The following is a 56,049-nucleotide window of genomic DNA, read 5'->3' on the forward strand; positions in this document are numbered from 1 at the left end:
TTCAGTCTGAAACGTACTCTCTATGTACGTTGCGGTTCTCGACTGCGCATTAAATAAAAATCCCTCGGTCACTTCTGGGTTTTAAAAGAAGTTTATTAGAAATTAGTTTGTAAAATTTTAATGAAGAGTTTTGGACCAATCAGGATCAGAAGCATCCTTAGGTGTTGGGATTTCTAGCTCGTTGTAGCCGGTAAGATCTATTGAATATATCCTATTTTTGCCGGCAGTATTTCCTCTTGGCGGTTCACCTTTGGCAAACATAATTACTCGACCATTACCTGCCCAAGTTGGGCCTTCCACTAGGTAACCATTGGCGATAATTCTTTCACCAACATTTTCAGGGTTTGTTGTCGGACGCATGACCCCGATAGTAAATCCTCCACCTCTAGTCATTTTGGTAAAAGCTATATAATCACCACGTGGTGACCATGATGGTGCGGTATAATACCCGCCGCCAAAGCTGATTCGCTCAATATTTGTACCATCAGCATTCATAATATAAAGCTGCCTTGAGCCACTGCGATCAGAGTTAAATACAATTTTACTATTATCTGGAGAATAGCTAGGTGAGGTGTTAATGCTAGACCCTTGAGTTAGTTGCGTAATGCGCATTGTTTGAAAATTTATGGAAAAAATGTGAGTAGAACCATGTTTTGCAATCGACATTAAAGCTTTGCTGCCATCTGCATTGAAACGTGGAGCAAAAGACATGCCTGGAAAATCTCCTACTATAGTATCTTTCCCGGTTTTTAAGTTGCGCATATAAATCCGTGGAGCTTTACGAGCATAGGAAATATATAATAATCTATCAGCTTGTGGTGAAAATCTTGGCGTTAATACTAAATCTTTGCCATCAGTTAAATATTGATGATTAGCACCATCATAATCCATGACAGCGATGCGTTTTACTCGTTTAAGATATGTGCCGGTTTCAGCAACATAAGCAATTCTTGTATCAAAATAGCCTTTATCACCGGTAACTTTCTCGTAAATCTTATCAGCAATTTTATGAGCAACTCGGCGCCATAAATTAGCCGGTACCTCAAATACTTCACCGACTATGTCTTTTTCCAGCACCGTATCCCACAGAATAAAACTGACTTTCAGTTTACCATGCTCACCTTGAGTTACTTCACCATTTAATAATAAATTGGCATTTATTTGGCGCCATGTTACAAATAATGGTTTATGTTCAATGCCAATTTTATGTTCAATGAACGCTGCTCTAGAGATTGGCTTGAACAATCCTGACCGTTTTAGATCATTAGCAATGACATTAGTGATATTATCACCTGTTATATTATCTGCGCTATTATCCGCATTGAAATGATTAATTGCTACCGGAATAGGATCTGCATGACCACGGTTGATAGTAATAGTTTCGATAGCTTGACTGTTAAATGCAATTAACAATAATATACTAAAAAATAGGCGAATCATTTTAATATAACTCCAAATTCTGTTTAATTAGTCAGCTGCTCATAGATGTTTATCTTAATAGCTCACTAGAATCAAAAAGCAAATTAAATTCTTTCCAGATACTATAACGTTCAGCTGATAAATTTTCAAGAGGGCTTGCTTGCCATACTGCTCTCATAGCACTATTGGCAACCATCATACAAGCGTCTGGTGCCGCAGCTCCACAAAATTTGTCTTTGATTTGCACTTGCGTTACGGTGCCATCTTTATTGAGTGCTATATATAACGTAATTTTTACTTGTTCAATATTTGCTGTGCCAATGGGTATATTCCGGTGCTTTTCAATTTGTTGTTTAATTAAAGCTATCTCACTAATAGATAAAGCTAAGTTCTCATCATATGAACCTTTTGATTCTTTATCTACATCACTTTGCTCTGATTTTTTTGCATATTTAGTCGATTTGTTATTATTACCGTCAGATGATTGTTCTAAAGTTTTGAGTAGCGAATCAAGATCTTTATCATTGATAATTTTTTTCTTTTTATCTGGTTTGGTAGTAGGTTTACTTTCCTTCTTTTGATTCTTAGGTGATTCTTTTGGAATTTGCTTTTCCGGCTTAGGTTCAGGCTTAGGTTCTTTTTTTTGAATTGGTTCCGGTTTCTTAATATCAATAGCTTCTTCTTTAACTGGAGAATTTTCTTTTGGTAGTTCCGGTTCTTCTGCTATTGCAGGTTTTGTAGTTTCTGCGGCAGTAGTCGTTGGTTCTTTTTTTACAACTGGAGCTGGAGTTTCAGGAACGGGGTCGGCTTTAGTTTTTAATATTTTTTTTGCGTCCTCGACTTTTTCTGGTTCAGCTTGCTGAACTTTTTTGGTAGGTACGTTTGATATAGCACTAGTCGGTAGCATATCAAAGGTAATCACCTGTTCTTCTTCAAGCACTTTAGTTTCAAATGGTAAACCAAATATTACTATGTAAAATACCAATAAATGTACGGCAAGAGAACATGATAATGCTAGAAGTGAAGTATTATCATTATTTTTCATTGTGTTTAATATTGGAAATAAGTGCTACTTTTGAAAAACCAGCAGCATGAATTTCAGCAATGATTTTTACAATCTCACCATAAGGTGCTGCCTTGTCACCTCTGATAAAAATTCTAGTGTCTTTTTTTTCTTTTGTTATTTGAGTAAGTTTTTCTGCTATATGTGTACGTTCTATTTTAGTTTCAACTAGAAAGAGCTCACCTTTTTTGTTAATAGTTAAAACCAGTGGTTCATCCTGACCTGTCATTGGACTGGCTTTTGTTTCCGGTAGATCAACGTTAATACCTGCCACTAGCATTGGCGAAGTAACCATGAAAATTATTAATAATACCAGCATCACATCAACTAGCGGAGTGATGTTGATCTCACAGCTTATGCTACGCCTACCACGTCTATTATATTGTGTATTTGCTAGTTTAAAGGCCATAGATTATGCGTTTTCCTTAATTTTATCGCAACGGTTTAGTAAGAAGTTTATAATTACCGTAAATTTGGGATTGGATAGACGAAGGTCAAAATTGAATAAGTGCTAGGAGTCATAGAGCCGAGGAGCACAGCGTATGGTAATACGTGAGCACCGCAGATCTCTAGTTGACGACGACGCAATTCTCAATTTTCACCGAGTATATCATATCATATTTTTTCTTCATCAATCGCTCTAGATAAGAGAGTATTTAGTTCCCCTACAAAATCGTCCATCTTATTATTAATTGATATTACTTTATTCATTAAATAGCTATGAAAAATTACGGCAGGAATTGCTGCAAGCAAACCAATCGCAGTAGCAAGCAATGCTTCGGCTATTCCAGGTGCTACTACTGCTAATGAGGTGTTTTTTGAAGCAGCAATGGATTGAAAACTATGCATTATTCCCCATACAGTGCCGAATAATCCAATAAAAGTTGCGCTTGAACCTACTGTAGCTAGGAAAGTCAAGTTTGTTTCTAGTTTTTCTAGTTCACGGTCTCGTATTAAATGCATAGATTGTAGGATCCGTTCTTTTTGACCAATTTTTAAGAAAGAGTCTGTTTGATTCTTTCTATTACCACGCTTACATTCGTGCATGGCACCAACAAATATTGCGGCTAATGGGTTGTCAACAGCATTCTTTATGTTTTCATATAACTGATCCAAAATTTGTCCAGACCAAAATACTGACTCAAAAGCAGCGATTTTCTTTTTAATTTTAGTTAAACGTAAAGTTTTATCAAATATTATTGTCCATGACCAGATAGAGACAATAATGAGTAATAACATAACTGATTTACTAACAAGATCTGCGGAGGCTATTAGTGAAAAGATAGAAGAGTTATTACTTACAGTAATATTAGCTACTTCATTAACAGTTATGGTACTCATTATAGCTACTTAAATTTTAATGACAAAGATAAATTGGGGAATAGTTTTGTTAGCAAATAAGATCTGTAATGACATTTACATATCTTGCTTCAGAAAATTAAGATAAGAGTTAGAGTATAATGATATTTATCTGTGTGGTATTTGTTATTCCATCATAAGTTTTTTAGCAACTCTGTTTGACAACATTCATTTTATAACTTATGCCAGAATGACAAGTTTATTTCTGAACACCTTTGTATAGTTATAGCAAATAATTCCTATAACTATACTGCAAGTACATTTATTATTTTACGTCCTTTCTTACAAGTAAACTCTACCTTACCTTTAATTAAGGAAAATAATGTATGATCCTTCCCAATACCTACATTCTGACCAGGATGAAATTTTGTCCCACGTTGTCTAAAGATAATGTTGCCTGGTATAACATATTGTCCATCGGATTTTTTAGCGCCCAGTCTACGACCGGCAGAATCTCTACCGTTTCTAGAACTACCACCAGCTTTTTTCGTTGCCATCTTTCAATACCATCTATAATAAAATCAAAATATTATTTCTTTGTAATATCTAAAATCTTTATCTCTGTTAATTCTTGTCTATGCCCAGCAGTGCGTCGATAGTTTTGACGACGTTTTTTCTTAAATACTAATATTTTATCATCTTTAAGCTGACTAGTAATCTCAGCTGTTACAAGTGCATCCTTAACAATAGGAGTGCCAATAAAAAATGCCTTTGATGCTTCGCCAATCATCAGTATTTCATTGAATTCAACTTTCGCTCCGGGAATACCATCAATTTTCTCTATTTTTATTTTGCTATTTCTAGCAACTTTATATTGTTTTCCACCTGTTCTAATGACTGCAAACATATTAATAATCAAATTATATTTTAAAAATACTAGGGTAGTATATACTATAGACTGCTTGAGTCAATAGTAATTTAAACGGTATTAAAATTATAAAAAATTTTCACATGTTTCTTGCTAGATTTCTAATGTTGATGATAGCTATTTTGTTGTCATATATGATCCTTTCTAAACCTTTATTATTAGAAGATACGGATTTTTCCAGGATAGTTTTGGATAGAAATAAAAAATTAATACGCTTAACCATCTCTGCCGATCAGAAATATAGATTATATACATCACTAGACAATATAGCACCTCAATTTATTGAAGCGGTGTTGTTATATGAAGATAAATATTTTTATCAACATATAGGTGTTAATCCTATTGCGCTATATAAAGCTTTCATCCAGACATATCTTGGAGGTAATCGTAAAGTTGGCGGTTCAACTATTACTATGCAAGTGGCTAGATTGAAATTCAAAATAAAATCTAGTAATGTCTTAGGCAAAATTTGGCAAATAGTAAAAGCCATTCAGTTGGAATTACATTATTCAAAGCGTGATATATTAGAAGCCTATTTAAATTTAGTGCCGTATGGTGGTAATATTGAAGGGGTAGGAGCAGCAAGCTATATATATTTAGGTCGTCAAGCACAGGACTTAAACTTATTTGAAAGTTTAAGTTTGGCAGTGATTCCTCAGAATCCAGTTAAAAGAGCTCCAAATAGTAAAGTATTGGAAGTATCTAATAATAAAACTTTATTAGCCAGGAAATTTTTATTTGAGCGTTGGCAGGAGTTGCATCCACAAGATAAAGTTTATAATAAATTATTTGATTTGCCGGCTAAATTTAATTCTATACAAGATTTACCGTTTATAGCACCGCAGTTTACGTTAAGAATGCTTGCAACTAATAATCATCATAATATTACTACTACAATAGACAAAGAAATCCAAAGTTTAATTGCTCGTCAGCTTGAGGTTTATGTAAATGCGTCAACAATTTACGGCATTAAAAATGCTGCCGCCTTATTGATAGATTTTACTACCATGGAAGTGTTAGCAAGTGTTGGTTCAGCTAATTTTTCTGATGTCAATATTCAAGGTCAGATTGATGGGACAAGAACTAGGCGTTCTCCAGGGTCGACTTTAAAACCGTTTGTTTATGCTTTAGCTTTTGATCAAGGATTAATCCATCCACTAACATTGTTGAAAGATACACCATATAATTATGGTAATTATTTACCGGAAAATTTTGATGGTGATTTTATTGGGCCTATTAGTGCTAGAGATGCATTGATTAAGAGTAGAAATGTTCCGGTATTATATCTCGCTTCCAAGTTATTCAACCCAACTTTTTATGAATTTTTAAAACAATCTGGAGTAGCCAGATTATTACCTGTAGATAAGTATGGATTATCATTAGCTCTTGGTGGTGTAGAAGTTACTATGGAAGAGCTAGTAAAATTATATGCCATGCTTGCAAATATGGGGAGATATCAGGAACTTAAGAAAGTAATAGAGGTACAACCAAATAATCTTGAGATTAGTTCACTATTATCACCTGAAGCTAGCTATATGACTCTAGACATATTAAAGAATGTAGCAAGACCTGGATTAAATGCCAATATGTTAGGTAGTGCAGCGACAAATTTAGCAGTTTATTGGAAGACAGGGACTTCTAGCGCATTTCGTGATAGTTGGGCTGTAGGTATATTCGGTAAATATGTGCTTGCAGTGTGGGTTGGTGATTTTCAAGGAAAAGTTAAGGGGCAGTTTATCGGAGTGAAAACCGCAGCGCCATTATTTTTTAATATTATTGATTCTTTAACTAGTATAAATCTAATTGAAGATTTAATTAGCTATAAAGTGCCATCATTAAAGATTACTAAGGTTTTAGCTTGTGCTGATACTGGCGATATAGATAATAACCTATGTCCTATTAAGACTGATACGTGGTTTATTCCAGGTAAATCGCCAATTAAGCCTAGTGGTATATATAGAAAACAAGAGAGACAACTGGCATCAGGGAATAATTCTTATCAGATCAGCAAGTTCTGGTCCAGTGATCTGAACCAGGTTAGTATAAATAAAAATCCTTTGCCGTCTACTATAAGTGTTTATGGAGTTAATAGCAATAGCTACCAGAAACCAGAAATTACTTCTCCGCTTAAAAATGTTGTTTATTCACTTAAAGTTAGTAAATTTATTACTTTTTCAGCGATTACTGATGCAAATGCTGCAACACTATTCTGGTTTGTAGATAATCAATTTATTGCTAAAACTATGCCCACAGAATTGTTTTTATGGCAGGCAACTATTGGTAAAAAAATCATCAGGGTTATTGATAATAATGGCTATAGTCATACTAGAGTTATAATAGTAGAAAATTAGCTATCATTTTGATCACTTTGATCATATTGTATTTTTGAATTTTCTCCTGAAATATTTGCTGAGAATGGGTTGTTTTCTTTGTTTTCCATATTTTCTAAATTAAAGCGCTCAGTTACATATTGATCATTAAGTGCTTTGACAAATTGTTCTGCTGTAACCTTTTTTCCTTGCATCATCTGCATAACTAATAGTTTTACTTGCTCTGAAACTCCGTTTTTCTCAATTTCTTCAATTTTTTTTAAATAATGTTTTTTTTCTTCTTCTGAGACAGGTATAGGTAATTTAGTTGATTTCTTTTTCATAATATTTTCCTAAAGTTATGAACTATAAAATTAAAATTTATGGCTACCCAATATATACTGTGTATAAATGAAGAGTTGGAAAAATTGCAGTGCGTAGCCGCAAATAGCATTGGTCATGCTGAACTCGTTTCAGCATCTCGTCAGGAATTCACAAGATGCTGAAACGAGTTCAGCATGACAAACATTTTTTTAACTTTTCATTTATGAGAAGTATATACATTAGCAATATTACATAATCAAACGTAATTTATATAAAATATCTAGCAAAAAGCTGCTCGTTTTAATCGATCGTTGATCGCAAGACCTATACCGTGATTTGGAATTGTAGCAACTGCAATCTGAGTGATGCTGTTATTTAGCGAATAATTATCTAATATTCTTAGGAAATTATATAAATTAGCTGCTGCCTCAGTCATATTGCCGGTTTTACTCAAATTTATCGTGTAGGAGCCGTCTAAATTACTATTGCCGAAATTTAACCCTATTTCGTTAGCAGTCATATTATCAGCATTAAGACGCAATTTGGTTTTGGGTGCATAATGTTTATCTAACATTCCTGGTGCTTTGATTACGTGTTGTGGCGGTAGTAGATTTATTATTTTTTTACCTAAAGCTAATTCTATTGTTTCAGGAGTAATAAAACCATAGCGTAAGATTGTGGGAGTAGCAGTAGTAGTATCAATGATAGTAGATTCTAAACCTAATATTGCCAAAGGATTATTGTCATTAATTACAAAAACCTCAGTATCGGCAAAATCAGTAGCTACATGCCCAGCATTAGTAGCACTAATATAGCCTGAAGGATTAGCACTCGGAGCTGCAATGGGACAATTAGTTAGATCTATTAATTGACGAGCAAGATCATGAGCCGGAACTCTAATGGCAATAGTCGATAGTCCAGCTAATACTGAGTTAGCAATGCGATGCCCTGGTTTTAGTGAAACTATAATAGTTAGTGGTCCTGGCCAAAATTGGCTTAAAGTATAAGCATCTTCATTAAAATGAGCGATAGATTCTGCTTGGGCAATATTTGTAACATGTACTATTAAAGGGTTGATCTGTGGACGATTTTTTATTTGAAAGATTTTTTGTACTGCTTGTTCATTGGTAGCATCTGCTCCAAGCCCATATACCGTTTCTGTTGGAAACGCAACAACTCCACCTTGTTTGATGATGTTTGCTGCTTTTATTAATTCGTACATTATAGATAATCAAAATTAGCTATTTGTAGAAATAGTTGCTTAATATTATATAAAAGCGATAAGCGATTATGACGTAGTTCAGGATTTTCATCGTTTACCAGTACCTTATCAAAAAAATTATCAAGATATGGAATTATTTTAATGAGTAATTCTAGGTTTGTAGCAAAAGTCATCGTTAGTGCCTCGGCAATTTTATTTAGGGCCTCGTTTAACTCGACTTCTGCAGTTGTTTGCAATAATTTTGGTTGGATTGCTGTGTTAATAAAATTATTGTCTAATATATTATTGATCCTTTTATATGCTGAGATCAAAGCTTGTCCTTCATTACTGCCAGTAAAAGTTTGTAAAATTTCAAGTTTTACTGCAATAGTTAATAAATCTTGTTTGCGAAGATCTAATACAGCATTAATTAAAGCAAGATCATATTGTTCTTTGAAATAAAATTTGACTCTTTCTTGTAAAAACTCGATAAATCCAGAAAAATTACTATCATTAATATTTAAAATCTCAAATATTTTTGATAAATCTTGTGAGTTTATTGAGAACTTATTAGTCAAGATGATTCTAATAATCGCTATTGCATATCTTCGAAGAGCATAAGGATCTTTTGAACTAGTTGCTTTTTCTCCAACGGACATTAGAGTAATCAGACTATCTAGTTTATCTGCAAGAGCTAGTTGTGCTGCCATACTAGTAGGTACATTGTCTGATAATCCTTGTGGTTTATAATGATCTCTGATTGCAATTGCTATTTCTTCGTGGAGGCCGGCAGATTTTGCATAATAATATCCCATGATGCCTTGCAACTCTGGAAATTCCTGTACCATTTCTGAAACTAGATCAGTTTTACATAGTTTAGCAGCTATTTGTAAATCCTCATTAGACCTCTCCGGAAACTCAATTTCTGATGGTAATTTTTTCGTCAAAACTAGGCTCCGTTCCTCACGTATGTCTATATACGCTGGGGTACTCGACTTCGTTTTCCCTAAAAATTCCTCATCATAAATAAGTTTCCGAAGAGGTCTATTTTTTGGAAAAAGATAATTGCAGATTTGTGCAACTCGTTCACTTTTATCAAACATGCTGCCAAGCTTTGCGTGAAATACGGTTTGCTTAAGTTGCTTAGCTTTATGTTCAGCAGTTGTTTTTAAATCCTGTTCATAAAAATATAAAGCATCAGATAGTCTTGCAGACAATACTTTTTCATTACCAGCAATAATATTATCTTGATATTGTAATAAATAATTATTGCTGACAAATAGAAAATATGGCGCAAAATTACCGTTTTTATCAAAGGCAGTAATATATTTTTGGTGGGTTCGCATTGAAGTAATTAAAACTTCAGGCGGTAATTTTAAAAATTTAACAGCAATTGTCCCAATCATCACCGTTGGATATTCAATCAAGCCTGTTATTTCTTCTAGTAATTTAGGATCATGGTTCAGAGTGAGATCAAAACGCTTAGTTAGCTCCTGCAATTGCTCTTCGATCATTTTTTTGCGCTCAAATCCGTCAATTATAACTTTATTTTGTGCTAATCTTTGTTGGTAATCCTCAAAAGATTGAATATTTTCTAATTTACTCTTCGATAGAAATTTATGTCCGTAAGTATAGTCATTAGCAGTCAAATGAGCTAGTGTTATAGGTAGTAATTGACGATCAAGAATACATAAAATATTAGTTAATGGCCTAACCCATGCGAGCGAATAATTATTCCAATACATCGATTTTGGCCAGGAATAACTGCTAATGGCTTTAGGCAATAACTCAAGCAACAGCTGCTTTATTTCAATTATCTGTTGTTGTTTTTTATGAATATAAAATGAATTATGCGGAGCTAGTTGTTCTTTGGTAATTGAGTGAGCTTTGCAAAAACTTGCGATTACTGATTCACTAGCATCAAGACGTGGCCCTTTAATTTCCAGTATTTTTGCTGGTAAAGTTTTTGGTAAGCCGGTTACATATAATGTAATACGACGTGATCCTGCAAAAACTTTTAAACTATCAAATGCTATTTCATTATCTATAAAAGTTTTGGTAAAAATTTCTAGATAACTCGTTGCAGCTGCTGTTTGCATTAGTGCTGGAATTTCTTCGCTTAGTAGTTCTAGTAATAATTCACTCATATGTATACTCCATGAAATGTACTATTGAGCATTTTGTTCTAGTTCAAGCCATTTAACGCAACATTGTTTAGCAAGATCACGAATTCTTGCAATATAAGAAGCACGTTCAGTGACACTAATTGCTCCTCTGGCATCGAGAATATTAAAAAAATGGCTGGCTTTAATGCAATAATCATAAGCAACTATAGGTAATTCTTGCTGAATCAGATTTTGAACTTGTTGTTCACTATCTTTAAACTGATGACGCAAGAATTCTACATCGGCAACTTCTAAATTGAATATTGAAAACTGTTTTTCTGCTGCAAAATCAATTTCACCATAAGTTAATTTATACTCATCCGTTCTACCATTCCAATTTATATTCTTTACCTCATCAATTTCCTGAATATAAAGAGCTAACCGCTCTAAACCATAGGTAATTTCACCGGCTACCGGTCTACAGTCAATGCCGCCTATTTGCTGCATATAAGTAAATTGTGATACTTCCATACCGTTACACCATACCTCCCAGCCACGTCCTGCAGCACCAAGAGTTGGTGATTCCCAATCATCTTCAACAAATCTAATATCATGTTCGGTTAAATTAATGCCGATTTCTTGCAAGCTGTTTAAATATAATTCTTGAATATTATCTGGTGATGGCTTTAAAATAACTTGGAATTGATAATAATGCTGCATGCGATTAGGATGATTTCCGTATCTGCTATCTGTTGGTCTCCTGGACGGTTGGACAAAAGCAACATTCCATGATTTCTGGCTTAAGGTTCTAAGTACGGTCGCTGGATGAAAAGTACCAGCTCCCATCTCAAGGTCATAAGGTTGGAGAATAGCACAACCATGATGATGCCAATAATGTTGTAGAGTTAAAATAATTTCCTGGAATGATAAAAATTTGTTGTTCATAAATAATATTACTAAAATATATATAGAGCTGAATGAGGCTAATTATATAACAGTTCGCTGATGAAAATGCAACAATTGCAAAAAACTCTGTTATGGTTTAGGGATAGTTGTAAACATATGACGTATTATTTGTGTTACTCTATTAAAATAGTTAAGATCATAAAATATAAAAATGCCACCAGCTAATTCGCATCATTTTCCAGCAAAAGTTTCACATAAAACCATGGGGTTAATTACTTTCTTGACGTTTAGTGTCGTGATAGGTGAATTAATAGTTGGGTATCTGGCTAATAGTTTAGCGGTGATTTCAGACGCGGCTCATAATTTTGCAGATGCAATTGCTGTTGCAAGTTCGTGGTATTCAATGTGGATTGCAGAAAGCCCTGTGACGGCTAAACGTACATTTGGTTTTCATCGAACTGGAATTATTGCTACATTTGTTAATGCCCTTATTTTAATCGTAATGGCATTGATCATTTGTTATGAAGCTTATCATCGTTATCTCAATCCAGTTGCAGTGGAAGGGATGGTGGTGATTATTGTGGCATTTTGTGCTGCAAGTGTAAATTTATTTAATGGCATGTTATTACATAAAGCTTCAAAAGAAGATATTAACATTCGCAGCGCTTTTCTACACATAATAGGAGATGTAGCTACTGCTTTTGGAGTAGTGGTAGCTGGTATTTTTATAATGTTAACCGACATATCGATTATTGACCCAATAGTATCTTTTATCGTTGGAGTATTTATATTATGGAGCTCAATAGGGTTGTTAAAAGATTCTGTTGCAGTATTAATGGAAGGGACACCGTCTAACATTAATATAGAAGAGTTAGAGCAAGCTATTAATAGTACCCCGGGAGTAGTGCGTTGTTATGATTTGCATGTGTGGGTTATTACCTCTGGCTTTATTGCTTGCAGTTTTCACCTGGTTACTGATAAACATACTTTAAAAGATAGTCAAACTGTGCTAAGAAGTTTAGAACAGGAATTGGCGACTAAATTTAATATTACTCATACTACGATTCAAATCGAAACATAGGTATAAAACTCGGTGAAAATTGAGAATTGCGTTGTCGTATCTAAAGATCTGCGTTCCTCACGTACTTAAGTACGCTGCGGTACTCGACTTTGATACTCCTAGCACTTCTTCAATTTTGACCTTCGTCTACCTTCACTACGTAGATTAAAACAAGATGGAGAATATATAATGGATATTATTAATAATATTGGTATTATGAATATAGTTCTTGGTATAGTTGGGCTTATATTGATTGTAGTATTTTTTGTAAAAAGATCAGGCGGTGCTAGGGGGCAAAAAGTAGTAGATAGCAATAAAGAGGCCCAGTCTGCGGCATATTATCAAAAGAAGCAAAATAATGATCAAAAACTGACTCTCCAAGAGAAATTAGAGTTATCATGGAAGTTTTTATATGAAATCACTGAGATAGTAGTAAATAAATTTTCACCACAAGATAGACAAACAGTACAAGAAATAGGTAAGAATCTAGCAGAGGGTGGAATGAAATATGATCATGTTATTGATTTAGGTATTAAACCAGAAGTTAGTAGAGTGCAGAATCTAGAACAGGAGAAAAAACAAGATCAAAGTATAGGAAGATAAATTTATGATTAAGAATACAAGAGATGAGTATGGAATAGTAGCGAAATTATTACATTGGGCAATTGCTGCAGTTATATTAGGAATGATAATAGTTGGTTTTGTGATGTCTGGTATGGCTAGTTCTGAATTAAAATTTCAAATTTATGGCATCCATAAAGCTACTGGGGTAATGTTGTTGTTTTTTATTTTCTTAAGATTAATTTGGAAATTAATTAATGTTAGTGTAGTTGTTGAGATGCCTTTATGGCAGCACCTTGCAGCAAAAGCAGGTCATTTGTTGCTATATTTATTAATGTTTGCAATGCCAATTAGCGGCATGTTAATGTCATTAATGAGTGGTCATGATATAAGTATTTATGGGTTTTATACAATTAAAACAATAACCAAGAATGAGTTAATTGGCAAAACCTCATGGATGTTACACGGTTATTTTGCATGGGTTTTTGTCGGAGTAATTGTAGCACATGTCTTGGCTGCGCTATATCATCATTTTATAAGAAAAGATAATGTGTTGAAAAATATAATCTGATAGATATTCGGTGTAAACAAACGCTCACGTCATCCCAAGCTAACACAGTCATCCCAAACACCTAGTGTCATCCCGAACTTGTTTCGGGATGACACTAGCTGTTCGGGATCTGATATATTCTCACGAATTGCGGAGTCATTAGATAGTGTTCAATGAACCGTGTAAATTAAAGTAAGATTCGTCTGAGCTGATGGCTAAAGCCCGAAGCAATCCAGGAATGAATCCCAAGGACTTAAAGACTAGATTGCCACGCGAACTGACGTTCGCTCGCAATGACATTTTTGCTAAAATCCGTGAACGCTCACAACTCTAAACTACAATATTTATTATCTTTTGTGGAACTATAATAATTTTTTTAATTGCAAGTCCAGTTATATGTTTTTGTACTTCAGGTAAATTTATCGCCAAATTTTTTATCTCTTCCTCAGGAGTCGCATTTGCAATATCGCTGACAGCCCGTAATTTACCGTTCACCTGTATAGCAATAGTGTAAGTGGCTGATACCAAAAATTTTTCATCAAATATCGGCCAATTAGTTAAATAAAGTGGAGTAGTGTAGCCAAGAATCTGCCATATTTCTTCAGCATAATGTGGAGTAAAAGGGTTAATCAATTGAATTAAAACAGTATAACCTTCTTTTATTAGTTGAATATCAGTTGTACTAGCCGCTAGCTCATCTGATAATTTATTAAATAATTCACGGATATGAGCGATAGCTTTATTTAATTTGAAATTAGCTATCTCATCAGTAACTTGCTTGATAGTGTAATGAATTAAACTTCGTAAGTTAGAGTTAGTGTCAACTGAATTTATGTTTATGCTAGATTGCTCTTTTAATGTAATTTCATTACACATATTATATAATCTGGTAATAAACTTGGAACAACCTTCAAGTCCATTAGTAGACCATTCTAAATCTTTTTCCGGAGGGCTGTCAGATAATACAAAGAGACGCATTGCATCTGCTCCGTACTGTTTAAGCATAGATTCTAAATCAACGACATTCTTCTTTGATTTACTCATTTTTTCTACTTTGCCTAAAAATACTTCAAGGCCGCTTTCCTTATGAATAAGCTTGCTATCTTTTTTAACTACTTCGTCCGGATATACCCAATTACCTTCTATGTCTTGGTAAGTAGCGTGTAATACCATACCTTGTGTTAATAGACTGGTAAAAGGTTCGCGTATATTTACATACCCTTGTTCATTCATGATTTTGGTAAAAAATCTGGCATACAATAAATGTAGTACTGCATGTTCAACACCACCAATATACTGATCTACCGGCAACCAGTAATCGCATGCAGTACGGTTAGTCATTTCTGATGCTGATGGATCGCAATATCTGGTAAAATACCATGATGATTCAAAGAAAGTATCAAAAGTATCAGTTTCTCTGACACTTGAGCGATTACATTTTGGGCACTCAACATGTTTCCAGCTTGGATGATTAGAAAGTGGATTACCGCGACCATCAAAGATAACATCCTGAGGCAAAGTAACCGGCAGTTGATCATCTGGTACTGCTACTGGGCCGCAGTTGGAGCAATGAATAATTGGAATAGGGCATCCCCAAAAACGTTGTCTCGATACTCCCCAATCTTTTAGGCGATAATTAGATTTACGTTCACCAGATTGTAATTTTTCAAGTTCAGTAATTATTTTTTCCTTTGCTTCTGCAAGATTTAGTTTGTTCAGTAAATGAGAGTTTATCATTACTCCGTCACCAGTATAAGCTTCTTGATCAACGTCAATTGTAATACCAGCTTTATCAATCACTTGCTTAATCGGTAATTGTAGAAATTTAGCCAACTCATGATCACGTTCATCATGTGCTGGACAACCAAAAACTGCGCCAGTTCCATAATCAGCTAATACATAATTGGCAATAATTATTGGAATTTCTATTTTTTTATCTAAAGGGTGTATGGCATGAAGTCCAGTAAATATTCCTTGCTTTTGGACTTTGTCAATAGAATTTGCTCCATGATCCAGTAGAGAACACTGGGTAATAAAAGCTTTAAACTGGTCATCAGATTTAATAGCAAGCGTATTAGTTAATGGGTGATTATAAGCAATTCCAATAAAACTAGCACCAAAAATAGTTTCAGGTCGCGTTGAAAATACTTCAATTGATTCGTTTAGCTCTTTAATTTTGAATTTGATCTGAGCACCAATTGATTTACCAATCCATTTTTCTTGCATCACTCGCACACTTTCCGGCCATTGTGACAAGTTTTTGATCTCGCTTAGTAATTCTTCAACGTAATTGGTGATCCTTAAGAACCATTGTTTTAGATAACGTTTTTCAACAACAGCGCCACTGCGCCAACCTTTACCGTCTACTACCTGTTCATTAGCCAGTACGGTTTGGTCTACCGGATCCCAGTTCACTATCGATTCTTTCTGGTAAGCCAAACCTCTTTCATATAGTTCAAGAAAAAATTTCTGTTCATGTTTATAATAATCAGGAGCGCAACTAGTAATTTCTTTCGACCAATCATAAGACAGGCCTATCGACTTTAGTTGATCACGCATGGTTGCAATATTATTATAAGTCCATGTAGCTGGATGAGCATTATTGCTAATAGCGGCATTTTCAGCCGGTAAACCAAACGCATCCCAGCCCATAGGATGCAATATATTATAGCCACGTGCCCTCATAAAGCGTGCAAAACAATCGCCGATCGCATAGTTTCGTAAGTGACCTACATGAATTTTTCCGGAAGGGTAGGGCAGCATTTCAAGAACATAATATTTTGGCAGTTCTTTGTTAATATCTGCTGTAAAAGCTCCTTGTTCTTGCCAAATTTTCTGCCATTTATGTTCGATGTTTTTCATATTATTTATTATTCCTTGCGTTCAGATTGAATATATAATTCTCGTGCACGCCTTAGAATTTTATCCTCTAGTACGGGAGCTAAATCTGAGGGTTTGTCATTTTGAGTCCAATTGCCGTTTTTTAATGTTTTAGAAAAAACCTTAACTTCAATGGCATCTGGACTAATTACTGTGTCTTTAATAAATAAATTAATCTTAAAACTAAATTGTGGTTTGTTTTTTGGACTATACCATTCAGTGATAATTACCCCGCCAGTACTATCAATTGCAGCAAGTGGTGCAAAATTTAAAGTTTCAATGGCAGCTTGCCATAAATATTTGTTTACAGAGCCAACTGAGTTTTTGGTAGATTCATTTTTAATCTTACCTGGTGCAAATACAATGCCGTCGCCACCTAACATTGAACCCATTTCCTCTGCTTTTCTTTCTTCTCTTGTTTTAGGGTAATTATCATTTGTGGCTAAAAGGTTATTAGCAAATGAGCAGATAAAGAAAATGATTAGGAGGCAATATGAAATGTTTTTCATAGTATATGTTATGGGTTAGTTAGAGCCTTAATATAAAATAGTACGTATGGTTAGTCAAAAGGAAAAAGCAAATTAATGATGTTCTTCCTCTCTGCCCATTAAATAACATAAAAGCCTCAAAAATATTAACATTACATATTATTTGTTGGATAAAACATAATTAGCAATTGTAGCGACTATTAGTTAATTATATAACTTAGGTTAGTCCATGACCTTTAAATTAGAAAGCCAAGATTAGTAATGATTATCACATATTTAAATCAAGATAATGCACTTAAGAAAAGTGAGAATTATGTTCTCAATGAGTCAACAATATGGATAGATTTATTTAATATTTCCGACGATGAAGAAAGATTGGTCGAAAGCTTTCTTGGTATTGATGTGCCAACTCTAGAAGAAGTAAAACAGATTGAGGTTTCCCGTAGATTATATGTTGAAAATGAGGCGTTATATATAACTACTGTACAATTAACTGTTGCTGAAAGTGATGTTCCTACTACTCATTCTATAACCTTTATTCTTCATAAGCACCGCTTAATCACTGTTCGTTACACTGAACTCAAAGTTTTTAGTGTTTTTGTTAATAAATTAGGTAAACAATTAATTAATTGTTATTATACAGCAGACGATATTTTTTTAGAATTATTTCGAAGTATAGTAGAAAGATTATCTGATATACTTGTATCCATTCGCGAAGAAATAGACAGTTGCAGTAAAAGGATATTTACTAAAAGTATACCAAACGAAAAAGTAGAATATCGTGAAGTATTAGAAAGAATAGGGTATAATGGAGACTTGCTCTCGAAAAGTCGTGAAAGTTTGGTCTCTTTAATGAGAGCGGTACACCATGTTTTGCAATCTTCGGATTTTTGTTGTGATGAACAAAAAATGATTTGCCTAAAAACTATCTTTACCGATATAAATTCAATTAGTGACTTTGCTCACTTTTTATCTGGAGAGCTAAATTTTATTTTAGACGCAACTCTTGGAATGATAGCTATTGAACAAAATGATATTATTAGAATTTTTTCAATAGTTGCTGTACTATTTTTACCTCCTACTTTAATAGCAAGTATTTATGGTATGAATTTTGATTTTATGCCTGAATTAAAGTACCATTATGGCTACCCAATAGCTATATTATTGATGTTACTTTCAATATTTTTAACTTATAAATTTTTTAAAAATAAAAAATGGATGTAGGCTCTGTGATAGTGTCTCCATGTGTGCTCTTGTCTTATAACTGGATTGCTCCGATCATAAATGGCCTTGCAATGACTGGTATTACTCAAGCACTAAGGTAAAGTGTTTTAGTGCTTTGTTGTCAGAACAAAATGCTGTATTATTTAAGTGTTAAGTATTAATTTTGGAAATTATGAGAATTATAATAGCTTTATTAATTGTTACTTTTAGCGTTTCAGTACTGGCTTCTGAGCCATTACCATGGCAAATGCTATTACAGCCAGCAGCAAGTCCAATCATGGAAGAATTAAATTGGCTGCATAATTTTCTGCTTGCAGTATGTGCCTTTATAGTATTTGTGGTACTAGCGCTTTTGGTTTATGTGTGTATTAAATTTAATGCTAAAGCTAATCCGATACCGGCAACATTTTCTCATAATGTTTTGATAGAAGTAATTTGGACTGTCATTCCAGTAATAATTCTTATAGCTATAGCTATTCCGTCTTTTCGTATTTTACGTATGGAGAATGAGATGCCTCCAGCTGAAGTTACTATTAAAGTAGTTGGCTATCAGTGGTATTGGAATTATAGTTACCCAGATCATGACAATATTGGTTTTGATAGTTATGTGATTGCTGATGATAAGTTAAAGCCAGGTCAAAGGCGATTATTAGAGGTTGATAATCGCTTAGTGATTCCAGAAAATACTATTGTGAAATTTTTAATTACTGCAGCTGATGTAATCCATAGCTTTGCTGTACCAGCTCTTGGTATTAAAACCGATGCGGTGCCGGGTCGAGTGAATGAAACTTGGACCAAAGTGACTAAAAAAGGAGTTTATTATGGACAATGCTCAGAATTATGTGGTGTAAACCATGGGTTTATGCCAATTGCACTTGAGGTGGTAAGTAAGGATGAATTTGATCGTTGGTTAATTCAAGCAAAAAGTAAATTTTCTAGTAATAATATTAACACTAAGATTAAGATAGCGGGATCCACAAATTAAGAGGATATTCAAAAACCATACTAGTCAAGTTAAGGAAAATTGACACTCAATTGTCATTGTGGAGCCACTACGTTGCTGTGGCAATCCAATAAAAGTTGTTTTACATTTTCTGGATTGCTGTGACTTCGTCTCAGCTCAAACGATTGAGTGTCAATTTTCCTTAACTTAGTATACATGATTTATTAAACATTATCGAATCTAACAAATAAACTAAGGTAATTATGGCTCAAACTGATGTAAGCGATAATCATACCCCACATGGGTGGAGAAGGTGGTTATTATCTACAAATCACAAAGATATTGGCAGCATGTATATCATGTTTAGTATTCTTGCTGGAATTATAGGTGGCTTATTTTCTTTTTTATTTAGACTACAATTAGCATCTCCTGGTAATGATTTTATTGATAATCATCAGTTATATAATGTTTTGATTACAGCGCATGCTATAATCATGGTATTTTTTATGATTATGCCAGCTTTGTTTGGGGGTTTTGGTAATTGGTTTGTGCCACTGATGATTGGCGCCCCAGATATGGCTTTTCCAAGAATGAATAATATTAGTTTTTGGTTGCTTGTGCCTTCTTTTACTCTGTTACTTGGTTCTGCTTTTGTTGATGGTGGAGCAGGTACTGGATGGACTATGTATCCGCCACTTAGTAATGTGGCAGGACATCCAAGTGCTGCTGTAGATATGGCTATTTTTAGTTTGCACCTTGCGGGTATATCATCAATCCTTGGCGCTATTAATATTATAGTCACTATTTTTAATATGAGAGCTCCAGGTATGGGATTATTCAAAATGCCATTATTTGTGTGGTCTATTTTAATTACGGCTTTTTTGTTAATATTGGCACTACCGGTATTAGGTGGTGCGATTACCATGTTGCTTACAGATCGTAATTTTGGCACTTCCTTTTTTAAATCTGATGGTGGTGGTGATCCGGTATTATTTCAGCATTTATTTTGGTTTTTTGGGCATCCTGAAGTATATGTAGTAATTTTACCTGGTTTTGGCATAGTTAGTCAGATTATATCTACATTTTCTCGTAAACCGGTGTTTGGTTATTTAGGTATGGTAGCTGCCATGGCTGCTATTGGATTTGTTGGTTTCCTGGTATGGGCGCACCATATGTTTACGGTAGGACTTTCTTATAATGCTTTAATGTACTTTACTGCTGGCACTATGATTATTGCGGTGCCAACTGGTATTAAAATTTTTAGTTGGATTGCTACAATGTGGGGTGGGTCCATAGAATTTAAAACTCCAATGTTATTCTCTATAGGATTTATTTTATTATTTACCATTGGTGGAGTCACTGGAATAGTATTGTCAAATTCTTCGATTGATAGAGTGCTGCATGATACTTATTATGTAGTTGCTCACTTCCATTATACTATGTCACTTGGTGCTTTGTTTACTGCCTTTGCTGGTTTTTACTATTGGTTTGGTAAAATATCTGGCCATCAATATCCTGAGACTATGGGTAAAATCCATTTTTGGATTACTTTCATTGGCGTAAATCTTACTTTTTTTCCACAACATTTTTTAGGATTGGCGGGAATGCCACGACGTATACCTGATTATCCTGATGCTTTTGCTGGTTGGAATATGGTGTCATCTATTGGTTCCGGTATTTCAATGCTTGCTGCTCTTTACTTTGTATATATAGTATTATATAGCTTAAAATATGGAGAAAAATGTCCGGCAAATCCATGGGGTAGTGGTGCAGATACTCTTGAATGGACGTTGACCTCACCACCACCTTATCATTCTTTTGAAAGTCAACCAGAAGTAAAATGACTGCTATAACAACAAGCTTAAAATATTATAGTTCAATAAAAGATTACATCGCTTTGATGAAGCCGCGTGTAATGTCTTTAGTGGTGTTTACTGCTTATGTAGGAGCGCAAAGTGCGCCAGGACATATTCATCCTTTGATAATGACTACAGCGATAATATGCATTACTTTAGGTGCTGGTAGTGCTGCTGCAATTAATATGTGGTATGATCTGGATATCGATTCTATAATGTCCAGAACTCAAGGAAGGCCAGTAGTTACAGGTAAGATTGCTCCTGAGGAGGCTTTGTCTTTTGGTGTCATATTAGGTTTTTTTTCCAGTTTTATGATGGCATTATGTGTAAATTTATGTGCTGCCGGATTATTAGTATTTACTATTTTGTATTATGTTTTTGTTTATACTATTTGGTTAAAGCGACGTAGTCCACAAAATGTAGTGATCGGAGGAGTGGCTGGCGCTCTCCCGCCTATGATTGGCTGGGCGGCTGTAACGGGAGGAGTTACTATAGAGTCAATAGCATTATCTGCAATTATTTTTATGTGGACCCCACCGCATTCATGGGCTCTTGCTTTATATCGAATCAAAGATTATAAAAATTGCCATGTTCCAATGATGCCGATAGCAAAAGGTGTGTATTATTGCAAAATCCAAATTCTTCTTTATACATTTTTAATGATTGGTACATCGTTGCTACCATTTTTTATAAATATGGCTGGTAAGATTTACTTTATGGTGGCTAGTTGTGCTGGTCTGATGTTTCTATATTATAGTATAGCTTTATTTAGTGATGACGATAATAATAAAGCAGCAAGAAAATTATTTATTTATTCTATATTATATCTATTTATTATATTTTTAAGTCTGCTTAACCCAGTTTGATGCAGTTTATTGAATTAGTTTACGCTATAATTGTCGTTCCACAGCTCGTCACCTTATTGTTATCTCCGCGTAGATGTTTGATTAGACATTAGCTTTATTTTTTTATCGAATGTGGCTATGTTCAAACAGCGCTGCCTCCGCGGAGATAACAATCTTTAGTGTTTGAAGTTGGCATTGAAAATATACCATAACTCAGCTATGCAATCATACAGTCACCTCCACCACTATCTCCTTCAGAAGAATATTGCCCAGTGCAAACTGTTGACTCCCATTCATTTGTCTTAGTTCCTTCGAAAACTGAAGCTGCACAAGCAGAATGAGCGCTGTCATTATTTTGAGTGTCATTATTGCTGCTCTCATTTTCTTCTCCCATATACCGTCCTATTTTAAATTACATCAACTTAAGGTTGTATTATACAATCTTAAGTTGATAGCATTGTAATTGCATTAGAAAGTCAAATATAAAATTAGAAAATATTATAGCATTATTTTATAAATTTATGTGGATATACTATTGGATTATAGCAACAGTGTTGTAAATATTAGATTGAATAATGTCTTTCAAGTTTTGAAATTCTATTGTCTTAATCTCATCGTTTCTTATCCATGATTTGTGAATTACTGCTTTTTCTACTATAATGCTATCTTGAGAATTTATTGATGACTTACGAGACATACTAATAAAAGGACCATCAAATACAAAATCTAAATTATCTATATTTGGTATTTTAGTATTCTTAAAAACAGTTCTTCTTGTTATTGTTTGTGGAAATTTTAAACTTAAATCATTTGCAGAAGTTTTTATATCAGTGTTTAACACTTCTTTAAAAATAGAAAAATTATTATTTAAGAAATATATTTTTCCTAAGTTAGATTTTAATAACAAATCATTATTTTTATAACTCAAAGAAATATTTATTGTTTCAATTAACTTTGAATTAAGTTTTGGCATAGAAATTTGTAAAATATTATTGGCTTTAATATTATTAGCAGGAATGTATCTAGCACAAAAATCATTAATTATTTTTTCTTTTGAAGAATATATGCCAGACGCTGTTAAATAAGAAGCTGCTTCACCTTTAAATGATATGTTAGCATAAGTAACATCACTATCTATAATTTGATCTAATAATATTTGAGCATTTTCCTCAGAAATAAGAGGAATTTTTTCATATGTTGACTCACTACCATTTAGCACTAAAACAAACTTATCTGATATATTTGGTAAAACTCCGTTAATTATGTTAGCTTTAGCGCTTGGGTCGATCCAACAAACTTTTTTGTTTGCATCTATTACTTTAACAATGGCATGATTAAAATCATACATACTTGGAATTTTTTTTCTCAATACTAGGAGAATCTTCAATACGAACCAATGCAATATTAGCTTCATACCCTAATGATCTTAGAATTTTGGTAAAAATTAATGCAAAATCTTTGCAATCACCAAATTGATCAGCTTCAACTAATGCTAAATTTCTAGGAATAAACTTGCCCTCTATACTTCTTAAATCTGAGAAGTGCTTTATTTTTGCATGCAACTCTGTTGTTATTTCATTGATTTGCTCAGAGAGATCTTTTTTTTGAGATGCAGATTTTAATGTGCTTAAGAACATTCTAGGTAATTTTTGATTTAGTACAATATCATACTTGTCAGATAAGAGTTTCCCAAGCGTTTGCCAATTATTTCAACTAGATATTGATAGATAAGTACGATAATATGGATTTCTTTTACTAAACTGAGATTCATCAATTACTACATCAGTAATTGGTTTTACTAATTTAATTTCTGCTTCCGAGCTATAAGCTGGTTTATTTACAATGCTATTTTTTTTGACTAGTAATTTCTGTTCTGGATCATTAACCTCAATTTTTATTGGAATTTTAGAATAGATATTAATTTTAGATCTGAACCAATAACCACCAGACCCATAGTAATAATTACTAAAAAACTGTCCGTCAATTGGAACTTTTTTTGTATATTTTTAGTATAATAAATAAATCCTGGACCCAATTTCTGATTTTGGGAAATTAATAGATATTTGTTTAATATTGTTATAGTTCTGACAAGTTATTAGCTACATACTTGTCTTCTATATTAGTTTGTGAGACTTCATATTCATATTTATTAACAAGGGTTTTTGCTTTAATAATATTAACTAACGAACTATCTCCATCGTAGGTTATAGCATATTTACTCATTAATTTTCTACCTGATTCATTTAAAATCCTTACTTGAATTTCTATCAATTCTTCATATGTGCCATCTTCTTTAATAGATAGTGTTGTATTATAAAAATCATATTGTATAGGAGTATTTTTGAGGTCTTGTAATCTAGCGTAAGTTACACCAGCATAGCCAAGTACGATTAAAATAAAAATATGCAAAATAAAATTTATCAAATAATTCATGATGTCTAACTCAATTATTACTCCCCTTTTCTTCAAGAATCTGTCATATTTTCTCAGTTGCTAACCTTTCGTATCTTTGCTATATTATAACTTACATTTTTAATTTCTATCTGTGATAGCAATATTATTTGCTTTTATCAAGAATTTTGGCATGATTTATGCGTAATTTAATATTAAACATTGATTGGATTTAGTTATGGCTGATTTAGCGGTTTTAAGTGTTATAAGTAATAATGGTAGTAATAAAATATTAGCGCTTGAATCTGATTTTAGCCAGGATAATAATAAATTTAAAGAAATGCTAGGAAAAGCAAGTAATAGATTAGAGAAAGCCGAAAGCAGAAAAGAAAGAAATCCTGAGGCGCAAGAAAATAAGTTAGAAAAAACTGAAGAAGCTCAAGATGTTGAAGTTGAATTTGAGTTTGTGATTAGTAATGAAGGTAATATTAAAGCTGATAGCGATGAAAATAGTATACAAAGCTTTATGTTGTCTAATTTAAACACAGAAAATGAGCAATTTGTAGTAGCTGATGACGCAGATCTTAAAAAAGAGATATTAGTAGCGTCGGCAGAAATAGATGCTAATTTACATCAGCAGGTGTTGCCACAAGAAACTAAAGTAGATAAAGGTACAGTAAAAGGTACAGTAGAGGTAGATACTGTGCAAGAATTGGTTATTACAACAAATGCAGATGTCAATAGCTTTATGCCAATAAAATTCGAAGAAACAAAGTTAAAACAAGCTGAAGAAATTGATATTGCTCTTCCTCAAGAAGATAAGAAGGCTGATGATTTAGCGCAAGATTTGGTATTAGGAAGTCAATTTTTGCCTTTACAATCTATGCAAAGACTGGATTTAGACTCAGAGCTATCAGATTTAAGTGATAATCTGACACCGAGTACTAGACAAGAAAAGCAAAAAAAAGTAGATGTGGGGGTTAATATTATAACTGAGCCTGAAGGCAGTGATGGTAATGTAAAGAATTTTGGTCAGAATAATATAAAGCCTGATATGGTTCACAGAGTAGTTGCGCCAGTTGTTGAAATGCTGAGGTCAGAAATACAAGCAACAAAAGATATAAATGATCATTTAAGTAATAGTAAAGAGTTAATAGAAGATAGTAGCAGTGGCTCTAAGAGTTTTGTTATTCAACTAGACGGTGATAAAAGGACGGTTATCTCATTTAAAGAGATTGCAAGTCAACAATTAGAGAATATTCCACATCGTAACGATCAGGTAAGAATGGCTGTTGAAACAGCAGCCAATAATGGCTATAGTAAGATTATATTACAAATGCATCCAGAAAGTTTGGGAACTATAGATATCGCCATTGAATTTAATAAAGAGAAGGTGGTTTCAATCCAATTTAGAGCTGAAAATCGTAATACTAGCGAGTTACTAGCTAAAGATTGTCCTGTTTTAGAGCGTGAACTTAGTAAAGTAGTGAATATAGATAGTGATACTTCTTTGAGTTTTGATTTTAAAGGCGATAATAGTGATAATAGCAGTCATCAAACTCCTGAACAAAATAAGAGAAACATATTATCAACACATTTGATGTTACAAGAAGATACTAATAGTAAAGCAAAGCCAATTAAGAATGGCTATGGTGGTAGACTTAGCGCAGATAGTGTTGATATTAAAGTTTGAGGTAAATTAATGAAAGTTTTAAATCCAAGACAAACGGGGTTAGCAGAAAGCCTCTTAGCAGAAAAAACCTTTGGTGGTAAGAGGCAAGCTAATCATAGTAGTGCATATAATAAGCTAAATCAAAACGATAGTTTTGAAGCAGCAATGGAACAGCTTGAGAAAGTAACGAGAGACTTTGAAAGAACCGTTATGGCATCTTTTAAGCATCAAAACATTATAGGCATGCTATCTGGAGATGGTTCAGGAGGGAATAACGATTCTCAGCAAAAGGGCATCATGGATCTCAGTAAAATGACTGTTGATATAGCTCAGAATAAGACTTTAATAAACCAGATGCAGCGATTAGTAGAAAGCAATGAGCAATCTCAAATTGATTTGTATATGGGGAAAGAAGTTTATTATGATGATACTATCAGAAATTATAGTGGGAATGATATTACCTTTGATTATGAATTAAAATATGGCAACTTTCCGCAAGGAACTAATATATCGGCTAGAATCAGTATTTTTGATGCAAATGGTCGAGTGGTATTTAATGGTAAATGTAATAATAATAATGGTAGTAATAAATTTCTTTGGAATGGTAGAGACGATAAAGGTCAGGAAGTAGCTGAGGGCAAATATAGAATGGAAGTTTCAGCTTCGGCTACACTGGCTGGAAGTAAAGCTACGCTACCTATTAACGTTACTTCTTCTCTTAGTGGCGTTGTTGATGGTATCAGAGTATCGGACGGTAAACGGCTACTAGTTGTTAATGATAAGCTAGTTGATCCAGATAATATCACTGAATATAAGAATGTAAAAGCAGATAATGAAGCTATTTCAGTGAGTGCTAGTGCAGACCTTATTGGTATGCAAGCTACTATTGATTTATCTGTTGTTAGAGTGGTGGAAGGTAAAGGTGAGCTTATTTATGATAATCAGGTTCAGATAGAACACCCAGGAGATGTACGGGTTGACATTACAGATAAAAATGGTAAACCGCTAACTACAATTATTTATAATGAGCCTCTGTTAGCAGGTGTTGGTACCTTAGAGTTAGATGCAAAAAAGCATAAGCTTGATGATGGAGAATATAATTATACATTATATGTGAAAGACAATGATAGCCAACAAAATATTCAGTTAGGTAAGGTAAAGTTAGTTGATGTTACCGGTGTAGATATCAAGAATAAAAAAATCATTGCTGGTAGTGCAACTTATCCATTGGCCAATATCACTGGTATTATTGGTGAATCAAGAGAAGAAAGATTTTTAACTGGTTTAGCAGCTTCTTATATTGGCACACAGGTTGAATATGAAAATAGCAATTTTAATCATAATAGTGGTGATCAGTTTACTAGAGAGGTAAGGATTCAGAAACCTGCTGAAGGTCAGCGTTTGGGCGATGCGGTACTTAAAATATATAAAGGCGAACAATTAGTGGCGGAGGTACTAAAGCCAGCTGGTGAATTGTATTATCAGGGTCAAGAACTTACTCCAAGATATGATGAGTTAGATCTAGCTGGTCAGACTATGGTTAATAATTACATCAAAGATAAATTCTTGATTCAAGGGTTTAATCAGTATACGGATCTTAACTTAGATCGTCAAATAGCTGTTGCTCCTTATGTTGGACCTTATATTAACACAGAATTCAGAGCAGGAAATATATTTAAACAGGGGCAAGCTCATGATGAAGCTACTAGGCTGAAAAATAGAGAAATCGTTGAATTTCACTGGGATGGTAGAAGGATCGATGGGCTGCTTGCCGAAAATGGAGAATATCGCTATGAAGTTCATACAACTACAGTCGATAATATTACAAATATAATTACTTCAACAAAAGTTAGTACTATTACTAATGATTTAATAAAAAGCTCAATAGTAGAAAATGGACAACTATCTTTTGAGTTAGCAAGTGGTAGGACTATTACAGATAAGCAAATTTTGGCAATAAAATCATAAATACAGTTTCCTTACTTGAACTGGATTGTAGTCAATTTAAGCGTATTGTTTTTATAGCTGACTTCATTCACGTTTTGTAACCAGAACCAAAGATTTGCTCAAAGCTTGACGACTTTTTTAAAAACCGTGAACAACGCTCACTTACAATTAATTAATAGTGGAGCGTTTTTTAAAGTTCTACAACACTAACCATGTTTTTGCAAAATTTCCTGGATAATTTTACTTGCAAGTGGTGCTGCTGCTCTGCCGCCACTGCCACCGTGATCTACAAATACTGAGATTGCATATTGGGGATCGTTGTAGGGTGCAAACCCGATAAATACTGCATGATTACGTCTTTCCCATGAGATAGATTGTCGACTCAGATCGTCATTGGCGTTTGCTTTTGATTGCACTTGTGCAGTGCCGGTCTTACCTGCAAACTGAAATTTCTCTTCTAGAATACGGCTATAATAAGCAGTACCGCCTAAGCTATTTACCGTTTGATACATTGCTTCTTTGATAAGTTCAAGATGCTCTTGGTTAATATCGATTTGAGTATAATTAGGGGTGTTTTTAGCTATTCTTGGGGTATAAAGTTTGCCATTATTTGCTATTGCTGCACAAAAACGAACTAATTGAATGGGAGTGGCTAAAAGAAATCCCTGTCCGATCGATAGGTTTAAGGTATCACCTAATGTCCAATCTAGTCGCAATTTGCTTTTTTTCCATTTTTTAGAAGGAACAAATCCTAGCACTTCTCCAGGTAAATCAATGTCAGTTGAAGTACCAAAACCGAATTTCTTAGCCATGTTAATAATTCGATTGGCACCTATTAATTTTGCAATCTCGTACATATAAGAATTACAAGAACATTTAAGTGCTCCGATCATATTTAGAGAGCCATGTCCTAGACGACTGGCACAACGGAATCCACTCTTTAAAGCAGGGGTGCCATTGCAATACACCACCTTATCTGGAGTAATACCAGCTTCAAGTGCTGCTAGAATAGTAATTATTTTAAATACCGAGCCTGGAGGATAAGCATTTTGCACGGCTTTATTAATTAATGGTTTATATGGATCATTAATTAAACTATGCCAATATTCTTGTGAGAGTTTGGTAAAATTATTGGGTTCAAAACTAGGGCTAATAGCAAGAATTGGTAGATTACCATTGCGACAATTCATCACAATTGCTGAACAACCATATTGGTTTAAATAAGGTTCAATTTTGGTATGCAATTCTGCATCAATATTTAAAGTAATATTTTGACCAGGGATACTATTTACTTGCGTTAATTCTCTGATATATTTACCGAAAGCATTAACTTCCATTTGCTTATAGCCAAAACTTCCACGTAGCTCTTCTTCATAATATTTTTCAACACCTGATTTTCCTATAATAAAATCACGACTACTAACTGGTAATTCTCGAGATTCTTGCTCATTCACTTGTCCAATGTAGCCAAGTATATGTGCTGTTGCATTGTGCATTGGATAAAATCTTACTTGTCCCATATCAATAAAAATAGCACTTAATTTATGTTTATATTCTTCAATAATAGCTATTTGTTCCCAGCTAAGTTGATCAAGAATCATCACCGGCATTCTACGATCAGCTCTTTTTACTTTTTTCTCAATATATACTTGTTGCTCTTGAGTAAGTCCTAAAATTTGGTTAATTAATATTAACTCTTGTGGATAGCTTAGTTGACTATTCTTATCTAATAACAACCTAAAACAAAGTTTGTTAGTAGCTAATAGTTGACCACTAGTATCATAAATTTGACCGCGATTAGGAGGAACTAACACTAAACTAATCCGATTTTTATCGGATAAAGTAGTGTATTCACTTTTCTTGATACATTGCATATAAAACATTCTGCTCGCGAGTATCGATAGCAATCCTAGCTTACCTACACCAATCAGAAAAGTACGACGCGATATTATTTGATTATGGAATATTTTATTTAGCATACTTCTTTAAATAGAGTAATGATTTATCAAACAAGATCATGAATAGTGGGTAGGAAAAAATAGTCGTTAAATATTGAAATAATATCGTCACTAGATTTAAAGAAGATGATATTTTACTAGTGAAAATTAAATATCTAATAACTAATGCCAAAAATGCATAGCTACAAAATACGATAAAATTTATCGTGCTTGTTCTAATTACCAGCCAAATTCGTAATTTATTTAATAGCAAATTAGTTAGTAAGAATGTTACTGCACTTGTGCCAATAGGAAAATGGTATAGTTGATCAAGAAATATGCCAATAATAAATATTTGCCAATATTTTATTTGATAATTCAAGCTGAAATAATAAATAATAATTATTTCTAATGCTGGAAAAATTTCACTTTCAATACCAAGGCGATATAGTACTAGTGGTAATAATAATAATAAAAACAAACTTATTATAAAACATAATATAATAAAAATATTAAACAATTTTTTGAACATGGAGTACATTACTTACAAAACAGTTATAAGTTTAATAATAGTCGTAAACAATGCATAATAACGAACTCCGATTGGGTAGTTTTAGCTAATGCTTTTATAAATTTATGTGTCGGTGTACCTGTACATTCATCACTAAGCCAAACCCTATTAACATTGAAGCCATCATTGTACCACCATAAGATATAAATGGCAATGGTACACCCACTGCAGGCAACATTCCCATCACCATTGCTATATTAATAAATACGTGACTGAAAAAGATTGCGGTTACACCAACAACTATCAGCTTGCCAAAGATACTTTTAGTATTAACCACAATAGTCAGGCAAATTGATATTATTAATGAGTATAGTGTTAATAACCATATCCCGCCAGCAAAACCAAATTCTTCAGCAAAGGTAGCAAAAATAAAATCTGTCTGATGTTCTGGCAAAAAACTTAAATGGCTCTGAGTCCCATTCATCAATCCTTTACCAAAGATTCCTCCTGAGCCAATAGCAATTTTTGATTGAATTATATTGTACCCAGCATTAAGAGGATCTTTTTCTGGGTCAAAGAACACTAATACTCGTTTGCGTTGATAATCATACATTAAATGCCAAATTATTGGTAAGCTTAACATTATACTGGCTCCAATAACAATAAATTTCCATAGCCTTACGCCCGCTGCAAAAAACATGAAGCCAGCAACAATTAAGGTAATGACTCCTGTGCCTAGATCAGGCTGCTTAATAATTAATATGACTGGTATAACTACTCCAATCACTGCTATACATAATTTTGATATTTTTGTAAGATCTATAATTGATAGTTGATGAAAATATTTTGCTAGCATTAATACAATTGCAAGTTTTGCTGGTTCTGACGGTTGCACTCTGGTAAAACCAAAATCTATCCAACGTTTTGCACCCATAGCAATAGTACCAAATACTTCAACGCCAATAAGTAATAATAAAATCAAGAAATAGAATAGATAGGAAAATTTAAAGATTATCCTGAGATCAAGAATCGCTATTAAGATGCTAAACGGCATAAATAAACAAAAATTTATTATTTGCTTATGAGACCATGGGTATATACTGCCTCCAGCAGCAGAATAAAGTATAATAAAACCACTGCAGCAAAGTATACTAATAATTAATAATAATGTGAGTGGTAATTTAGATAGTGATTCTAAATAATTCGTTTTATACATACCTAATTATTATAAAAGTTTAGGGAAGTGCGTACGCTGTATATGATATATGCGTCAAGTTAATGAAAAGAGACGTATGAACAATTTTGTTTGGACACAAACTACCGTCTGAGTTCAGCTCTCTACTTTCCGCTGTCATTGCGAGGCTTCAGCCGAAGCAATCCAAAAAATGTAAAACGACTATTTACTAGATTGTTTCGGCTGCGTAAACAGTGATTACTTTGTTTCGCGCAGCCGAGACGTAGCATATTTGACTTATCATAATTCAACTGGCATTGCTATATCTCTTTTTCCTTAACTTGATGCAAAGCTTGAACAAGATATACCAATTCCTGATTTCATTTAGTATCATATACTAGTTTATATTTGGGAAAAATGATCGTTACCTTTGTCCCAACATTTGGTTGACTCTTGATTAAAAATATTGCTTCATGAGCATCGAGCAGCATTTTTACTATGGGCAGACCAAGACCATATGAATCTATTAAATTATGATTCTTTTTTAAGATAATTCCGTGATTACTAAGAGCTATTTTTATCTCTTCTTCAGTCATGCCTATGCCTTGATCGATAATATCAAGCACCAAATCATTTGAGATAACTTTAATATCTACAGTAATTATTGTTTCTTCGTTGGAATATTTTATGGCATTACTTAGTAAGTTATTCATTACTTGTATCATACGCCGGCTATCACAGATCAATTTAGGTAATGAATCCATAATATTAAGATTTATTTTTATTTTCTTCTTATCAGCCCTTGCTTGATTAACATATATAGCTGTTTCAAGTATTTTGGTAATACTGGTAATATCATTTACGATTTGAAACTTACCTTCAATAATCTGATTCTCATCTAGTATGTCAGTAATAAATTTTAATATTACTTCTGCACTTTGATGAATGCCTTTAGCATAATCACAATATGTATCTGATAATGGGCCAAAATATTGTTTAATCATCGCTTCTGACCCAGTGGTAATAAATCCTAGAGGTGAGCGAATTTCATGAGCTGTAAAAGCTAGAAAATCAGATTTAGCTTTAGTAGCAAGATTTGCAGCAATAGTTGCTTGTTCTGCTTTTTCTCTTAAATAGGTTTCACGACGATAAATTGAGATTACAATCAACAGAAAAATAGAGACAAATACGGATACTTCAAGAAATTTTTTAATGACATCATCTAAAATATTGTTTTTTATTTCATCATCATCTAGGTTTACGATTAAGATAAAAGGTAGGTTTTTTATTTTTTTGATGTAATAATTTACTCCGCTAAGTACGTCTAAATATGCTATTTCTTGTTCTGTTTTATTAAAAAAATCAATACGCTCCAGTACTTCGTTTAAATAAGTTGAAATTACTCCATTATTATTAATAATATTATGAATTACTGGTTGAGATTGTACTATCACCGTATTTTTATTATCTAAAATAACAAAATTAGTATGATTCTCCTTACTAGTATTTAACCTACGAATTATGGTAGCTATATCATAGCTTAATATCATGTAACCAACATATTTATTATTTTCTGTGTTTTTAGTTCCTGCAATTAATTTAAGACTGTCATTTTTATAAGTAGTTTTACTCATGTAAAACATTATTTGTTCTTGATCGCTTAATTCCTTAGTAACTGTTTGCATAAAATCCAACCTTCTTGGATGAGCAATGATCCCTTGAGCACTAGTGACAACTTCGCGGAAATTAACATCAACCCAGCTATATTTACGCCATCCAAAGACAGTATTGAATTTTGCCAATTCGCCATAATCTTGTAATACTCTTTGAATATATTGTAAATTCATGTAATAGTTACCCAACTTACGTGTTACAATATTCAAAAAATATGAGGAATAATTTAAATCGGTAGCAAAAACATTGGCTAGAAGTTCAGCTTCTGTCCTAATCACATACATGATATTTTGCTTTTTACTGGCATATATTCTGATACAATATATAAACATTACGATTAAAAATACTAAAGTTACAACAAATGTTATAATTCTAATGTTTACATGATAATCAGTCGATTCTCTGTTTAGTTTAAAATCCATCATTATAATCAACTTATGGTTTAACGCTAGTATAATGTCATAAATATTTAAACATATAAAATTAAATATATAAATATATCTGAAAATAAAATGCAACTATTTCTAAATAACACTAAAACCCGAACTAAAGAAGCATTTATCCCTATAAATAATAATTTGGTTAAAATGTATGTGTGTGGACCAACAGTATATGATCATCCGCATATTGGCAATGGTAGATCAGTAATTATCTATGATATTTTATATCGAATGTTGATTCATCTTTTTGGCAAAGAGCAGGTAGTATATGTACGTAATATCACTGATGTTGATGATAAAATCATCGATCGTGCAATGGAGTTACAAATTAGCATCGAAGCTTTAACTAAACAAACTACTAAGGATTTCCATGAAGATATGGCTTATCTTCAATGTTTAAGTCCTAACATTGAGCCTATAGCTACTGAGCATATTGATTGTATGATCGAGATTATTCAAAAGCTCATAGCTCTAGAAGTAGCTTATATTACGGATGATCATGTTTATTTTGATATAACTCGCAGTATAGATTATACCGAATTATCAGGTCGTACTATTGATGAAATGATATATAATGTACGAGTTGCTGCAGATGAATCCAAAAAACATCCGGGAGATTTTGTGTTATGGAAACCAATGGCCGGTACTGATATATCAGCTAATTTCGATAGTCCTTGGGGACGTGGACGGCCAGGGTGGCATATTGAATGTTCAGCGATGAGTCACAAGTATCTTGGTGAAAATTTTGATATTCATGGTGGTGGTGCTGATTTAATTTTTCCACATCATACTAATGAAATTGCACAAAGCAAATGTGCCTTTCCTGGTTCTAATTTTGCCAATTATTGGGTACATAATGGATTTCTTACTGTTAATGGTGAGAAAATGAGTAAATCTTTAGGTAATTTTATTACCGTTCGTGATTTAATTATTAAGGGTGTAGATGGAGATACAATTCGTTTAGCATTACTCGGAGCACATTATCATAAGCCCTTAGATTTTAATGATCATACTCTTGCGAACGCCACCAAGATGTTAAATTATTGGTATCGAGCGGTTGAAGGGGTATCATGTGACTCTTTATCAGAGGTACCATTAGACTTTATTGCCAGTTTACTAGATGATATGAATACACCTCTAGCTATTAAAATTATCAATGATTATGCAAAATTAACTTATTTATCAACTACTGATAGTGAGAAGAAGCTTAACGCCTCATCACTGCTGGCTTGTGCAAGATTTATTGGTTTGATGAAAAAATCAGCAACTACATGGTTTAAACACGATATTAATGATGAAGCTATTATTAGTTTGATTAATCAACGTACTCAGGCCAAAAAAGATAAAAACTGGCAACTTGCCGATCAAATACGTATGCAATTGCTACAGCAAGGAGTAGTATTAGCAGATAAAGCTGATGGTACCACAGATTGGTGGTATACTCGGTAATATGGTTAGGATTGAGCAAGGATTTTTTGAAAATCATGTGGTGGAGGTGGCACAGGAGTTGCTTGGGAAGATACTAGTATTTCAACAATATCAGGGAATTATTATTGAAACTGAGGCTTATAGGGGTATGGATGATGAGGCTTCGCATGCATTCAAGGGACCGACTAATCGTGCTCGAATAATGTTTGGATCTCCAGGAGTAAGTTATGTGTACATGATTTACGGTATGTACCACTGTCTAAATATCGTTACCGAGCCTTTAGGGCAACCAAGTGCAGTTTTAATTCGTGGTCTTAAGCTATTATCACCATCTTCTTTGTTATTGGATGGTCCAGGAAAAATCTGCCGCACTCTGGGAATTAGCTTAACCCATAATGGTATTGATATAACTACAAATGATGCATTGTATGTTTTAGATAATGATACAACTTCTCTTGTTGCCAACCAACAATTTATCGCCACAAAACGAATTGGTATTAACAAAGCTACGGATAAATTATGGCGATTTATAGTCAAGGAGTTATAACTTAAGATTAAGTTCGTCCAAAACCTTAAGCCATACTTGCTAATCTCGAAAATATAAATTCTGCTCAAAGATCAATAAACCCCGCGCTGCTTGCTAACAAACTGCTGTTGATGGTAAAACTGAAGATTGATAATTGCCATGAAATAATTGTAAAATCATGGCAATTGATTCTGCTAGCATTTTGGTTAGTATAATATTTTACACAATTGTTAGTACTCTAAATGATCGTCCTTTTGTTCTTCTCCTAATAAAGATGAAGCCACATCTGGATTATACTCACCAATATTTATATGTGCAATTCCCTCTAAACTTGAGATTTTTGTTATTTCTAATATTACTTCCTGTAGGTTAGTTTGAAGCAGTACTGCTATTATTGGAGATAAAGTAATATAACCTTGAAATGTTGTGCGTAATTCTGAATTTTGTTGTAAATTATCGATTAGTTGTTCCTTAAGTTCTGGATTGCCAGTGACAATATCTAGCAGTTGATCTATGCATGCAGGATATTTTTCATAAAATTCTAACGTTTTTATGTGTAGAGCTTGATCTTGTTCGCTAAACATACTCAAGCTATTCTTGCTATTAAGAACAAACTGATCTCCTTCTTTGTTATAGTTTGCTTTTAATATTTCAGGATCTACTATACTTAAACCTAAGCACTCTAATAACATATGTCCTATATCGGTTTTAACTGTTTTTAGCTCACTTAGAGGTGATATTAGTTCTGGATTAATTTGTTCTATAAAATTTAGAGATTGTTCTATATTTTTAGCTGTTTCATGAGACTGCTGCATCATATTTATAAACTCGCTAGTAACATCTTCTTTTAAAGCTGCAAACTGCTCCTTTCCTAAGCATTCTTTTATATCCATTAAATGCTCTGTAATTTTTGGATTAAGCTTGAATAGATCATTGGCAATAATACAAGCAAAAATTTCTTCTAATTTTTGTACACCAAGTTTATATTCATTATATAACTTGAACATATAAGTTAGACTATCTAATAAAGGGGGGCTAGTAAAATATACCTTATAATCTATGTCTGCTCCAACAATTATAAGTTTTTTAGCTAGTGTGGTTATGTTATCCCATGTCTCCAGGCTACTATCGTTTATTTCAGTAATTTTTGGTTTTAGTAAGATTAACTTATGATTAAACCCTCGAAAGCATGTTCCAAATTCGATTCTAAATATGTCAATTATATTACTTAAATATTCATTGCATAGGTAGCCATCACTTTCCTCATTTTCTAGAAACTGTTTAACCTGTTTAACTTTAGCTTGTATAGAGGTTTCATCTTTTACAAGATTAGTAATATAATCAGCAAGAGCAGTATTACTATAACCATAATTTGTATTATGTGTATCATCTTCATAATAATTGGTATTGAGATAACCATTAGCCGCATCATCTTGTAGTTGTATAGAATTTACTAACCTACGATTACCACTATCAATATCATTTTTCATTTTTCCCTCAATTTAATTCTATTTATTAAATTATAGATATTATTTTAGCTTTCGTCAAGCATTATTAATATAATTATATAAATTTATATAATTATATTAATAATGCTTAAGTATCTAGGGGTCTGGCAAACTGCAGATGTATGATATATACACTAGTCTTATTAACGCACTCGATGTCATTCCCAGCAACGGCGGGAAATCTAGGAATAAAAGCCTCAAATGCTTAAGATGTACGCTGGATTCCCGCCGTTGCTAGGAATGACATCGTGTAAGCAGTTTGTTACAAACTCACCATCTGTATAGCTGATACAGTAAAGGTTTGTCGAGAACGTTAATAAATACAATGATTAATTTAAATGGTTAGTTTTATATGTGACCTAATTTTTATCGCAACGACTGTCATCCCGAACCATGCCTTGAACTTGTTTCACGGGTTGTTTCGGAATCTCATCAGGACTGCATAAGATCCCGAAACAACCCGTGAAACAAGTTCAGGGCATGGTTCAGAATGACGGCTTCTAGAACAGTCATAAAGTGAAATGAATTCAGTAAACTTCTATAAAAAATTATGCTAATTCAACTCCAATCACTAAATCTATTTGAGGAATAGAGCTCACGAAATTTTGGGGTAATAATTCTTGGCCTTCAAGTTAAACTAGTATAATATATATATTAATTTATAGACTTCACTTCTCTTAGGGGTTGTCAGATCAGTAGATATAAGAGAGGAATTTTTAGAAAAAACGAAGGCGAGCACCGCAAGCAGTCTCTTGTTTGTTGCAGAGCTTCGCCTGCGTTTTGAGTGAGCAAAATTACCACTTAGATCTACTGATCTGACAGCCTCTTACGTCTAGTACCTAATTCTACGTGACTGTTCGCGGATTTTAAAATTGCACGTGGATGTACCGTGCTCATGCTCATGCCGTCTGGGCTTAGGAGTGCGCAAAGCCCGAAGCAATCCAGAAATCAGCTAAAGGGTTGATAAAGACTGGATTGCCACGCGAACCAAAGGTTCGCTCGCAATGACGATTTTTTAAAACTTGTGGACGTTTACAATTCCACTAAATTGACAACTATAACTGAATATCATGCTTATCCAAAACCCTAAGCCATGCTTGCCAATCTCGAAAACCTAAATTCTGCTCAAAGGTCAATAAATCCTGCACTGCTTGCTGACAAACTGTTGTTGATGGTAAAACTAAAGATTGATAATTGCCATTAAATAGGCTTTGTGTTTTACAGGCTTGTTCTAGATGATAAGTGTAAAACATGGTTTCATGAATAGTGCGACCTGAGGTAATTACACCATGATTACGTAAAAACATTACGTAATTTTTTTGTAAATCTTGTACTAGATCAGCTCCATGTTGCAGTTGATCTAGGGCTAATGAATTATAGTTATGATACGAAACTCTATTATAGAAATGTAGTGCCCATTGACTGATAGGTAATAGCCCTTCTTTTATTGCAGATACTGCAACGGTAGCTGGACTGGAGTATGGATATGAAAAATAGCATTAATGTCAGTTCGTGCCTGATAAATACAGCCATGGATGACATATCCTGTTTTATTATATTGCTCTTCGTAACCATCAATTACTGTGCCATCAAGATTTACTGTTAAGAGATTAGCTACTGTTACTTCTTCAAAACGTAAACCAAATGGATAAATATAATAAAAATCTGCTCCTTCGGGTCTTGCCGACAAATGTGTATAAGTATGATCATCAAGCTGTAGCATTGATAGAATACGATAAGCAGCAGCAAGGTTGTATTTTATATCGTGAATAGTCATGATTTGTTCGTGGATTTCATCTGCTAACACACATGGCTATTCCCATTCCACCGCCGATACAAAGTGTTGCCAGTCCTTTTTTAGCTTGACGAGCAATCATGCCATTGATTAATGTCACTAGCACTCTTGCTCCACTGGCACCAATAGGATGACCAAGGGCTATTGCTCCGCCGTTGACGTTAACTTTATTTAAATCCCATTCTAGTTGTTGATTAACATAAATTGCTTGAGCGGCAAAAGCTTCATTGCATTCAATTAAATCGAGATCATTAACGTGCCAACCGGCTTTTGCTAAAGCTTTTTTTGCTGCCGGAACGGGGCCGGTACCCATGATACTAGGATCTACCCCAGCCTCAGCAAAAGATACTATTCGCACTAAAGGAGTTAGATTATGTTTTTTGATGGCAGCTTCAGAAGCTAGCATCATTACTGCTGCGCCATCATTAATAGTTGAAGCATTACCAGCTGTGACAGTACCATTTGGATCAAATGCCGGACGTAGCTTTGCTAGCGCTTCAATATTGCTATCAACTCTTATACCTTCATCATGATTAAATATTATATTTTGTTTTTTTACATTAATTTCTATTGGTACAATCTCATCTTGAAAATGTCCAGACTTTTGTGCTTGCGCTGCTTTCTGATGCGATAACAGTGCAAACTCATCTTGCATCTGCCTAGTAATATTAAATTTTTTAGCAATATTTTCAGCGGTAATGCCCATTAAACTGCCGAAAAATACATCTGTTAATCCGTCATACTGCATTAAATCAATCATATTAATAGATCCTAGTTTAGTACCGGCTCTAATGTAAGCTCCATGAAAGCCAAGTGACATATTTTCTTGGCCACCGGCAAGAATAACCTCTCCATTACCTAGAGCTATCGATTGTGCTGCCAAACATACAGTTTTTAAACCAGAACCACATACTTTGTTTACCGTAAAAGCTGGTACTTCTTGTGGGATGCCCGCAAGCATTGATGTTTGCCTTGCCGGATTTTGACCAGCGCCACCAGTTAGTACTTGACCCATAATCACTTCATCAATAGCGTTAGGGACTATGGCACTTGAACGCAATATTGATTTGACCACTGCTGACCCAAGTTCCGGTGCAGTTAAATTTTTTAAGCTTGATAATAAAGAACCAACGGCGGTTCTTTTTGCATGGGTAATATATACTGCTTGATTATTCATTAGACTTTCCTCCAAATTCTCTGGTAGTGGTAATTTTGTTGTCAAAATTTGCCTGTGCTCCTCACGTACAAGTAGTACGCTGCGGTGCTTGTCCATAATTTCTCTTAAAACTTCCTCACTACCAGAGAGTTTGGAAGGAAGTCTATTGCTGTTCCTCAAAAGGAAGTCTATTGCTGTTCCTCAAACCATGATTTATACATCTGGAAAAATTTTCCGTGAGCGTTTTTGAGTAAATAACTAATATGCCCACCTTCAACTTGTATTATTGTAGAACGGTTTAACTTTTTATGCAAAGTCAAAATAGATGACATTGGTGCAATTTTATCTGTTCGTGCTATTATTAAGCTTACTGGAATATTGATTGTGGATGGATCGATAATATTATTATTTATCTGCCAATCAGTGCAAGCCGGTATATTTGCTGTCACTAGCTCTTTGGTAATCTGAAAATAAGTTGCTGCCGGTAAGTCATAGCCTGACATTAACCAATGTTCAATTTTAAAAAATAATTGCCGATCTTCTTCTAAATCTAAGTCAAAATATCTGACAATTTTAGTGTTGAAATATTCTGGTGCTAAAAAAAAGAATAAAATTTTGGTATATATTTTAGGAATTACTGGCAATAACTGGATATTCTTGTCTAAATCAAGATATTGTTGAATTTGATAATTGGCACTAAAATGAGTGAAATTCCAGGGAGTAGTAAGTAAAGTTAAGGTTTTGACTAGTTCCGGTTTAATTACGGTTGCAGCTATTGATAAATTTCCACCTATGCAGTGGCCTATTAAGTTTATCAATTCCTTTGTATTGTTATTTAATATATCCAGAGCATTTGCTAATTCCAAGACATAATCATCGAGTGAATAATTGGCATCGGTAATGGACTGCCAATGAATTAAGTATACTGTTCCTAAATGTTGTAACTTATTTACTAAACCGCCGGTTTTTCCTAAAAATAAAATTTCTGGAGAATTGAAAATCGAAGGTACAATTAAAATTACTCGGTTTCTAACAGTTTGATCAGCTTGATACTTTAAAATTCGAAAATTCTTACTGGAATATTCAATGGCAGTAGCTTGTAATATGAACTGATTGCCGATTCTATTTTTGTCAATAAAATCATTATATTGGCTAACATATTGTTCATATTGCTGCATATTTTATCAATTTGCAAAGTTTATTTAAACTGGATTGCTTCGACAACGCCCTCGCAATGACAACTTATGTCTACAAGTCGCCATTGCGAGAGCATTATCGAAGCAATTGTCGAGCTATTGTGGAGTAATCACTAAAACACCATCCTCTACCGTTATTTTTATAACGTTATTACTACTTACTTTACCAGCTAATAGCAATTTTGCCAGATTATTCTGTAGCTCCCTTTGAATCACTCTTTTTAAAGGTCTTGCGCCAAACATTGGTTCATAGCCCTTTGTGGCCAGCCAATTTATTACTGATTCATCAAATTCCAATTTAATATGCTGTTGCAGCAAATTATTACACAAATCATCTAGCTGAATTTTTACAATATCATGGATATGGCTCCGACTTAACCGATGGAATAAAATAATTTCATCTAATCTGTTTAAAAATTCCGGTCTAAATGCTGCGCTTACATAAGCCATTACCTGGTCTTTAACTTTACTAGTATCTTCGTTCTCTGGTTGATTAATTAAAATCTCTGCTCCCAAGTTGGAAGTCAAAATAATAATAGTATTTTTAAAATCAACAGTAACTCCTTGGCTATCAGTTAACCTGCCTTCATCTAATATTTGCAACATGACATTAAAAATATCTGGATGCGCTTTTTCAATTTCGTCAAATAAAATTACCTGATAAGGACGTCTGCGCACTGCTTCAGTTAATATTCCTCCTTGTTCATAACCAACATATCCCGGTGGGGCGCCAATTAAACGTGAAACTGCATGCTTTTCCATATATTCGGACATATCAATTCTAAGACTGGCATGACGATCATCAAACAAAAATTCAGCTAAAGCTTTACTTAATTCAGTTTTACCAACGCCGGTAGGGCCAAGAAATAAAAACGAACCTAAAGGGCGATTAATATCTTGTATACCGGCGCGTGAGCGGCGTATAGCATCACTAATTGCTGTTATTGCTTCATCTTGTCCAATTACCGACTTACGTAATTGTTCTTCCATTTGTAGCAATTTATCACGCTCACTTGATAGCATTTTATCAATCGGGATGCCGGTAATTTTGGAAACAATAATTGCAATATCACTCTCTGATACAGCTTCTCTTAATAGTTTATTGCCGACTGTTGCTTCTGCTTGTTGTAGCTTTTTAGTTAATTCCGGAATGGTGCCATATTTTAATTCACTGGCGACAGCAAGGTCAGCATTGCGTTCTGCTCGCTCGAGTTCATGGCGGGCGCGTTCCAAATCTTCTTTAATTTTTTGACTAATTTGCATGGTTGATTTTTCAGCTTTCCATTTAGCAGTCATATCCAGTGATTTAGCTTCTAGCTCATCTAAAGTTTTGATTAATTCAGTAACTTTTTTCTGTGAATGTTCGTCAGCTTCTTTTTTAAGTGCAGCAAGTTCAATTTTGATTTGAATAATCCGGCGATCAAGTTCATCAAGCTCTTCAGGTTTGCTAGATACTTCAATTTTTAAGCGGCTTGCTGCTTCATCCAGTAAATCGATTGCTTTATCCGGGAGATAACGATCAGTAATATAGCGATTAGATAGGGTAGCGGCAGCAATTATCGCATTATCAGAAATTCTAATACCATGATGTAGTTCATAGCGCTCTTTGAGTCCACGTAAAATTGAAATAGTATCGGCTACTGTCGGTTCACTGACATATACCGGTTGAAAACGCCTAGCAAGTGCAGCATCTTTTTCAATATATTTCCGGTACTCGTCTAAAGTAGTAGCACCAATACAATGCAACTCACCGCGGGCTAACATCGGCTTTAGTAAGTTTGAAGCATCCATAGCTCCCTCAGTTTTACCAGCTCCTACTAACAAATGTAGTTCATCAATAAATAATATGATCTCACCACTGGCATTCTTAATTTCATTTAATACTGCTTTTAATCTTTCTTCAAATTCACCACGATATTTTGCTCCGGCAATCAACGCTCCCATATCAAGCTCAATAATGCGACAATCACTTAAACTATCAGGTACGTCTTTATTAAAAATTCTAGTGGCTAGACCTTCGATGATTGCAGTCTTGCCAACTCCAGGAGCGCCAATTAATACCGGATTATTCTTGGTACGACGTGATAATACCTGGATAGCTCGTCTGATTTCTTCATCGCGACCGATAACCGGGTCAAGTTTGCCTTGTGCTGCTTTCTCAGTAACATCTCGGCCGTATTTTTTTAGCGCCTCATAGGTACTTTCCGCACTTTCACTATCTGCTACTCGTCCTTTTCTAAAACCCGTAATGGCACTAGCTATTTTCTTTGATTCTCCACCAGCTTGCTGCAAAATTTTGCCGGCTATAGTATTATCAAATGACAAAGCTTCAAATAGACGTTCAATAGTTACGAAACTATCATTATTATTTTTAGCAAGAGTAATAGATTTATCTAATATTTTTAATAACTCTGAGGAAGAATAAAGTTGCCCACCGCCGGTCACTTGTACTTTAGGAATTTTATGCAATTCAATATCGACATTTTGATTGAGCTGATTAAGATCAATACCAACCAAGTTAGTCAGGTTATTAATAATACCAGTCTCTTCATTTAATAATGCATATAATAAATGTAATGGTAAAACCTGTTGATGATCATTAGCAGCTGCTGTATTTTGTGTCTTGCTAAGTATAGACTTTGCATGAGCTGTAAATTTTTCAATGTTCATGACTAACTCCTAAATCAATTGCAAATAAATGTTTAACATTATTTAATATATGATCATTGACAAATAAATTATCAAGTGATAATTAGTAATTTTAGATCGATCTAAAATTTATACAAATAATAATTAATTAATAATAGGTTGTTAATATGGTGGCAAAAGTAACTTTTAACGATAGCAATATATTACTTAACCTTTTATTTTAATCTGAGTTCAAGTAATGCTTGGGCTTAGATATTTGATTCAAACAAAGCCACACTACTAATCCAAACAATCAAAAGTTATTTTTCTTACATTAACTTCAGTATAAGACTTGCAATTTAGTCGTGAAATGTTTATTTGATTAATATCGAATTATTTTTTATTGAACTTAAGTTATATTAATCAAATTTTATGTCAAATAACATAGCTTTACATGGCACTACCATATTGTGTTTACGTAAGGGCAATGAAGTAGTCATCGCTGCTGATGGTCAGGTATCATTTGGCAATACTATATTAAAGTCTACTGCCAGAAAATTACGAACATTATCCAATAAAAATATTATTGCCGGTTTTGCCGGTTCTACCGCTGATGCATTGACGCTATTCGAACGATTAGAGGCAAAACTTGAAAAACATTCAAATCAACTAGTTAGAAGTGCAGTAGAGTTGGCAAAAGATTGGCGCACTGATAAATACTTAAGACGTTTGGAAGCAATGCTTATTGTTGCCGACAAAAACAATATCTTGATACTAACCGGTAACGGTGATGTAGTCGAGCCAGAAGATCATATAGCTGCAATCGGTTCCGGCGGATTATATGCTCTAGCAGCTGCTAAAGCTTTAATGACCATAGAGAATAATCTCACTGCAGAAGAAATTGCTTTAAAAGCTATGCATATTGCTGCTGATATTTGTGTGTTTTCTAATCATAATATTATTTTAGAGAAAGTAGTATGAATAAAATTTCCAAGAAAAATATAATGGGATTAACGCCAGCTCAGATTGTTGCTGAACTGGATCGATTTATTGTTGGTCAGTTTGATGCCAAAAAAGCTGTAGCAATTGCTCTAAGAAACCGTTATCGTCGTCGGTATGTAGACATGGCAATGCGTCAAGAGATTGTGCCGAAAAATATTTTAATGATTGGTCCAACAGGAGTGGGTAAAACTGAGATAGCCAGAAGACTTGCTAAACTTGCAGGGGCACCTTTCATTAAAGTAGAAGCAACAAAATTCACTGAAGTGGGTTATGTTGGTCGGGATGTGGAGTCAATCATTCGTGATTTGGTTGAAGTAGCGGTAACTACTCAAAAAATTAATGCTAAGAAAGAAGTAGTAGCTAAAGCTGAAGATAAAGCGGTTGAGAGAATCCTTGATGCAGTAGTAGGGAAGTCAGCGACCGAAGAAACTCGTGATAAATTTCGTAACAAAATTTTAAATAATGAATTGGATAATACCGAAATAGAAATCAATGTTGCGGATACTGCGCCAATCGGTGGTGGTAGTTTTGAAATACCAGGTATGCCAGGAGCTGCCATGGGAGTTTTAAATATTGGTGATATGCTTGGTAAGGCCTTCGGTGGTAGTAGTAAAACTAAATTGCGAAAAATGACTGTCAGAGAAGCTATTGAGGTAATCATCTCAGAAGAGTCTGATAAATTAATTGATCAGGATAAAATCACTGCAGCCGCTTTAAGCTTGGTTGAAAATGACGGTATAGTATTTCTTGACGAAATCGATAAGATTAGTTCGCGTAATGACGCAAAAGGCGGAGAAGTCAGTCGTGAGGGAGTACAAAGAGATTTATTACCATTAATTGAAGGTACTAATGTTAGTACCAAATATGGAACGATAGCAACTGATCATATATTATTTATTGCTTCCGGCGCTTTTCATTTATCAAAACCATCTGATCTATTGCCTGAGTTACAAGGGCGATTGCCAATTAGAGTAGAATTAAACCCTTTAACTAAAGACGATTTGGTTAAAATTCTTACTGAGCCTGAAGCCAGTCTAATTAAACAATATATGGCTTTAATGGGCACTGAAGGAGTAAAATTGCAATTTACTGATGCAGCAATAATCAAAATAGCTGACTATGCCACAAGTTTTAATGCTGAAGTTGAAGATATCGGCGCTAGAAGATTACATACTATTTTAGAGAAGTTACTGGAAGATATTAGCTATAATGCTAGCGAGGTTGAAGATAAGAATATTGTTATTGATGATAATTTTATTGACAAACAATTAGCAAACTGGGTTAAGAATATTGATTTGGCACGTTTCATTTTGTAATATATTTAATGATAGTTCATGTAGCAAGCTTAACCTTTAATGGTATCGAAATTATAGACGTAGACGTACAAGTACAAATTGCGCCTGGAATTCCCAATTTTACTATCGTCGGCCTTGCTGACAAAACCATAGCAGAGTCTCGTGAACGGGTAAAAGCAGCTTTATCTTCTATTGGCCTTGCCCTTCCGGCAAAAAAGATTTTAGTCAATTTAGCACCGGCAGATCTAGTTAAAGAAGGTAGTCATTTTGATCTAGCAATTGCCTGTGCAATTCTTAGCTCTATGAAAATATTACCAGCAGAAGAGATCATGGAATATTTGATTTTAGGGGAATTGTCATTGGATGGCACTATATTGCAGGTTAATGGTGTGTTACCAGCTGCTATTGGTGCTTCCATGAGAGACAAAGGTTTGATTTGCTCTAAATATAATGGTGTTGAAGCTGCTTGGTCCGGTAATGAAAAAATTCTGGCACCGGAGAATTTGCTTGAGTTAATTAATCATTTTAAAGGTTCGCAAATATTAGTATCGCCTAAAACAGAATTTGATGATACGCCAATAAATTACTTAGACCTTAAAGATATAAAAGGACAAAAAATTGCCAAGAGAGCGCTTGAAATTGCAGCGGCTGGTGGACATAATATGTTGATGTTTGGACCTCCTGGTACCGGTAAATCGATGTTGGCGCAACGTTTGCCCAGTATTTTACCAAATATGAGCGCCAAAGAAATTTTGGAGTGTAGTACTATTGCCAGTATTGCAGGGCTAATTCAAGGTGGTAAATTGACTAGAGCTCGCCCATTCCGCGCCCCGCATCATTCCTGTTCTATGGCTGCAATGGTTGGTGGTGGTATTGGTAAGAAAGTACGCCCCGGTGAAATTTCATTAGCTCATAATGGTGTATTATTTTTAGATGAATTACCGGAATTTCCCTCTAATGTTATTGAATCTTTGCGGCAGCCGATTGAAACCGGTGAAGTATTAATCTCCAGAGCCAATGCTCATATAAAATATCCGGCTAATTTTCAATTAATTGCAGCAATGAATCCCTGTAAATGTGGCTATATTGGTGATAGTCACAAAGAATGTGCAAAAGCACCAAAATGTGCAAATGATTATCAGATGAGGATTTCTGGACCGATTATGGATAGATTTGATCTACATATTGAGGTTGCAGCTAGCAATGTCTATCATTATGAGAATCTAGAAAATGATCAGGAAGAAAGCTCTGCACATATTGCCAATCGGGTTCTTGCTGCCAGAAATATTCAGTCACAAAGATATGATGGTTATAATATCCAAACTAATAATAATTTGGATGGGCAATTGCTAATCGATTATGCATTGCCGGTTGATGATGGTTTGGAATTATTAAAACAGGCAACTGTAAAATTTCGACTGTCAATGCGAGCACATAATCGCGTACTTAGAGTAGCTAGAACCATTGCTGATCTTGAGGGTGCAAATAGAGTGTATAAGCATCATATTGCTGAAGCTCTATGTTATAGGAATATTGACTCCAAAGTGTTGGCATGATTCAGTTACAATCATTGTTTAAAGGGTTGTTTAACCTAACCTTAGTTAGGACTTACTTGATTATTCAGTTAATAACCAGGATTATTTTAACTGTTTATGGATTACTAAATAATCAAGTTCAACTAATCGAACTACCAACCATACTTTTTATTGGTCTAATCAATGATCTAATTCCCATTTGCTATTTTTTACCGCCAATTTTGGTTCTATCTGTTTTATTTTACAAATTATCAACTCGTAGCCGTTATTTATTTTCTATTGCCACCCATTTTTTTGCGATCACTATCTTACTCCTTAACGCTATTGCGGAAATGATTTTTTGGGATGAGTTTGGAACGCGATTTAATTTTATTGCAGTTGATTATTTAATTTATACTCATGAAATTATTGGCACCGTAAGAGAATCTTTGCCATTACCGTTAATTATTTGTAGTCTTCTGGCTGTAACGGTTATTATTGTTTTTACTACCCGACATTATATATCACAGCAAAGCATAAATTTTCAAATTAGTAAGCATTTAATTTACTCAGGAAGTTTGCTGTTTTTGGGAATTATTGCTTTTAACTTTTATGATAGTCTAAGATTTAGTTTGAGCACTAATAGATACGCAATAGAGCTTGCTCGTAATGGTTATTATGAACTTTTCTCGGCATTTCGTAATAATAGTTTGGACTATAATAAATTTTATACAACCATTGATGATAATATAGCATTAAATGTTGTACGAGCGAGAATTGGACAAGATAGTCAAGAGTTTTTAAATAATAATAATATTGATCGATATAGTAATAGTGTTGGCTATAAGCCAATTTCAGTATTTAAAAGCCATAATTTAGCAAAACAGCAGAAATATAATGTCATCTTAATTACAGTTGAAAGCCTAAGTGCTGAATTTATGACTGCATTTGGCAATAAAAATAATATTACACCATATTTAGATGAGCTAGCAAAAGCTGGGCTATTTTTTACTAAAATATATGCTACGGGTACTAGAACAGTAAGAGGCTTAGAAGCTATTACTTTATCAATACCGCCAACCCCAGGATCATCGATTATTCGTCGGCCTAATAACCAACATTTATTTAATATTAGTAGTATATTTAAAGAACAAGGCTATGTCATAGATTTTGTCTTTGGCGGTTATAGCTATTTTGATAATTTAGAGAATTACTTCACCGGCAATAATTACAAAATCACTGATCGTAGCAATTTAAAAGCTGAGGAGATAAGTTTTTCCAATATTTGGGGGGTAGCTGACGAAGATATTTTATCTAAAGCGCTTGCCGTTGCTGATCAGAATTATACATTAAACCAACCTTTCTTTTCTTTAATTTTAACTACTTCTAATCATCGTCCTTATACTTTTCCTGCAGGGAGAATTGATTTACCTTCTGGTGGTGGCCGTAATGCTGCTGTAAAATATACGGATTATGCTATTGGTAAGTTTATTGAAGCGGCCAGAACTCATCCATGGTTTGCAAATACTATTTTTGTAATTGTAGCAGATCATTGCGCTGCTAGTGCTGGTAAAACTGATCTACCAGTTGAGAAATATCATATTCCATTGATAATCTATGCTCCCGAAATATTGCAACCTACAGTAATTGATCACTTAGCTAGTCAGATTGACATAGCACCAACTATGTTGGGTCTTGCCTTACCTGGATATAGCTATAAAACCAAGTTTTTTGGTCAAGATATATTACAAGCACCGCCAAATCGGGCTTTTATTAGTACATACCAGTTGCTAGGATTTATGAAAGATGATAATCTGGTGATTTTGGCACCAAATTCTTTGCCTAATACCTATCAATTAATAGCTAATGAAAAACATAAGATAGAAGATCTTCCAGCATTAGTGCAAGAAGCAATCAGTTTTTATCAGCTAGCTTATAAATTATATATTAATGGTGAGATGCAGGAGTTTGAAGAATAAAGCTAAACAATCAAAATAAGCAAGCAAAAATTAGAGAGTGTGGATCTGTCAAATTTCTTGCTTTTCTTATCTATAATTTTGGCTAAGTTAAAGAGCTAGAGTACGTTTGATAGGAAACTTGTATCGTTTTGTGAAGAATTTTCAAATGGTGCTACAACCTGTAAATTAGGAAAAATTTTAACAACATTATCCATATCTTGCTCTTGAAAGAGCAACTTTAAATTTGGTCCAGCATCTTGAGTAAAAAATAGTAATAACCCAAGTCTACGATAATGCCAAATTTTATGGATAGCAGCAATTGTTGCCGCCTCAGAATATAGAATTGAAGGATTAGCAGTCAGCATTAATGCGTGCATAGCTAAAGCATTCGCTTCAGAGATTTCTCCTAATTCTACAAAAGATTGCAGATAAAGGGCTTGTTTTAATCGATTAAGATCCAAAGCTTGTTTATCAGGCCAAGCAGAATAAAAAGGTGAAGTTAAAACCGTTCTTTGCATAGCTTCTCTAGAACTAACTGCTTTTTGTTCAGTATTGACAATCAATAGTCCTATTCTTAAACTAGGCCATATTTGTGGCAGTGGCATGGCAAAACTATCCATACCGTCTTCTTGTATTCCAGCTTGCCATTCAACAAATCCTTGCCACAACGACCTTGCAGCACTTCCGCTACCAATTCTTGCTAAGATGGATAAAGAACTGCTAGGTAATTGCCATTCATATAATTGATTTAAAGCATTAACAATTGCTGCAAATCCGCAAGCCGATGAAGCAAGTCCAGCTCCAATAGGAATATTGACTGTAGTTTTAATTCGAAACGAGATTTTAGCTTTAGTACGAAATAAATTTAAGAAATTCGATAAATTCTTTGCAAAAATAGAATCTGCCTTGATCTCTTCTTTGTTGACAAATATTCTGTCGGCGTAGCCATCTTCAATTTCAATCGTTGTTTTTGCTCCTAAATTTCCTAAAGAAACTGATAAACTTGAAGTTACTGGCAAATTAAGTTCGGTATTTCTTTTCCCCCAATATTTGCATAAAGCAATATTTGCTGGTGCAAAAGCAATTCCTTCTCTGTGTTTAGGTTTTTGAGAGCAATTACTTAAAATACGTGCAATAATAGCTTCTTTATCCATAGCATACGCCTTGTAATGAACCACTTAAGAAAATACGTTCTACATTTGCATGATTAGGAAAAGCAATAGAGGGATATTCACCTAATCCAATCACACAATCCCCTAATCCTGAACCAGAGATCTTAGCACCATAAATTCCAGGTAAGCCATTAAGAATATCCACTAATTCATTTAGCAATGATGTTCCAACTCCAAAAGCATTCATAACACCTTGTTGGATATTCATTATTGCTCCTAACTGCAACCAATCTTTCTGTTCAATAAAAGTAAGAGCTTCAAGGACAGATTGATCCATTACCTCATCAAGTGCTGCGAAAACTTTAGGATATTTTTGTCGAGTTGCTTTAACTTTTTTGATTACTTCTGGAGTAGGAGTTTTGTAACCGGAATATATGACTACGAGCGGTAATAAATGCGGTATTTGTTTTAAAATATACGGAGAAGTTTGTTGATATAGAATAATTCCACCGTGCACACTTGCAGCAACATCAGCGCCAGAAGCAATTCCTTGTACAGTTTTAACTACTGTTTTTGCCATTTGAAATAAATAAAAATGATCAAGAGTTTGCTCATGGCTATTAACTACTATTTGTTTTTTATCTATGTTTATAGAAGCTGCAGAAAATTGTTGAAGGACAGCCAAAGTGGAGACAGTAATTGCTGCTGAAGAACCTAAGCCAACTTGACTAGAAAAATTAGAAATTATTAACAATTCAAATCCAGATATCAATTTATCTTTAAATAATGAGATTGCTGTAAGCACGAATTCAAATGATTTTGTTGATTTTAATCTATCAACATCATCAAGATTACATTCTAATTTTCCAACATCAGAATTAATAATAATTTCCATATCTTGGCGAGGAGTTAACGTAACGTTTATCCGCTTATCAATAGCAAGTACTATAGCACGTTTATTTTCTAACACCGAATGCTCGCCAAGAAGCATAAGTGTTCCTGGTGCTGAAGCAGTATAAGCTAGTGTCTTATAATGTATGTGCACCATTATGCTCTACTTGGACTTGCTCAAAAACATAACCATAGTCTTTAGCTATAGAAGATAAATCTCTTTCTGAGACAATTAGTACAACACCAGCTTTATCTCCTTCAATTGCACCAGCCCCACAGATTTTTGCTGCTCCGCCATTTTTTTCAACAGTGTTTATAAAATCCTGTATTCTTGGTGGCACTACGCCAATTTTAGCTAATAACCTATGATTAAGTTTGATAGAATTTTGTATCATAGCGAGGTTATTATAATTTAGTGCTTCATCAAATGTTTCAGTAACTGCTTTAAAATCTTCATCAATAGAACTATTTTTAAAGATATTAGCTACAAAACTTACACATTGACCAGTTGTTGTGTTCGGAGTTCCAGTTTGTACAATTGCCATTGGGATATTAGGCGCTATCCTATTAGATATACGCCCTTCTTCAAATTTTACACAACCTCCAGTCATTGCAACATGTATATCTAACCCACTTGAATATCCATGTTGTAAATTTTCAAGCTTTCTTCCTAAAGCAAGAAAATGAATATGGTCGATTTCTAGTTTAAAAAAAGATACAAGCGCATATAGTGTACTCATGATTAAAGCAGCAGATGATCCCATTCCGCAGCCTATAGGAATATCAGAAGAAGCTCGTATTTTTAACCCTTTAGCAATAGAAATATCTAATGTTTCTAATAAATGGATTACAGTATACTGTAATAACTCAAAGGGCATTTTTATGACCTCCCGTATTCCGCTTCCATCTTCTAAAAATGCGTTGTATTTATCCTGTACTCTTTGTTTTAATGCCTTTAATGCACATACAGTCAAGGATTGTACGTGATTTAAATTTAAACAGTTAAATAAAATAGTTGGTGATAAACTTGAAATGATAGTACTTTCAGTATAACGATTAATTGCCATTGCTAGAGCAGGTTTACCGTAAACAACAGCATGTTCGCCTGATAAAATTAGCTTGGCTGGTGCTCGTGCCACTATTTGTTTTCTCATATTGATATTTTATAAATACGTTTATGTTCATCTATTGCAGCTAATCGATAGCGCCCGCCTTTATATTTTGGTATGGTTATACTAATATTATTAAGTGGATAAGAAAAATTATAAAAATTTTCATATTCTTCCGTGGAAACTAGTTTGCGCTGCATAAGCATTGTTTGATGATCATCCTTATATAACATAGTTTGATAGTCTTTTTGAATGATTCCGCTGAAAAATTCTGCAACACAACCAGAACCATAGCTGTAAAATCCAATACGCTGCTCACTAAGGTCAAAAGACGTATTATCCAAGAGGGAGATCAAACTAAGATACAAAGATGCAGTGTAACAATTTCCGATAACTCGCCCATATTGGAGCGAAGGTTCAAGCTGTTCTTTCAATTCACTCACAGACAACTCTGGTAGTGCATTAAGCGCCAATAAAGATTGCTGTGCTTTCTCGACCAAACGTGGAACCGAAACATGATAACAAAAGCGAGCATGTTGCTCATAAGTTCGTCCTGATAAGGCAGTATATTGTTTCCATGTCTTTTGTAATAATTTAAGATATAGTTCACAAGAATATTTACCGTCTACTATTGCTTCATCTTTGTAATTAGGTCGCCAAAAATCAGGAACATCTTCTGTATGAAATCCGCTCTCTGGTTCAATGGCCAGGATTCTAGGATTTTGTGAGAGAATCATAGCAACTGCTCCAGCACCTTGAGAAGATTCACCAGAACTATTTAAGCCATAACGAGCTATGTCTGAAGCAATTAACAGAATTTTTTTACTTTGACTTAGGTTGTTGTATAGCATTGGCAAAGCCATTTGTAAGCTAACAGTTGCGCTATAACAAGCTTGTTTAAGCTCTACTACTCTACAACGAGATGGTAGTTGTAATAAGTTATGTACAAAAATACCAGCTGCTTTAGACTGATCGATACCGCTTTCAGTAGCAAAAAGTAACAAGTCGATTTCTCTGTGGGATCTACATGCTTTAGCACTCTAGAGCCAGCCTCAGCTCCCATAGTTACTATATCTTCATCTGGAGGAGATACAGCCATTTTTTCTTGGCCTAAGCCAATATGAAATTTATTAACATCAATAGCACGAGCTTCAGCTAATAGTTTTAAATCCAAATAATAGTTTGGAGTATAAAACTCTATAGCATCAATACCAACCTTAAGCATAAGAGTTATTCTGCCTGCGATAAATTAGACCGTTCTAACTGAAGGTGGCTGTGCATCAATTCTCCTTGATTAGTTTGCGCTGCTAAAAGCGATAATTCACCACATAATACTGTAGCGCCAACAATACATGCGAGCCTTATGGTATTTTGTCCTGGTTCTTTCTGATTTAAACAACCTAGTAATGCTAGATTTTCTCTAGCAAATGGTAAATCCTTGCCATTACCAATTGTGCCTACAATCACATTTGGCAATGTTACTGAGAAATAAAGTTCTTGATCTCGTACTTCAGTATGAACAATGCCCTGCGAACCTTCAATAATATTTGCGGCATCTTGACCAGTTGCTAAATAAAAAGCTAGTAACATATTGGCAAAATGAGCATTTGCACTTCGAACTCCCCCCGCTAATATACTACCAATAAGATTCTTTTTTATATTTAAATTTACTATCTTTTCTGGTGTGGTTTTTAAATAACGTTCACAAATTGGACGTGGTATTGTAATCTCAGCAATTACATATTTCCCGCGTCCTAAAATACCATTTACTGCTGACACTTTCTTGTCAGTGCAAAAATTACCACTAATAGAAACATATTGTAACTGTGAATAATGTTTTAGAATCCATTCAAGTAACGCATCGGATGCTTTAGTAGTCATATTGTGCCCTGATGCGTCACCGGTAGTCATTTCAAATCTTATATATAGAAGATTGCCAGCTATTTGTACATGCCAATCCTGTAGTTTGGCAAAAGCACTAGTGGCAGAAACTACTTGCGCCAATTCTTGTCTATGAGACTCCAACGTAGTTACTACATCTAAAATATACTGGCTATTAGGCCCTTCTACTAAAACAGAACGAGTCATTTTGTCTGCTATTACGATCGATCTAATGCCGGCGGTTAATCTGGAAATAGTAGCTCCTCTATTGGTTGAAGGCCATAAAGGTGTTTCAAAAGTAGCTAATGGTACCAGAATCTCTTCTTGTAATACAGGTCCTATTATTTTAACAGGACCTATATTACGCATTGGAACAGCAGCATGCACTGAGAAATTTTTCAATGTCGATTCTCATTGTATTATCTTATGTTTATCTTATATATTATCTTAGTTTTCTGACAATTAATAAAATTGTTATTTTAGACGAAATATCTGGTATTAATGAGTTTTGTTGCTTAGATTAACTTTTGAGGTAGTAGTTTAGCAAGTTCTAGATACTATTTTTCTTAGATTCTTAACCTTTGTTAAAATTCTTTAAGGTTTATCTTGATAAATACAAAATGTTCAATATACTATTTTTATCAAATTTAAATGTAACTACTACCCTCATAGGGTATCCAAAATATATTGGATCCATTAAATTCTAAACATTAAATAGGAAAAGAATTATGGAAAAGAAACCAAAATTTCTTAAAAACTTACTAACTACCACCTCAGCGATTGCAGTAATCGCTGGTGGTGTAAATAGCACAGCGTTGGGTGCTACTCTGCAAACCAATCTTAATCCTGCGCATCTTGCTCCTGGAGTGGGTGCCGTAATAGGTTTAACTGGCAATTTTAACGATGGAGTTGATGATATTCAATTAAATGGACCTCATGATCTTGTTACAGATGCGAATGTAAATTTATCTGCTAAAGCTATTGATATTAACGGTAATGCTCATCAAACTTTTACAGTGGGGCACGTTGTAGTTTATGGTGGTGGTAATGACCTTGACATGAACCTTGTTCTTAATGCAGGATCAATAACTATACAAGATATTACTGATCCTGCCGATGATGTTACTGTAAATGGTGGCGCATTGACGATGAATGATGCAGGTCATGATCTTAAGGTTAACGGCGGTACAGCAGCAGCACATGACGTGGCTAATGATGTTATCATAACCAATGGAGCGATTACGGCATTAAATAACGTAACTCGTCACGTAACCATTACAGGAGCAGGTACAGTAGTTCAAGCTGGAACGATAGGTGGAAATCTATCTGTAGGAGCTGGTGGA

The 56,049-nt window shown here is 34.1% G+C and carries 47 protein-coding genes and 1 pseudogene; 17 read left to right on the forward strand and 31 right to left on the reverse strand.

From position 1 onward, the window contains the following. Positions 1-117: 117 nt before the first annotated feature. The 6 genes from tolB to rplU form a co-directional block, all read right to left on the reverse strand. Complete coding sequence (gene tolB / locus Trichorick_RS05940; RefSeq protein ID WP_323738084.1) at positions 118-1,440, reverse strand: Tol-Pal system beta propeller repeat protein TolB; 1,323 nt, start codon at positions 1,438-1,440, stop codon at positions 118-120. A 49-nt stretch (positions 1,441-1,489) separates the two neighbouring features. Beyond that, positions 1,490-2,464 (reverse strand): energy transducer TonB, encoded by a 975-nt coding sequence (locus Trichorick_RS05945; protein WP_323738085.1) that lies wholly within the window; start codon positions 2,462-2,464, stop codon positions 1,490-1,492. After that, positions 2,454-2,891 (reverse strand): protein TolR, encoded by a 438-nt coding sequence (gene tolR, locus Trichorick_RS05950; protein WP_323738086.1) that lies wholly within the window; start codon positions 2,889-2,891, stop codon positions 2,454-2,456. The genes Trichorick_RS05945 and tolR overlap by 11 nt, the downstream gene beginning before the upstream one ends. Positions 2,892-3,097: 206 nt before the next feature. Further along, entirely contained in the window at positions 3,098-3,823 is a 726-nt protein-coding gene (gene tolQ / locus Trichorick_RS05955; protein WP_323738087.1) for a protein TolQ, read from the reverse strand. A gap of 263 nt (positions 3,824-4,086) precedes the next feature. Continuing rightward, positions 4,087-4,338: a 50S ribosomal protein L27 gene (gene rpmA / locus Trichorick_RS05960; protein WP_323738088.1), complete on the reverse strand. Its 252-nt coding sequence runs from the start codon at positions 4,336-4,338 to the stop codon at positions 4,087-4,089. Positions 4,339-4,370: 32 nt separating this feature from the next. After that, positions 4,371-4,688 (reverse strand): 50S ribosomal protein L21, encoded by a 318-nt coding sequence (gene rplU / locus Trichorick_RS05965; RefSeq protein WP_316353981.1) that lies wholly within the window; start codon positions 4,686-4,688, stop codon positions 4,371-4,373. Positions 4,689-4,843: 155 nt separating this feature from the next. Here rplU and pbpC point away from each other — a divergent pair, with 155 nt between their 5' ends. Further along, a complete protein-coding gene (gene pbpC, locus Trichorick_RS05970; RefSeq protein ID WP_410250243.1) occupies positions 4,844-7,060 on the forward strand; it encodes a penicillin-binding protein 1C in 2,217 nt (738 codons plus the stop codon). On the opposite strand, the gene Trichorick_RS05975 is transcribed toward pbpC, so the two are convergent. From Trichorick_RS05975 to Trichorick_RS05990, 4 genes are all read right to left on the reverse strand, one after another. After that, positions 7,057-7,362, reverse strand: coding sequence for a hypothetical protein (locus tag Trichorick_RS05975; protein WP_323738090.1), 306 nt, complete (start codon positions 7,360-7,362; stop codon positions 7,057-7,059). The genes pbpC and Trichorick_RS05975 overlap by 4 nt on opposite strands. 260 nt (positions 7,363-7,622) lie before the next feature. Continuing rightward, positions 7,623-8,564 (reverse strand): L-threonylcarbamoyladenylate synthase, encoded by a 942-nt coding sequence (locus Trichorick_RS05980; RefSeq protein ID WP_323738091.1) that lies wholly within the window; start codon positions 8,562-8,564, stop codon positions 7,623-7,625. Next, complete coding sequence (gene glyS / locus Trichorick_RS05985; RefSeq protein WP_323738092.1) at positions 8,564-10,690, reverse strand: glycine--tRNA ligase subunit beta; 2,127 nt, start codon at positions 10,688-10,690, stop codon at positions 8,564-8,566. The genes Trichorick_RS05980 and glyS overlap by 1 nt, the downstream gene beginning before the upstream one ends. Before the next feature lie 21 nt (positions 10,691-10,711). After that, positions 10,712-11,593 (reverse strand): glycine--tRNA ligase subunit alpha, encoded by an 882-nt coding sequence (locus Trichorick_RS05990; protein WP_323738093.1) that lies wholly within the window; start codon positions 11,591-11,593, stop codon positions 10,712-10,714. Positions 11,594-11,765: 172 nt separating this feature from the next. Between Trichorick_RS05990 and Trichorick_RS05995 the strand changes: the two genes are divergently transcribed. The 3 genes from Trichorick_RS05995 to Trichorick_RS06005 all read left to right on the forward strand — a co-directional run bounded on the left by Trichorick_RS05995 (position 11,766) and on the right by Trichorick_RS06005 (position 13,746). Then, positions 11,766-12,635, forward strand: a complete 870-nt coding sequence (locus Trichorick_RS05995; protein WP_323738094.1) for a cation diffusion facilitator family transporter — start codon at positions 11,766-11,768, stop codon at positions 12,633-12,635. A gap of 168 nt (positions 12,636-12,803) precedes the next feature. Next, positions 12,804-13,217 (forward strand): DUF2660 domain-containing protein, encoded by a 414-nt coding sequence (locus Trichorick_RS06000; RefSeq protein ID WP_323738095.1) that lies wholly within the window; start codon positions 12,804-12,806, stop codon positions 13,215-13,217. A gap of 4 nt (positions 13,218-13,221) precedes the next feature. Beyond that, complete coding sequence (locus Trichorick_RS06005) at positions 13,222-13,746, forward strand: cytochrome b (RefSeq protein WP_323738096.1); 525 nt, start codon at positions 13,222-13,224, stop codon at positions 13,744-13,746. A 309-nt stretch (positions 13,747-14,055) separates the two neighbouring features. Here Trichorick_RS06005 and leuS read toward each other — a convergent pair whose 3' ends face one another. Continuing rightward, positions 14,056-16,587, reverse strand: coding sequence for a leucine--tRNA ligase (gene leuS / locus Trichorick_RS06010; RefSeq protein WP_323738097.1), 2,532 nt, complete (start codon positions 16,585-16,587; stop codon positions 14,056-14,058). 8 nt (positions 16,588-16,595) lie between these two features. Then, a complete protein-coding gene (locus tag Trichorick_RS06015; protein WP_323738098.1) occupies positions 16,596-17,114 on the reverse strand; it encodes a DUF3576 domain-containing protein in 519 nt (172 codons plus the stop codon). 240 nt (positions 17,115-17,354) lie between these two features. Between Trichorick_RS06015 and Trichorick_RS06020 the strand changes: the two genes are divergently transcribed. From Trichorick_RS06020 to cyoE, 4 genes are all read left to right on the forward strand, one after another. Continuing rightward, positions 17,355-18,317, forward strand: a complete 963-nt coding sequence (locus tag Trichorick_RS06020) for a magnesium transporter CorA family protein (protein ID WP_323738099.1) — start codon at positions 17,355-17,357, stop codon at positions 18,315-18,317. 172 nt (positions 18,318-18,489) lie between these two features. Further along, the gene (coxB, locus tag Trichorick_RS06025) at positions 18,490-19,302 is read left to right on the forward strand and encodes a cytochrome c oxidase subunit II (RefSeq protein ID WP_323738100.1); all 813 of its coding nucleotides are present in this window, start codon (positions 18,490-18,492) and stop codon (positions 19,300-19,302) included. A 221-nt stretch (positions 19,303-19,523) separates the two neighbouring features. Beyond that, positions 19,524-21,104 carry a cytochrome c oxidase subunit I gene (gene ctaD, locus Trichorick_RS06030; protein ID WP_323738101.1) on the forward strand — a complete coding sequence of 527 codons (1,581 nt, stop codon included), beginning with the start codon at positions 19,524-19,526 and terminating at the stop codon, positions 21,102-21,104. After that, positions 21,101-21,982 (forward strand): heme o synthase, encoded by an 882-nt coding sequence (gene cyoE, locus Trichorick_RS06035; protein WP_323738102.1) that lies wholly within the window; start codon positions 21,101-21,103, stop codon positions 21,980-21,982. Before ctaD ends, cyoE begins: the two co-directional genes overlap by 4 nt. Before the next feature lie 196 nt (positions 21,983-22,178). Here the strand turns inward: cyoE and Trichorick_RS06040 are convergent, their stop codons facing one another. From Trichorick_RS06040 to Trichorick_RS06055, 4 genes are all read right to left on the reverse strand, one after another. Further along, positions 22,179-22,355 (reverse strand): hypothetical protein, encoded by a 177-nt coding sequence (locus Trichorick_RS06040; protein WP_323738103.1) that lies wholly within the window; start codon positions 22,353-22,355, stop codon positions 22,179-22,181. Positions 22,356-22,493: 138 nt separating this feature from the next. Continuing rightward, entirely contained in the window at positions 22,494-23,309 is an 816-nt protein-coding gene (locus Trichorick_RS06045) for a hypothetical protein (RefSeq protein ID WP_323738104.1), read from the reverse strand. After that, positions 23,302-23,598: a hypothetical protein gene (locus tag Trichorick_RS06050; RefSeq protein ID WP_323738105.1), complete on the reverse strand. Its 297-nt coding sequence runs from the start codon at positions 23,596-23,598 to the stop codon at positions 23,302-23,304. Before Trichorick_RS06050 ends, Trichorick_RS06045 begins: the two co-directional genes overlap by 8 nt. Positions 23,599-24,037: 439 nt before the next feature. Continuing rightward, on the reverse strand, positions 24,038-24,394 hold the full coding sequence (locus Trichorick_RS06055; protein ID WP_323738106.1) for a hypothetical protein: 357 nt from the start codon (positions 24,392-24,394) through the stop codon (positions 24,038-24,040). 196 nt (positions 24,395-24,590) lie between these two features. Here Trichorick_RS06055 and Trichorick_RS06060 point away from each other — a divergent pair, with 196 nt between their 5' ends. Further along, positions 24,591-26,045 (forward strand): flagellar hook-length control protein FliK, encoded by a 1,455-nt coding sequence (locus Trichorick_RS06060; RefSeq protein ID WP_323738107.1) that lies wholly within the window; start codon positions 24,591-24,593, stop codon positions 26,043-26,045. A 9-nt stretch (positions 26,046-26,054) separates the two neighbouring features. Further along, a complete protein-coding gene (locus tag Trichorick_RS06065; RefSeq protein WP_323738108.1) occupies positions 26,055-27,992 on the forward strand; it encodes a FlgD immunoglobulin-like domain containing protein in 1,938 nt (645 codons plus the stop codon). Between the two features lie 185 nt (positions 27,993-28,177). Here the strand turns inward: Trichorick_RS06065 and mrdA are convergent, their stop codons facing one another. The 4 genes from mrdA to Trichorick_RS06085 all read right to left on the reverse strand — a co-directional run bounded on the left by mrdA (position 28,178) and on the right by Trichorick_RS06085 (position 33,692). Then, positions 28,178-29,950 (reverse strand): penicillin-binding protein 2, encoded by a 1,773-nt coding sequence (gene mrdA, locus Trichorick_RS06070; RefSeq protein ID WP_323738109.1) that lies wholly within the window; start codon positions 29,948-29,950, stop codon positions 28,178-28,180. After that, entirely contained in the window at positions 29,940-30,440 is a 501-nt protein-coding gene (locus tag Trichorick_RS06075; RefSeq protein ID WP_323738110.1) for a hypothetical protein, read from the reverse strand. Before Trichorick_RS06075 ends, mrdA begins: the two co-directional genes overlap by 11 nt. 94 nt (positions 30,441-30,534) lie before the next feature. Continuing rightward, entirely contained in the window at positions 30,535-31,635 is a 1,101-nt protein-coding gene (gene rodA / locus Trichorick_RS06080) for a rod shape-determining protein RodA (RefSeq protein WP_323738111.1), read from the reverse strand. Positions 31,636-31,973: 338 nt separating this feature from the next. Continuing rightward, complete coding sequence (locus Trichorick_RS06085) at positions 31,974-33,692, reverse strand: sensor histidine kinase (RefSeq protein WP_323738112.1); 1,719 nt, start codon at positions 33,690-33,692, stop codon at positions 31,974-31,976. 87 nt (positions 33,693-33,779) lie between these two features. On the opposite strand from Trichorick_RS06085, the gene cysS reads away from it, so the two are divergent. Then, complete coding sequence (cysS, locus tag Trichorick_RS06090) at positions 33,780-35,156, forward strand: cysteine--tRNA ligase (RefSeq protein ID WP_323738113.1); 1,377 nt, start codon at positions 33,780-33,782, stop codon at positions 35,154-35,156. Further along, complete coding sequence (locus Trichorick_RS06095) at positions 35,125-35,682, forward strand: DNA-3-methyladenine glycosylase (protein ID WP_410250244.1); 558 nt, start codon at positions 35,125-35,127, stop codon at positions 35,680-35,682. The genes cysS and Trichorick_RS06095 overlap by 32 nt, the downstream gene beginning before the upstream one ends. 209 nt (positions 35,683-35,891) lie before the next feature. Here the strand turns inward: Trichorick_RS06095 and Trichorick_RS06100 are convergent, their stop codons facing one another. The 5 genes and pseudogenes from Trichorick_RS06100 to clpB form a co-directional block, all read right to left on the reverse strand. After that, positions 35,892-37,151, reverse strand: coding sequence for a hypothetical protein (locus tag Trichorick_RS06100; RefSeq protein WP_323738114.1), 1,260 nt, complete (start codon positions 37,149-37,151; stop codon positions 35,892-35,894). Positions 37,152-38,224: 1,073 nt separating this feature from the next. Then, a pseudogene (locus tag Trichorick_RS06105) lies at positions 38,225-38,946 on the reverse strand (class II aldolase/adducin family protein). Between the two features lie 16 nt (positions 38,947-38,962). Continuing rightward, a complete protein-coding gene (locus tag Trichorick_RS06110; RefSeq protein ID WP_323738115.1) occupies positions 38,963-40,141 on the reverse strand; it encodes an acetyl-CoA C-acyltransferase in 1,179 nt (392 codons plus the stop codon). A 167-nt stretch (positions 40,142-40,308) separates the two neighbouring features. Next, complete coding sequence (locus Trichorick_RS06115) at positions 40,309-41,298, reverse strand: alpha/beta fold hydrolase (protein WP_323738116.1); 990 nt, start codon at positions 41,296-41,298, stop codon at positions 40,309-40,311. A 114-nt stretch (positions 41,299-41,412) separates the two neighbouring features. Next, the gene (clpB, locus tag Trichorick_RS06120) at positions 41,413-43,986 is read right to left on the reverse strand and encodes an ATP-dependent chaperone ClpB (protein ID WP_323738117.1); all 2,574 of its coding nucleotides are present in this window, start codon (positions 43,984-43,986) and stop codon (positions 41,413-41,415) included. Positions 43,987-44,376: 390 nt separating this feature from the next. On the opposite strand from clpB, the gene hslV reads away from it, so the two are divergent. Genes hslV through Trichorick_RS06140 form a run of 4 tightly spaced genes read left to right on the forward strand, consistent with a single transcriptional unit; the run spans position 44,377 to position 49,734 of the window. After that, the gene (gene hslV, locus Trichorick_RS06125; protein WP_323738118.1) at positions 44,377-44,925 is read left to right on the forward strand and encodes an ATP-dependent protease subunit HslV; all 549 of its coding nucleotides are present in this window, start codon (positions 44,377-44,379) and stop codon (positions 44,923-44,925) included. Continuing rightward, on the forward strand, positions 44,922-46,262 hold the full coding sequence (hslU, locus tag Trichorick_RS06130) for an ATP-dependent protease ATPase subunit HslU (protein ID WP_323738119.1): 1,341 nt from the start codon (positions 44,922-44,924) through the stop codon (positions 46,260-46,262). Before hslV ends, hslU begins: the two co-directional genes overlap by 4 nt. A gap of 8 nt (positions 46,263-46,270) precedes the next feature. Then, the gene (locus Trichorick_RS06135; protein WP_323738120.1) at positions 46,271-47,797 is read left to right on the forward strand and encodes a YifB family Mg chelatase-like AAA ATPase; all 1,527 of its coding nucleotides are present in this window, start codon (positions 46,271-46,273) and stop codon (positions 47,795-47,797) included. Then, positions 47,794-49,734, forward strand: coding sequence for an LTA synthase family protein (locus Trichorick_RS06140; protein ID WP_323738121.1), 1,941 nt, complete (start codon positions 47,794-47,796; stop codon positions 49,732-49,734). Before Trichorick_RS06135 ends, Trichorick_RS06140 begins: the two co-directional genes overlap by 4 nt. Positions 49,735-49,829: 95 nt before the next feature. Here Trichorick_RS06140 and mvaD read toward each other — a convergent pair whose 3' ends face one another. The 6 genes from mvaD to Trichorick_RS06170 are packed head-to-tail and all read right to left on the reverse strand — an operon-like array spanning position 49,830 to position 55,108. After that, positions 49,830-50,867, reverse strand: a complete 1,038-nt coding sequence (gene mvaD, locus Trichorick_RS06145) for a diphosphomevalonate decarboxylase (protein ID WP_323738122.1) — start codon at positions 50,865-50,867, stop codon at positions 49,830-49,832. After that, positions 50,860-51,873, reverse strand: coding sequence for a mevalonate kinase family protein (locus Trichorick_RS06150; RefSeq protein WP_323738123.1), 1,014 nt, complete (start codon positions 51,871-51,873; stop codon positions 50,860-50,862). Before Trichorick_RS06150 ends, mvaD begins: the two co-directional genes overlap by 8 nt. Then, positions 51,854-52,870: a mevalonate kinase gene (gene mvk, locus Trichorick_RS06155; protein ID WP_323738124.1), complete on the reverse strand. Its 1,017-nt coding sequence runs from the start codon at positions 52,868-52,870 to the stop codon at positions 51,854-51,856. The genes Trichorick_RS06150 and mvk overlap by 20 nt, the downstream gene beginning before the upstream one ends. After that, complete coding sequence (locus tag Trichorick_RS06160) at positions 52,867-53,829, reverse strand: hydroxymethylglutaryl-CoA synthase (protein WP_323738125.1); 963 nt, start codon at positions 53,827-53,829, stop codon at positions 52,867-52,869. The genes mvk and Trichorick_RS06160 overlap by 4 nt, the downstream gene beginning before the upstream one ends. Further along, on the reverse strand, positions 53,733-54,050 hold the full coding sequence (locus Trichorick_RS06165) for a hypothetical protein (RefSeq protein WP_323738126.1): 318 nt from the start codon (positions 54,048-54,050) through the stop codon (positions 53,733-53,735). Before Trichorick_RS06165 ends, Trichorick_RS06160 begins: the two co-directional genes overlap by 97 nt. Before the next feature lie 5 nt (positions 54,051-54,055). Further along, positions 54,056-55,108 (reverse strand): hypothetical protein, encoded by a 1,053-nt coding sequence (locus Trichorick_RS06170; RefSeq protein WP_323738127.1) that lies wholly within the window; start codon positions 55,106-55,108, stop codon positions 54,056-54,058. A gap of 326 nt (positions 55,109-55,434) precedes the next feature. Between Trichorick_RS06170 and Trichorick_RS06175 the strand changes: the two genes are divergently transcribed. After that, the coding region (locus Trichorick_RS06175; RefSeq protein ID WP_323738128.1) for a hypothetical protein at positions 55,435-56,049 on the forward strand (615 nt) is incomplete at its 3' end.

Source organism: Candidatus Trichorickettsia mobilis (genome assembly GCF_034366785.1).
GTDB lineage: Bacteria > Pseudomonadota > Alphaproteobacteria > Rickettsiales > Rickettsiaceae > Trichorickettsia > Trichorickettsia mobilis_A.

Bases quoted from the DNA above. Each gene is read 5' to 3' on its own strand.
- tolB (WP_323738084.1), bottom strand. From the start codon at position 1,440: ATGATTCGCCTATTTTTTAGTATATTATTGTTAATTGCATTTAACAGT.
- Trichorick_RS05945 (WP_323738085.1), bottom strand. From the start codon at position 2,464: ATGAAAAATAATGATAATACTTCACTTCTAGCATTATCATGTTCTCTT.
- tolR (WP_323738086.1), bottom strand. From the start codon at position 2,891: ATGGCCTTTAAACTAGCAAATACACAATATAATAGACGTGGTAGGCGT.
- tolQ (WP_323738087.1), bottom strand. From the start codon at position 3,823: ATGAGTACCATAACTGTTAATGAAGTAGCTAATATTACTGTAAGTAAT.
- rpmA (WP_323738088.1), bottom strand. From the start codon at position 4,338: ATGGCAACGAAAAAAGCTGGTGGTAGTTCTAGAAACGGTAGAGATTCT.
- rplU (WP_316353981.1), bottom strand. From the start codon at position 4,688: ATGTTTGCAGTCATTAGAACAGGTGGAAAACAATATAAAGTTGCTAGA.
- pbpC (WP_410250243.1), top strand. From the start codon at position 4,844: ATGATCCTTTCTAAACCTTTATTATTAGAAGATACGGATTTTTCCAGG.
- Trichorick_RS05975 (WP_323738090.1), bottom strand. From the start codon at position 7,362: ATGAAAAAGAAATCAACTAAATTACCTATACCTGTCTCAGAAGAAGAA.
- Trichorick_RS05980 (WP_323738091.1), bottom strand. From the start codon at position 8,564: ATGTACGAATTAATAAAAGCAGCAAACATCATCAAACAAGGTGGAGTT.
- glyS (WP_323738092.1), bottom strand. From the start codon at position 10,690: ATGAGTGAATTATTACTAGAACTACTAAGCGAAGAAATTCCAGCACTA.
- Trichorick_RS05990 (WP_323738093.1), bottom strand. From the start codon at position 11,593: ATGAACAACAAATTTTTATCATTCCAGGAAATTATTTTAACTCTACAA.
- Trichorick_RS05995 (WP_323738094.1), top strand. From the start codon at position 11,766: ATGCCACCAGCTAATTCGCATCATTTTCCAGCAAAAGTTTCACATAAA.
- Trichorick_RS06000 (WP_323738095.1), top strand. From the start codon at position 12,804: ATGGATATTATTAATAATATTGGTATTATGAATATAGTTCTTGGTATA.
- Trichorick_RS06005 (WP_323738096.1), top strand. From the start codon at position 13,222: ATGATTAAGAATACAAGAGATGAGTATGGAATAGTAGCGAAATTATTA.
- leuS (WP_323738097.1), bottom strand. From the start codon at position 16,587: ATGAAAAACATCGAACATAAATGGCAGAAAATTTGGCAAGAACAAGGA.
- Trichorick_RS06015 (WP_323738098.1), bottom strand. From the start codon at position 17,114: ATGAAAAACATTTCATATTGCCTCCTAATCATTTTCTTTATCTGCTCA.
- Trichorick_RS06020 (WP_323738099.1), top strand. From the start codon at position 17,355: ATGATTATCACATATTTAAATCAAGATAATGCACTTAAGAAAAGTGAG.
- coxB (WP_323738100.1), top strand. From the start codon at position 18,490: ATGAGAATTATAATAGCTTTATTAATTGTTACTTTTAGCGTTTCAGTA.
- ctaD (WP_323738101.1), top strand. From the start codon at position 19,524: ATGGCTCAAACTGATGTAAGCGATAATCATACCCCACATGGGTGGAGA.
- cyoE (WP_323738102.1), top strand. From the start codon at position 21,101: ATGACTGCTATAACAACAAGCTTAAAATATTATAGTTCAATAAAAGAT.
- Trichorick_RS06040 (WP_323738103.1), bottom strand. From the start codon at position 22,355: ATGGGAGAAGAAAATGAGAGCAGCAATAATGACACTCAAAATAATGAC.
- Trichorick_RS06045 (WP_323738104.1), bottom strand. From the start codon at position 23,309: ATGTATGATTTTAATCATGCCATTGTTAAAGTAATAGATGCAAACAAA.
- Trichorick_RS06050 (WP_323738105.1), bottom strand. From the start codon at position 23,598: ATGTTCTTAAGCACATTAAAATCTGCATCTCAAAAAAAAGATCTCTCT.
- Trichorick_RS06055 (WP_323738106.1), bottom strand. From the start codon at position 24,394: ATGAATTATTTGATAAATTTTATTTTGCATATTTTTATTTTAATCGTA.
- Trichorick_RS06060 (WP_323738107.1), top strand. From the start codon at position 24,591: ATGGCTGATTTAGCGGTTTTAAGTGTTATAAGTAATAATGGTAGTAAT.
- Trichorick_RS06065 (WP_323738108.1), top strand. From the start codon at position 26,055: ATGAAAGTTTTAAATCCAAGACAAACGGGGTTAGCAGAAAGCCTCTTA.
- mrdA (WP_323738109.1), bottom strand. From the start codon at position 29,950: ATGCTAAATAAAATATTCCATAATCAAATAATATCGCGTCGTACTTTT.
- Trichorick_RS06075 (WP_323738110.1), bottom strand. From the start codon at position 30,440: ATGTTCAAAAAATTGTTTAATATTTTTATTATATTATGTTTTATAATA.
- rodA (WP_323738111.1), bottom strand. From the start codon at position 31,635: ATGTATAAAACGAATTATTTAGAATCACTATCTAAATTACCACTCACA.
- Trichorick_RS06085 (WP_323738112.1), bottom strand. From the start codon at position 33,692: ATGATGGATTTTAAACTAAACAGAGAATCGACTGATTATCATGTAAAC.
- cysS (WP_323738113.1), top strand. From the start codon at position 33,780: ATGCAACTATTTCTAAATAACACTAAAACCCGAACTAAAGAAGCATTT.
- Trichorick_RS06095 (WP_410250244.1), top strand. From the start codon at position 35,125: ATGGTACCACAGATTGGTGGTATACTCGGTAATATGGTTAGGATTGAG.
- Trichorick_RS06100 (WP_323738114.1), bottom strand. From the start codon at position 37,151: ATGAAAAATGATATTGATAGTGGTAATCGTAGGTTAGTAAATTCTATA.
- Trichorick_RS06110 (WP_323738115.1), bottom strand. From the start codon at position 40,141: ATGAATAATCAAGCAGTATATATTACCCATGCAAAAAGAACCGCCGTT.
- Trichorick_RS06115 (WP_323738116.1), bottom strand. From the start codon at position 41,298: ATGCAGCAATATGAACAATATGTTAGCCAATATAATGATTTTATTGAC.
- clpB (WP_323738117.1), bottom strand. From the start codon at position 43,986: ATGAACATTGAAAAATTTACAGCTCATGCAAAGTCTATACTTAGCAAG.
- hslV (WP_323738118.1), top strand. From the start codon at position 44,377: ATGTCAAATAACATAGCTTTACATGGCACTACCATATTGTGTTTACGT.
- hslU (WP_323738119.1), top strand. From the start codon at position 44,922: ATGAATAAAATTTCCAAGAAAAATATAATGGGATTAACGCCAGCTCAG.
- Trichorick_RS06135 (WP_323738120.1), top strand. From the start codon at position 46,271: ATGATAGTTCATGTAGCAAGCTTAACCTTTAATGGTATCGAAATTATA.
- Trichorick_RS06140 (WP_323738121.1), top strand. From the start codon at position 47,794: ATGATTCAGTTACAATCATTGTTTAAAGGGTTGTTTAACCTAACCTTA.
- mvaD (WP_323738122.1), bottom strand. From the start codon at position 50,867: ATGGATAAAGAAGCTATTATTGCACGTATTTTAAGTAATTGCTCTCAA.
- Trichorick_RS06150 (WP_323738123.1), bottom strand. From the start codon at position 51,873: ATGGTGCACATACATTATAAGACACTAGCTTATACTGCTTCAGCACCA.
- mvk (WP_323738124.1), bottom strand. From the start codon at position 52,870: ATGAGAAAACAAATAGTGGCACGAGCACCAGCCAAGCTAATTTTATCA.
- Trichorick_RS06165 (WP_323738126.1), bottom strand. From the start codon at position 54,050: ATGCTTAAGGTTGGTATTGATGCTATAGAGTTTTATACTCCAAACTAT.